The sequence below is a fragment of the Streptomyces sp. NPDC057428 genome, assembly GCF_042803195.1.
Lineage (GTDB): Bacteria > Actinomycetota > Actinomycetes > Streptomycetales > Streptomycetaceae > Streptomyces.
Genome location: NZ_JBHVCT010000016.1, coordinates 1 through 42,632 on the forward strand (window position 1 = coordinate 1; position 42,632 = coordinate 42,632).

The following is a 42,632-nucleotide window of genomic DNA, read 5'->3' on the forward strand; positions in this document are numbered from 1 at the left end:
GCTGGAAGCCTCAAGAACTCCCATCATCGCAGGTCACAAGGCACTTCCTCGTTTCAGGAACGAGTGTCCACAGACACCAAGCCGGTGGATCCGGGCTCAGGGACATAGGATCGGAGCTCACCGAACCAGCTACCGCCGTCTTCATCGTGTGCGACCGCGTCGAGAGTTATCTGAGTTACATCAGGAAGCGCCGACCGGAACTCCTTGGTCAGCGGCCGGGAAACAACTCAGCCGCGTCCGTCTCACTCGAGGAGCTGCACCAGACCGCCGCGGTAGGAGTCGCAGAGGCGCAGAAATGGATAGCCGCGGAAAAGCCCCTGGTCGTGGACATGCGCAGCCCCTACGCCTTCACGGCCCTGCACATCGAAGGGTCGATCAACATCGTCGACGAGTTGTTCGAGGACCTGGTGCGCGGTGGGCTGCCGTTCAGCAAGTCCCAGTCGGTGCTGCTCGCGTGTCCCGTCGGCGAGAAGTCCTTGCGGTACGCGGCCTTGCTGACCCGCATGGGCCATCCGGACGTACGGAGCCTCACCGGAGGCATCATCGCTTGGCGTGACGCCGGCGCACCGTTGGTGCGGGAGTGACGCCCGTACACGGCGATACGGCTGCGAGGGAGGCGGAGGACCTGGCGGCCTGGAACAGTGCCGTCCGCGCGCAGTTCCCGATCGTGGCGGGGAACCCCGGTCTGGCCTATCTGGACAGTGCCGCGACGGCGCAGAAACCGCAGGCGGTCCTGGACGCCGTCCAGGAGTATCTGACGACCTCCAACGCGAACGCGGGCCGGGGCACCTACCCGTGGGCCAACAGGACGACTGACCTGATCGAGGAGACCGGAGGGCGGGTCAAGGAGTTCCTGGACGACCCGGATCCGGACACCTCGGCCGTGCACTTCGTCAGCGGCACCACCGAGGGTCTGCGCCTGGTGGCCCGGGACTGGTTGGTGCACGAACTCCGTGACGGCGACGAGATCATCGTCCCCTTCGCCGATCACCAGGCCAACGTCTCGCCCTGGCTGGAGGCTGTCGAGTCACTGGCCCGCCAGGGCACACGTGTCACAGTCCTGGAGATGCCCTACCAGGTCTCCTCAGGCGACTACGACACTGACCGGTTCGCCGAACTCGTCTCCCCGCGCACGAGGTTCGTGGCGGTCACCCACGTCCATCACGTGTACGGCGGGGACATGAACGTGCACCGGATCCGCCGTGCGGCGGGACCCGACGCGGTCATCTGCATGGACGCCGCCCAGAGCGTCGGCCACCTTCCCGTCTCCATGGCAGCGTTGGACGTCGACTTCGCCGTCTTCTCCGGACACAAGGCACTGGCGCTGCCGGGCTCCGGAGCCGTCTGGTCCCGTGCCGCCCGCGGGGCCCCTTTCGTTCCCCGCGGCTGGAGCGGCACACCGAACACCGCGGGCATCGCCAGCCTGGGAGCCGCACTGGACTGGCTCGACCGGGCTGGAACGGAACGGATCGAACGCTGGACCGTGGAGCTGGCCGCCCGGTTGACGGACGGGTTGCGGACGCTGGCGCCGTACGACGTGGTGGGGTGCCAACGGAGTCTGGCCGCGAACTCCCCGGTGCAGCAGCGGCACGGCATCGTGACGTTCAGGCATCGGGACATCGATGCGGTCGACCTGGGGTTCATCCTCTTCAGCCACGGTTTCATGGTGCGGGCGGACGGCCTCTGCCAGGGCCGGGCCGGTGAGAACCGCAGCTCCGTACGGGTCAGTCTGCATGCCTACAACAGCCGGCACGAGGTAGACCGGCTGCTGGAGGTACTCACCGAGCTGAGCTGAGCCGAGTCCAGCTAGCGCCGATGACAATCGTTTTCACCTGTAGATTCGGGGGTCACATAGCGGAACCGAGTGTGTAGAGGTGGTACAGGAAGATGAGCGTGAGCATGTCGACGGCCCAGCTGTGGGTGGACCGCTGGGAGCAACAGCAGCAGCGGTACGCGATTGACCGGGAAGAACGCTTCACCGTGGTCGCGGACGTCGTGGAACATGTGACGGCCGGTCACGAGACCCCCTGCGTGCTGGATCTGGGATGCGGGCCCGGCTCGCTGCCCGCCCGGCTGATCGAACGCCTGCCGCAGGCCGAGATCGTCGCCGTCGACATGGACCCGCTGCTGCTGGCACTGGCCCGCGCCCGTCATCCGGACGCCGCACGGTACGTCGAAGCGGTGATCGGCGAGGAGGGCTGGACGAGCGCCCTCGGACTTCAGGGGCCGATCGACGCGGTGGTGTCCACCACCGCGCTGCACTACCTCCCCGAAGGCATACTACGGAGCACCTACACCGAGCTGAGGGCCCTCCTACGGCCCGGCGGGGTACTGATCAACGCGGACCACCTGTCGCAGGACGGGGCCGGGTTCGCAGAGATCGCAGAGTTCGTCGGCGTCCGCAGGGCCGAACGCCGACATGCCTTCGACCACGAGGACTGGGAGACATGGTGGTCCGCCGTCGAGAGCGAGCCCGAGCTGACGGAGCTGTGCGCCGAGCGCCGTAAGCCAGGCTTCGTCCACGCCGACTGCGCCGTCACGCTCGGTCGGCACGTGGAGCTGCTGGCCGAAGCGGGCTTCGGCCATGCCAGTCCTGTCTGGCAGGTGGGCAACAGCTACGTCCTCGTCGCCATCCGGCAGTAGCCGCGCGGAGGGCACGGGCAGCACTGCCCCTGCCCTCCGGCAACGTGCGATACGGCCGTCACCCCTCGGCGTACCTGAGATGGGGAGCTACGCTGCGCAGCTTCTCGCACGTCTCCTCGATCTCCCGTGCGGGAACGGACTGGCCGGTGACGCCGGCGCCCGCACGGAGCAGAGCGAGGCGAAGGCCCCCCATGGGCCGGTGCCGGGACGGAGCCGTCCAGTGACACGCGAGGCGAGATGCTGCACCGAACCACGTGGCCTGACCGCCATGAATTCCTCGACCACGACGGACCCGGGGCGGCAGACCGCCTCCATCTCGTCACACGCGAGGCGCACGGAGACGGCGTGCTCGTGGATCTCCTTCGGGTCCGTGAGCAGTTCATCCCGCCGTCGGTCGTTCTCCTCCGGGTCAGGTCCCAGAGCCCGGGTGCCCGCGAGCGGCTGCGTGCTGACCCGGCCGTCCTGCCGGACCTCCAGCACCGTTTCGGGGCTGAATCCGGTGGCCTTGCGCCCGCCGAGGTCGATGAGGAACGAACGGGCGGGAGTGTTGGCCCGTCGGCCGGCGAGATAGGTCGCTGCGAAATCCGCAACCGGCCCGGCGGGCAGCACAACCGCACGCGAGACTACGGCCTTCTCCAGCAGTCCCGCCCGGATGTCCGCGACGGTGCGGGCGACGGCTTCTCCGTAGGCTGCGGTGCCGTCGGTGATGAGCTGTTCGGCCCGGTCCGGTGCCACCCCGACGGAGGCAGGCCGGGTGCCGGAAGCAGGGGCCTCAGCGAGCAGTTCGCCGATTTTGCGGGCCCACGCCTCGTCGACGGCCCGTATCTCGGCCCGGCCGGGCGTGAGGGACACCTCGACACAGGGGACCAGCGCGTGCAGCAGGGGGCGTGTACCGGCCGCCGCCGGGTCGCCGTGCAGGATGTGTGCGAGCTCGAAGGCGGACCAGCCGTAGAAGCGGCGGTCCTGATGGCCGGCGTCGCCCATGGCGTCGAGTGCGGCGGCGAACACCTCCAGCGGTCGCTTGCCCGCCTCCGCGGTCCAGGTCCGTCCGTCCGCCCTGGCGGTGACGCTCACGGCGGACGCCGTGAGCGTCACCGCGGAGCCCGCGGCGAAGTACCAGGAGCCCTTCTGTTCGTACACGGCGGACTCGTCGTCCAGTCCCGCGTCCGTGAGGCGCACGGCTGCGGCCGACGGGTCCTCATAGGGGATTTCCATACTGCTCGTACACCGGAGCTCGGGTACGGATCTCCCCCATTCCTCCCAGTCGTACGGAGAGCCTGTCGTCATGCCGGTGTGCCTTTCCAGTGGTGTTCCGCTCGTCCGCAGGGCGCGGGCCGTGGTCATCCCGTCGTCTCCAGCCGCCAGCCGTGGGCCTGGGTACGCTGTTCCCAGAAGGAGGCGTAGGTGCCGCCCGCTCCAACCAGCTCGCTGTGGGTGCCGCGCTCGGTGATCCCGCCGTCCTCCAGCACCAGGATCTGATCAGCGGTGACGACCGTGCTGAGCCGGTGGGCGATGACGAGCAGGGTCTTCTCGGCGGCGAGCGTGCGGACCGTCTCGGCGAGCAGGGCCTCGTTCTCCTGGTCGAGCGCGGCGGTGGCCTCGTCGAGGACAAGGATCGGGGTGTCTCTGAGGAGGGCACGGGCGATGGACACGCGCTGGCGCTGACCGCCGGAGAGCGCCATGCCGCCCTCCCCCACCCTGGTGGCCCAGCCGTCGGGCAGCTCCTCGATCACACGGTCGAGCCCGGAGAGCCTTGCGGCCCTGGCCAGCCGCTCGTAGTCGGCGTCCGGGGCACCGATCCGGACGTTGTCCTCGATCGTGCCCTCGAACAGATAGACGTCCTGGAAGACCAGGGAGACATGCGCGGCGAGCTCCTCGGGAGCGATGTCCCGTACGTCGACGCCTCCGACCCGGACGGTGCCTCCGGTGGTGTCCCAGAATCGGGCGAGCAGCCTGGCGACTGTCGTCTTGCCTGCTCCTGAGGGCCCGACGAGAGCGGTCATGCTGCGTGTCGGAAGGCGGAAGCTCACACCGCCGAGTACGGGGCGCGTGGCTCGCGCCTGCTCCTGGGCCGCGTCCTTCTCCGCGTAACGGAACTCGACTCCCTCGAACTCGACCTCGGCCCCTCGGGGTACCTGCGGCTCGGCGGGCTGCGGGAACGGCTGCTCGTCAAGGACGGCACCAAGCCGCTTCAGGCTGTTACGGGCGATCCGCATCCCGGCGCCCACGTCTGCCGCCCCGGAGAGGCTGTCGATCAGACGGACCGTCAGGGTGAGGAGCGCCAGCAGGGTGGGGACCGTCAGCGAACCGTCCAGGTGCCAGGACACGCCCAGTGCGAGCAGCAGGGCAAACACCAACCTGGCGGCGAAGGCGAAGGAGACCAGGCCGGGCAGGCCGCGGACGATCAGTCGGCGGTCGGCCCGCGACTCCGCGACCAGGGCGTCGTCCAACGCCCCGTAGCCTTCGGTGGTCCGGCCGAAAGCCCGCAGGACGGGCTGGTTCTGCGCGAACTCCAGTACACGGTCCGAGGCTTCGCCGATGGCACCGTCCCGGCCCTCGTCCAAGCGGCGCATGACGGCGGTGCTCGCCGCGTGTACGGCCAGCAGCACGGGGGCGCAGACGAGCAGCACGAGCGCCGTCCGCCGGTCGAAGAAGAAGGTCGCGATCACCAGGGTGACCGGGGTCAGCAGCGAGCTGATGAAGGGCCTCAGCAGGTGGGCGGGCATGTTCATCACCTGGATGACGTTCTGCCCGGCGAGGCGGCTGAACTCGGCGGCCCGTCCCGCGGTGAAGCAGCCGAGGGGCAGGTCCAGTGCCCGCGCCGCGAGCCGGCGGTGCAAGACCCTGGAGAGCTGCGAACCGACGGTGAAGCCGCCCCTGAGGGCGGCCCCCTGCAGAGCCGCGTAGCCGAGAGAGCTGACGGCCAAGCCGGTCAGCCAGGGCCACACACCGTCCGGATGGTCGCCGAGGAGAGAGCGCAGCGTGGGCATCAGCAGAGCGAAGGCCACGCCTTGGAGGACGGCCGCTGCGCACAGGAGGGCAAGCAGGGGGTTCAGCGGACGGGAGCCCTCGCGCCCCAGGACCTTGTACAACTGGCGGATCATCGTGAGCTTCCCTCTCGGATGTCGTCCCGGGTTCCGTCCGTGGGCGGCGCGGCGGAGACCCGGCCGGGTGTGCCGGACGGTTGCTCCTCCCGCTGGGCTTCCCACAACCGGGCGTACCGGCCGCCCCTGGTCACCAGGTCCTCATGGCGGCCCTGCTCGGTGATGCGTCCGCCTTCCAGGACCACGATCCGGTCGGCGGTGCGGACCGTTTCCAGCCGGTGTGCGATGACCAGCAGCGTGCGGCCTCGCGTCAGTTCGGACAGCGCGTCCTGGATCAGCGCCTCGGAGTGCGGATCGGCGTAGGCGGTGGCCTCGTCCAGGACGAGGACGGGGGCGTCGGCGAGCAGTGCCCGTGCGATGGACAGGCGTTGGGCCTCTCCACCGGAGAAGATGACGTCCGTGCCGGCCTCGGTGGCGTACCCGTCGGGCAGGGCCATGATCCGGTCGTGTACGCGTGCGGAGCGGGCGCACCGCTCGACCTCCTCGTCAGTGGCGTCGGGCCGGCCGAGGCGGATGCTGTCGGCGACGCTCGCCCGGAGCAGTCGCACGTCCTGGAGGACGAAGCCGATACGGCGGTAGAGCTCACCGGCGGGGATGTCCCGGATGTCGGCACCGCCGATGGAGACCGTGCCTGCCGTGACGTCGTGGAAGCGGGGTAGCAGGGAAGCCAGGGTCGACTTGCCGGACCCGGAGGGGCCGACGAGCGCGGTGACGGTGCCGGGGGCGAGATCCAGGTGGATGTCGCTGAGCGCGTCGGTGCGGCCGTCGTAGGAGAAGGACACTCCACGCAGGGAGACACCGTTGTGCTCGGGCACGCTCGGTGTCCCTGAGTCGGGCAGGACGGGCGTGTCCAGCAGTGCGGAGATACGGACGGCTGCCGCCTGGCCGGCCCGGATCTGCTGGATGCGGGGGCCGACCACGCCCATAGGGGCGGCGACGGCCGGGCCGAGCAACAGGAAGGGCACGAGTTCGGCACCGGTCGTCCAGCCGTTGGTCACGGACACCGCGCCCGCCACGGCCAGCAGGAGGAGCACCACGGCCGGGGAGACGACGAGCAGCGCGGCGGTCGAGGTGGCGAGCGTCGCGCGGACCCACCGGGAGAAGAAGTCGGCGAAGCCGTCGGTCGCGCCCAGGAAGCGTTCGTACGCTGTGCGCCCGCGGCCGAACGTCTTAAGGACGGCGATGCCGCCGGCGAACTCGACGGCCGCGGAGGAGATGCGGCTCAGCGCGGCTCCGTACTCGGCCATCTGCGCCCCCGCTCCCGACATGGCCCTGCTGAACAGGAACACGCCGAGGGCCAGCGGCAGGACGCTGATCAGGGCCAGGCTCGGGTCAATGGTGAACAGGTAGACCAGGGCGAGCACCGGGGCGGTGAGGACGCCGACGACATCGAGGAGTGTGTGGGCCACCAGGGTGTGCAGGGCCCGTACGTCGTCCTGGACCGCCTGCTTGACCTGGCCGGTCCCCCTCGTGGTGATCCAGCCGAGGGGCAGTCGCCCGATGTGCTGGGCGAGGCGTCGGCGGAGGGCGAGCTGGAGGTCGTTGTCCGCGAGGTGGCTGACGGCGCCGGCCGCCGAACCGCACAGCAGGGCGAGCAGGCCCGCCGCGCAGGCGAGTGCGACCAACGGCCAGAGGTCGTCGCCGCCGACCTGGGAGCCGTCGGTGAGACGGTCCGCGATGCGGGAGACGGCGATGAACGGGACGACTCCGGCGAGGGAGGCGACCGTCTGGAGGCCGACTGCGAGGGCGAGGCGCCCCCGGGCACCGCTCAGCAGGGTACGCAGCGCGGGCTGCGGGGTGGAGGGGGGTGTGAGGTCCGGAGCGTGGCCGGACGGGTGCGGCTTCACTTGACGAGGACTCCGATCTCGGGGATGGCCTGTCCGCCGGCCTCGGTGATGCGGCGGCTGGTCATGCCCGCTTCGGCGGCGAGCCGGGCGACGTCGAAGGTGTGCCAGACGTAGCTGTCGGTCACCTCGCGCACGGTGCGGCCCTCGGACAGGACCTTCCAGGTGGTGGTGAACCGCATGGCGTCGCCCTCGGTGGGCTCACCGCCGATCCACCACTCGTAGGTCTGGCGTCCGATGGTCTCTCTGAGGGACATCACCGGGGGGATGACGCGTGGGGAGGAGACGCCCATCAGTTCCACGACGATGGGTGCTCCGTCCGGCAGGCAGGCGGCGAGCCGCTTCCAGAGGGCCACCCGCTCGGGGACCGTGAGGTGGCCCGCGACGCCGAAGATGACTACGGCGGACAGTTTTTCGGGCAGGGGCAGGTCCTGGGCCGCTCCGTCCACCACGGTGACACGGCGGCGCAGATCGGGATTGCGGGCGACCCGTGAGGTGAGCATGGCGCGCATCGTTGCGGAAGGCTCCGCCACGATGATCTCCGCCTGCGGCAGTGCTGATGCGATGACCTCGGTCACGCGTCCGGTGCCCCCGCCGATCTCCAGCACGGGGCCGTATGAGGTGTCGACACCTTCGAGGACACGCCTGAGCGGTGGTCCGCGGCTGGCGGTGTGCCGGGTGGCGACCATTTCGTAGAACTCGGCCGAGGTCGAGTAGTAGTCGATCAAAGGAATCTCCAGGAGAGCGGACGGGGACGCGGCGGCCGGCTCACGGCGTGCTCGGCCACTGTGTCCGCCCGTGGTCAGCGAGGGGTCCATCCGCCGCAGGACGGTGGCGACGACCTCCCGGCGCCGGGGAGTGAGGTAGAAGTGGTCGCCGGGGAAGGTGCGCACCTCGGTACGGGCGGTCGTGAGATCCGCCCAGCCTCCGGCCCGCTCGCTGATGCGCTCCTGGCTCAGTTCCGGGTCCTCGCTGCCGGTCAGTACGTGGACCGGGCAGTCCAGTCGCGGGCGGACGGAGGGACGGTAGGTCTCGATGAGCCGGTAGCGTACGGCTCGGCGTCGTAGCGGGTGATGGCGAAGACGCTCTGCCGGAAGGCGCGGAACAGCCGTGTCATGTGCTCGGGTTCGTAGGTGCCCGCGGATTCGGGGACGGCCTCGCACATCCGCGCTATGCGGGTCGCGCGGGGCACCTCGGCCAGGGCCCGGAAGCGGTCCGCGACGTCGGCGAACTCGGCAGGGAGCGTGGCGAGCCCGCCGTCAGGCAGGGCCCCGGGGCTGCCGGCCAGGACGGCGTCGGCTGCCGCGGCCACCCGGTACTGGTCGCCGGGGAAGCCCAGCGCGGCGGGGTCGATGCCCATCATGACGGCGAAGGAGTACTCGGAGAGCAGCTCGTCGTCCAGACGGAAGCGCGGGCTGTGGCTGCTGATGACGGTGAGGCTCTCCACCTCGGCCCCGGACTCCGCCAGGTTGCGGGCCACTTCGGTGGCGATCAGTCCGCCCAGGCAGTTACCCACGACGTGGAAGCGGCGTCGGCCGCCCGCTGTGAGGGCGCGTGCGTAGTCGGCGGCAAGCTGCTCGATGAGTCCCTCGGGCGGGGAGGCGAGGAAGCCGTTCAGGTCGGGGACCTCCACGCCGACCACCTCGGCGAGTCCTGGGGAGCGTCGCCTGATCTCGGTGATCAGGGCCCGGTACGGCATGATCGTGGCGGTTCCGGCGTGCACGAGCACCGTTGTCGGCTCATCGGCCGACCGCGCACCGTGCAGGTGGATGACGGGATCGGTCCGTGTCGCGGTCCCGCTCCCCAGTGCTTCCTCCTCGCTGGTCAGTCCCCGCAGGAAGCCGGCGAGTCCGGCCACCGTGGGGCGGCGGAGCATGTGCCGCAGGACGACTTCCCATTCGAGTGCGGCGGCCTGCGGTACGCGGTCGCGCAGTTGGGCCACCATGCGGGCGACCAGCAGGGAGTCCCCGCCCAGGGCGAAGAAGTCGTCGTTCCTGGTGACGCGCTCGACCGACAGGAGCTCTGCCCAGAGCCCGGCCAGGCTGGTCTCAAGGTCGTCCATCGGCCGCTCGTCCACCTCGGGCCGGGTGGTCTCCCGGGGCAGCCAGGTCCGCAGCAGTGACCGGTCGGTCTTGCCGTTGGCGGTGCGGGGCAGTGTGTCGACCACCTGCCAGACTGTGGGAAGCATGTACTCGGGCAGCCGGGTGGCGGCGCTGCGCGACAGCTCACCCACGGGTACGTGGTGCCGGTCGCCCTTCATCGTGGCGATGAACACCTCTTGCCCGGTGGCGGCCAGCGGGTTCGCCGGCTCCGGCAGGGACACCACGTCCGTCGCCTCGTGCCGGTCGAGGAGCTCCCGCCACTGCGAGTGGGTGAGGAAGGACTGGCCGGTGTGTGCGCGTACGTCGGTCCAGGTGTGTCCGGCGACCTCGAGGAACTCCATGGAGACCAGCAGAGGGCAGTTCTCGTCACGGGTGTTCTCGACGAACACGATTTGTCCGCCGGGAACCAGCAGTTCTCGCAGCCGGCCCACTGCCGCGTCGGCGTCGGCGGCGGCGTGCAGGGTGTTGGCGCACACCACGACGTCGAAGGTGTTGGGTACGAGGCCCTGCTCGCGCGGGTCCTCGTCCACGTCGAAGCGCTGGTAGCGCACCCAGGCGTGGTCCGCGAAGCGTTCGCGTGCCTCGTTGAGGAAGAAGGCCGACGCGTCCGTGAAGAGGTAGTCCACCCCGTACTCGGCGAGTACGGGCACCAGTTCGCCCGTGGTGCCGCCGACGCCTCCGCCCACTTCCAGCACCCGCAGCCGGTCCTCGCCGGTGTGTGCGGCGGCGGTCTCGGCCAGTGCGGCGACGACGGCACGGTTGAGGTGGCGGATGGCGAGGTTGTCGCTGGAGGCGGCGTCCGCCGCCTCCAGCGCCGCGCCGGGGAAGAGGAGCTCCCTGATCCCTGTGTCCCCGGCATCAGCTCCGGCAGCCGGTCAGCGCAGGTGCGCATGACGGTGAGCAGCTCGGTGCTCCACCCGACCTCGCGTTCCAGTTCGGCGGCGCGCTGCCATCTCCGTTCCAGCTCGGCCCCAGGGATGGCAGCGAGGCCCCTGTAGGTGTCATCGGTGTCGCGGTGCGTCAGCTGCCCCCGCCCGGCCAAGGCGCGCAGCAAGCGCCGCACGATGTGACGGTGGCGGGGGGTCGAGCGCAGGGCGGTGCCCACCTCGTCCGCCGAGTGTATGGCGCCGTGCGCCTTGTCGGCGTGAGGGCGGCGGGGTTTCGATTCGCTCGCGTGGCATGCATTCGTGTCCCATGTGGAAATGGGACAGCGTCGACTTCAGGGCCTGGCTGTCGTGGATGTTGGCTGCGGAGAACCCTACGCGTAGGGGCAGTCCGCGCGCGTCGGACAGGACGTGCATCATGGAACCCGGCTTGCCCCGGTCCACGGGGCTCGGACCTGCGAGTTCGCCCCGACGTCGAGGTCCTGGCTCGATGAAGCACTCAGACCATGCAGGCACACGCTGTACAAGGCCATCGCCGCTGGGGCGCACCCTGGACCATATGGGGCGTTCGGGCTGTATCACCGGGATAAGCGTCGGACGGCCATCATTGGCGTAGGGCAGCAGCGCCAACGGTATCCGCGCCACACGCTGACTCGGGGCCAAGCCGGCGCGATACCAGAAGCCGGTCGCGGCCAGCCTTCGGGATGTCACGTCCGATGGAGGGGTGCACCGACAGCCTCTCCACGAGACGCGCCCCGCCACCGTCATCTACCTGGGACGCAGCAGAAAACCACAGGTCAAACCATGTACCGGCGCCACAGCCCCCTTCAAAGTGCACTGGTCCCCAAGCGGTCCCCAAAAATGATCAAGGGGCCGCTTCAGATCTCCCCTGAAACGGCCCCTGACCTGCGACTTCGAAAAGTCGGGACGACAGGATTTGAACCTGCGACCCCTTGACCCCCAGTCAAGTGCGCTACCAAGCTGCGCCACGTCCCGCTGACCGTCTGACCTGGGGTTTCCCCTTGGCCGAACGCGCATGAGAACAATACCGCACTTGCACCGGTGCTCACGAACCCGTTTCCGGCCGCTGACCTCGACCTTACTTGACGTCGACGACCCCGACCGGGGACGGCACTGTGTCCCGGTACCAGGCGAGGGTGACGTCCACCGTGTCGGAGAGCGGGTGCGGCGAGAGGCCGAACGCCTTCTCGATGGCGGAGGAGTCCACCGTCTGCCCCTCGGTGTGCTGGTAGAACATCTCGGCGTACTCCGCCATGAACACCTCATCGAACGGGCCGAAGGGGCGCGGCTCGGCGATCACGGCGAGATCCAGAGGCCGGCCGACGCGTTCCTCGATCATGGCGAAGATCTCCCGCGTGGTGAGCGCGGGAGCCGTGGGAAGGTGCCACACCCGCCCGTCTCCGTCCGGGCTCTCACCGAGAGCGGCCAGCCCGGCCGCGATGTCGCCTATGTAGGTGTAGCTGTGAGGGAGATCGATGTCTCCGAGGGCGGGAACCTCTCCCCCGGTCAACGCCGCCGGGAAGACAGCCCCTCCCAGCGTCGAGCTGAGCACCCCAGGGCCCACGAAGTCGGCGGATCGGCCGAGAGCGACACCGAGCCTGCCTTCCGCGTGCGCCGCGAGGTAACGGGCGTCGAGCTCAGCGCGCATCACTCCCTTGCGACTGGTCGCACGCCACGGGGTGTCCTCGGTCATCACGGTGCCACGGGTCTCCCCGTACGGGTAGAGCGAGTCGAGGACGACCAGACGGGCACCGACCGCTTCGGCGGCCGTCAGGACCGCCGCCTGGATGCGGGGCATCACCTCGACCTGCAGGTGGTAATGCACGTTGACGCAGTGATACACGACAGCAGCGCCTTCGACGGCCTCGCGCGCACCGCGGGAGGTCGCCACGTCCGCGGCGACCCGATCGACACCCTCGATGGCGGGCCCCACCCCCTTGCGGTCGACGAGGCGGACCCGGTGACCCCTCCCGGAGAGCTCACGTGCGAGCGCGGTGCCGGCCGGACCCGCGCCGAGCACCACGTGGAGAGCGCGTGCTGTGGTCATCATGTGCTCCTTCGACTCAGGAATGGTGACGCCGCATTCCTTCTGTTAGAGACAGTAACTCTTGCGATGAGGCATCGCAAGGCCCTGAGTTAGACTCCGTAACGAAAGTGAGCGCGCCTTGCACGCGTCGTCGTCGATCGACTGGAGGAACCGGTGATGGTCCGAGCGCAGGAAGGTCCACGCGCCAGGTATCGGGAGCAGACCCGGGCGGAGATCAAGGACACGGCACTGCGACAGCTGGCCGAATCGGGAGTCGGGGCCCTGGCGCTGACCCGCATCGCCAAGGAGATGGGCCTCTCAGGGCCTGCGCTCTACCGCTACTTCGCCAGTCGGGACGATCTGCTGAGCGCGCTGATCAGGGACGCCTACGACGACGCGGCTTCCGCAGTCGCCCGCGCGGCCGCCCAGGCCCAGGCGCTGAGCCCGCGCGCACGTCTGCACGCACTCGCCGGGGCATACCGTGCCTGGGCGGTGGCCGAGCCGCACCGCTACCTGCTGATCCAGGGCGCTCCCGTCCCGGGCTACATCGCCCCGGACGACACACGTGACCGGGCGCGGGCGGTTCTCGGCCCGTTCCTTCCTCTTTTCGCGGACGGGTCACCGGGCACGAGCCACTCCGCGCTGGTGGCCGAGATGACGGCCTGGCTCGCCGCCGACGCCGCAGGGGTGACTTCGTGGGTCGCCGAGTACGCCCCGGATACCGCTGCTGACCAGCGGCGGGCTGCGTACGGGCTGGCGGGCGCCGTTCTCGTCTGGGCGCAGTTGCACGGCTCGGTCGGGCTTGAGGCAGCGGGGCAGTTCGCCGGCATGGGGCACAGGGGCGACACCCTGCTCACCACCCAGCTCGACCAGCTCGCGGACGCGTTCGCACTGGACTGAACGCGCGCAGCGTTCATGAATCGCGCCGACGGACCGCGGGACGAGGTTCGGGCCCGCCGTGTTCACCCGCGAGGCAGCACTCGCGCGATGATGCGTGCCCGGGTCACGAGCGGGCGGCCCCGAAGCCCGAAAGCGGAGTCGGCGCGGTGGCGTTGAGGAGGTGCTGGACGAGGGTGACCAGCGCTCCGGTCCCCGAGCTCGCGATCCGGGCGTCGCAGAGCACCACCGGGACCTCCGGCCCCAGGTCGAGTGCCGCTCGCACCTCGTCCGGCTCGTAACGGTAGGCACCGTCGAACTCGTTGACCGCGACGACGAAACCGATGCCGCGCCGCTCGAAGAAGTCCACGGCTGCGAAGCATTCCGCGAGCCTCCGGGTGTCGGCCAGCACCACCGCCCCGAGCGCACCCTTGGACAGCTCGTCCCACATGAACCAGAACCGCTCCTGGCCGGGTGTGCCGAACAGGTAGAGAACATGTTGTTCGGAGAGCGTGATCCGCCCGAAGTCCATCGCCACCGTCGTCGCGGTCTTGGATTCGATGCCTTCGAGGCTGTCCGTCGCCGCGCTGACCTGCGTCAGGAGCTCCTCCGTGCTCAGCGGCGCGATCTCGCTGACGGCGCCCACGAATGTGGTCTTGCCGACGCCGAACCCGCCCGCGACCAGGATCTTGAGGGCCACAGGAAAGTATTCGGAGCTGTCAGAGCTGTCGTCGTAGACCATCGAGCACTGCCTCCAGCAGAGATCGGTCGGTGGGGGTGTCATGAAATGCGGGCGCGTGTGCGGTGATCGCTCCGCAGTCGACCAGGTCAGACAGGACGACCTTGGTGACGACGGCGGGCAGCCGGAGGTGAGCGGCGACCTCTGCCACGGACGTGGGACCGCCGCAGAGTTCCAGAGCGACGGTGTGTTCGGGGCCGAGGTGCGCCCGGGGCGCGTTCCCCGTGGCCATCACCAGGGAGAGCAGATCGAGAACGGTCGTCGGCCTCGTGCGGCCGTTGCTCACGGTGTACGGGCGGATGAGCCGGCCGGCCGCGTCGTCGAGCAACGGCCCGTCCTGCGGGGCCGGCACCCTCACAGCCCCGGAGTGAACGGCGCTCCGGCCGGCTGCCGGAGCGGCGTCATCAGGTAGGGCCGCACGCTCTTGACGAGCATGGCCATCTCGTAGCCCAGTACTGCGGCGTCCGCCTCGCGGCCGGAGAGGACGGCGAGACAGGTGCCGGAACCAGCGGTGGAGACGAACAGCAGTGTCGAGTCGAGTTCGACGACGACCTGCCGGACGTCCCCGTTGTCACCGAAGCGGGCACCCGCGCTGCGGCCGAGTGAATACAGCCCGGCAGCCAGGGCGGCCATGTGGTCGGCACTGTCCGCGTCCATTCCGTGGACGGATTTCACCAGCCCGTCGGCGGACAGGAGGACCGCACTGCGTGTGTAGGGCACACGTTGGACAAGGCCGCTCAGCAGCCAGTCGAGGTCCGAGACCTGACCGGACGGCATTTCGCTGATCATGGAACATCTACTCCTTGAACATGTTCTCGGTTCGGGCATCCTGCTCGGACGGCTGCGGTGCCGGGTGACCCGGAGACCGCGGATCCGTTCCGGCTGACACGGTGCCGGTGGAACCGCGGAGGGGCAGCGGGGCGAGACCGTGGGAGCGCTGAGCCCCGACGGTCACGGCCGCTCCCGCCGCGGCACCCGCCGTGCCGTACGCGTCGGCGGGTTCCAGCTCGTCAGCGGTCTGGGCCTCCGCCAGGTCGACCCCGCGGCGGAAGGCGGCCATCAGGCCCGGGTCGTGGAGCGCGTTGTCGTCCTCGGCTCTGTGGACGGGTGCCTCACGGAGCTGCGGAACCAGATGTTCCTGGTTGCTGCGCCTCGGGAGCTGCGGGCGGCCAGTGCCGCCGTGCGCGGCTGACGGACCCGCCGCGGAGGACGTACCGACGCCTTCGGCGGGCGCGGCCGGCGCGCTCGGTCCCTCGGGCCCCGCCGCCCCGGGAGGGCCCAGGGGCTCGGCGGTACGGGCGACCGGCGGGAAGGCGGCCAGGTTCGGCCGGTCGACCCGCTCCGCGCGCAGCGGCAGCGGAGGTCCCTGCTCCGGGCGCCCGCTCGCTGCGGGACGCCGTTCCGGGTCGGGTGATGGCTGCGCCACGGGATCGGCCGGTGGGACGTCGCCGGGCGGGAGGGGCGCGGCCCGCGACGACGCAACCGCCGCTGTGCCGGGTGCGGTCGTGGCATCGATGTCGATGCCCAGGAGGACTTGGGGCAATACGAGTACCGCCTGCGTACCCCCGTAGATGTTGCTCTGCAACCGGACGGCGATGCCGTGCCTGCGGGCCAGGGAGGCGACGACGAAGAGCCCGATGCGCCCGTCCTGCAGCAGGTGGGCGACGTTGACCTGGTCCGGGTCGGCGAGAAGGGTGTTCATCCGCTTCTGTTCGGGTCCGGGCATTCCGAGTCCGCGGTCCTCGACCTCCAGGGCGAGCCCGGCGGTGACACGCTGGGCGCGCAGCATTACCTGGGTGTGCGGGGCGGAGAACACCGTGGCGTTCTCGACGAGCTCGGCGAGCAGGTGGATCACGTCGGCCACGGCGTGTCCGCGCAGGGTGCCGTCGATGGGCGGGACCAGCTCGACCCGGGGGTACTGCTCGACCTCGGCGATCGCCGAGCGCAGCACCTCGGTCATGGTCACCGGGCTGCTCCACTGGCGCCTTGACACGGCGCCGCCAAGTACGGCGAGGTTCTCGGCATGGCGCCGGATGCGGGTGGCGAGATGGTCGACGTGGAAGAGGCCCTTGAGCAGGTCGGGGTCCTCGACCTGGTGTTCCAGTTCGTCGAGAATCTGGATCTCGCGGTGCACCAGGGACTGAAGCCGACGGGCGAGGTTGACGAAGACCTCGACCTTGTGTTCGTTCCCGTTGCCGCGGAACAACTTGGAAGCCTGGACGACCGCTGCCACCGCCTCGTCCTGGGTGCGGCCCATCTCGTGGGCGAGAAGGTCGAAGGCATCGGCATCCGGAGCGGCGGGAGGCGTGGCCGGGCGGGCGGCCATGGGCTCGCCGTCGCGGAGCTGCTCCACCAGACCCTTCAGTTCCGCGTGATTCCGGGCACTCGTACGGCGTAGCGCGAGACAGCGGTCGAGTACGCCGGTGGCGACACGGCCTGCGCCGATGAACGCCGCCGCCATGGCCGCCACGGCAAGCGTCCCCGAACCCCCGAGCGCCGCGACGAGACTGCCCGACGGGCGCACCCCGGAGGCCCTGATGGTGAAGATGACGGCTGCCGCCCCGCTGAGCACCGCGGCCACGGTCGGCAGGAGGGCGGTGCGCAGCAGTTGCGGCCGCAGGCGGCCTTCGGGTGCGGTGGGCTGTGCCGCACGCGGCCGGCCGGCAGCCGAATGCGAACGGCCACCCGGACGGCCGTGCCGTCCGCCTTCGCGGCGTTCCGGTCGCGCGGTGTGTGCGCGAAGTTGAGACATCATCGTCCTCGGTACGTGGGGCACCAGGAATCGGCATTCGTGTGGTGACACCTACGGCGGTCGGTCAGGCCCGGGTCAACGGCTGGGGCGGACTCGACCGATGCGAGCCCACCGTTGATCACCGACCACACACGGTAGTCGCCAATCGCCCGTGCTCGGCGTGCAGTTGTCGAACTTGCCCGCCAGGCGTCCCGCTCTGGTATGACACATCGCACGGACAGCCGAATACGCGCGCAGTAACCCGCGCCCACAGGTCCGAACTCCGGCCTCTCGTGCGAATTCCGACTGCGGCGGTACGGACGTCCGGGGGGCGTGGGTCAGGCAGCCACCGAGGACGGCGACTCCGGGACTGTGTGGATCATGAAGCCGCCGGGGGAAGCAGCTTCGCGGCGGCGCGCAACGCGGTGGCGTGCCGGGACAGCTCGGGTTCGCTCCCCCGGTCCGCGGGCATGGAGGCCGTCAGGGCCAACCGGTCCCGCCAGCTGTTGCCCATCAGCGGCACCGCCACCGCGTTCATCCCCCGGGCGGACTCACCCGCACTGTCAGCCCGGTTCAGGGACCGCGTGCGTTCCAGTTCGGAGAGCAGCTCGGTGCGCGAGGTCAGGGTGCGTTCAGTGACCCGGGGCAGCCGCTCGCGCGGATAGAGGGCGCAGACCTGTTCAGTGGTCAGCTGGGCCAGCAGCACCTTTCCGGCCGAGGTGGCGTGGGCAGGATAGGCACGCCCCGTCTCCAGCACCACCCTTACGGCGTGGGCAGATTCCCGGCCGTCCGTGATGATCACCTGGTCGCCGATCAGAGCCGCCGTACTGATGGTCTCCCCGGTGGTTTCCGCCGCCGAGTCGAGCACGATCTCCAGACGGGCTGCGATCTCCGGGCCGTAGCCCGCCGGGCGTCCCAGGGTGACCAGTTCGGGTCCTGCGGCATAGCCCCGTCCCGACGTGTCCCGGGTGGCGAATCCGCGCGCCTCCAGCGTGCTGAGCACGCGGTGCGCGGTGGAGCGCGCCACTCCGAGTTCCCTGGCCGCTCCGGTCACCGAGAGGCTGTCGTGGATGAGGAAGAGGCGCATGAGGCGCAGTCCGGTGTCCAACGACTCGATGATGTAGCGCTTCGCGTCGGTCATCAGGTCCTCCGGGTGTCTCACGGGGGGGGTGCCGGGCGGCGCCGTCTGCGAACGTTCGGCCTCTGCTCACATCATTCCCGGTTCGGACCGCGCGTTCGACGCCGTCCGCGGAAACCTCGTCGCGGAGATCGGGCATTTCACCGAAGAGCCTCCCGGCAAAGACGAGTTGATCGACATCCGATCCGAACGGGGATCCGCCCTCATCGACTTCCGTGCGCCGTCAACTCCCCTACGCCGACCGTGGGGCGGTACCTCACCCTGCCTCCGCGTGCGCTGACCGCGCCGGTGGGCGGCCACCGAGCGCCCACTGCCAGCGCGGAGGATCCAGACCTGAGCCCACACCGGGCGTCACGCCGACCTCACACCCTGATGCCCCGCGTGTGTACGCGCGGCTTCGCGCAGCCGCACCCGGGCAGCAGGGCCCGCACCACTGGTGGTCCAGTACGGGTGCCATCGGATCCACACCGACAGGCGCAGCAGGGTCCGGCGCAGTTCGGTCGAGCGGCGGACCCGCGGTCGGGCCAGTTCCGCGTACACGGCGTTCCAGTCGCGCTGGGCTTGGACGAGTTCGTGGGGAAAGGTACTGACATCCATGTCGGCATTAGATCGCATGTTCGAATTACGTGTCATCCCGGCAGCGCCGAGTCCCCGCGTCGCCAACCGGGAAGGCCCGCGAGTGCGGCGAGGGCAGGGCGCCGAGGCCCGCACCGGGCAAGTGCGCGCCGGCGGCACCGTCGCCGTCGCCCGGCTCGCCGCTGCTCACGGGCACTCCTCTGCGCTTCCGACCCGTTCCGTGGAGCGACGCCGGGCGCGATCACACCTCTTCGCCGAAACATTGCCCGGCCTCGCCGGCGACCCCGCCTCGGCGGCGGCCGTTCCGACCTGCCGGCGACCACCGCGATCGGCCGGGCCCGATGGATCGCCGACGGGATCGCCGACGAGCGCCAGGCTCGGGCCACCACTCACCGGGCAGCCGGCGTCACCGCCTTACCGGTGACCCCCTACGGGTCCCGGGTCCCGCGCACCACCCGGGATCGGCCCCCGTCACCGCTCCCCGGCAAGGTCGACCTCCGCCTTTCGCACCGATGCCGCCTCACCCACCTCGGGGCGTCGCCACGGGCGCGCGATCGGCGCCGACACCGACCGCCACCAGGCATCCGACGGGAGCTCCCCGGCCGGTTCGAACGGCTCGCCCGGCCGAGGGAACACCGCCGCCTGCCCCACCTCGTCGGCAGCGTCCTTCATCCACTCCCCCGGTTCGGCCCACGCATGCAGTGCGAGGTTGAAGGTGCCCCAGTGGATCGGCAGCAGTACACCGTGCGGTCGGCCGCCCTGCAGGTCGAGGTGCGCCTGAACCCCCTCGGCGGGGGACATGTGGATGTCCGGCCAAGCACCGGGAAGCGGCGTACGGCCGGTGTGGTTCTCCGGCCAGTGCTGGGAATAGGCGCCCACCTGGATCATGGTCGCGTCGAAGGGGCCGTGCTCGGCGCCGATGCCCTTGAATCCGGAGAAGTAGCCGGTGTCCCCGCTGTGGTAGACGCGGTGGTCAGGCCCGGCCACGACCCATGACGCCCACAGCGTGTGCTGCTGGTTGCGCAGCCCGCGTCCGCAGAAGTGGCGGGCCGGGGTGGCGGTCAGGCTGATGCCGGCGATCTGCGTTGTCTCGTTCCAGTCGAGCTCGTGGATGCGCTCCAGTGGCACTCCCCACCGCTCCAGGTGGGCGCCGACACCGAGAGGGACGGCGAAGACGGTGTCCGTCCCCGCCAGCGCCTTGATGGTGGGCAGGTCGAGGTGGTCGTAGTGGTCGTGCGAGATCACCACGACGTCGACCGGTGCGAGGGAAGCGAGCGGAAACGGCATGGGGTGCAGGCGCTTGGGCCCGGCGAAGGCGAACGGCGAGCAGCGTTCACCCCAGACCGGATCGAAGAGCACACGGTGCCCGTCGATCTCGGTGAGCACACTGGAGTGACCCAGCCACGTCAGCCGCAGGCCCGTCTCAGGCGGCGCGGCCAGGTCGGCCAGCGTCGTGGCGTGGATGGGGACCGTGCCCGCGGGTGACCGCCTGACGCGTTCCTCCTTGCGGAAGAAGACCTTGGCGAATTCGAGCATGGAGCCGGACGGTTCGGTCCGGGCCCCTCCGGGATTCTGGAACACCCCGTCGGCGAAGTTGGGCGAGCGGCGGATCCGCTCCATCCTCGCCCCGGCCGGATCCGCCCCGAAGGCGTCCGGGCGCAACGAGCGCAGTCGGGTGCGGAGCGAGGGCTGGTTGTCGGCGGCGGTCACAGCTTCTCCTGAGGGAGTGGGTGTCGTCTCATTATCGTCGGGAGGCGGGACGGAGCGAGAGCTCGCCGGTGAACGGAGCATCACGCGGCCTGCGGAGCACCGCAGGCCGCGGCTGAGGCCTCAGGCACGCGGCTGCCCGTACACGTGCTCGATCCAGAGGGTCAGGACGACCCTGCGGTCCTCGACCATCGCGCGCCTGTACTCGTCCCAGTCCGGGTGCTCTCCCCGGACGTCCTTGTAGAGCCGCACCAACTGCTCCACGGTCTCGTCATGTGGTTCCTCGGCGGGCGGGGTCAGCTCGGCGGAGGCGTCCGCCACGGTCCACGCCCACCGGTCGTGACTGCTCACGTGATAGCTCGCCCGCGGGTCCCGGCGGAGATTACGGGTCTTCGCCCGCCCCTCCGTGACGGACACCCGGATCACACCTTCGGCCGGGTCGTAGGCATGGTTCACGTTGGACAGCTGGGGTCGGCCGTCGCGCTTGAGCGTGACCAGCACGCCGCTGTCGTACTCACCGAAGAGCCGGAGCAGCGCCTCGCTCCCTGGTTCGAAGTCCGTCATGCCGACTCCAACGTCCGTACCGGCTCAAGGATTCCGCAAACGGGGCGCCGACTGCTCCCATCCGGCCGGCTTTCGCGCGTTGACAGGTGGCGCCCACCTCTCGATACTGACTCGCTGTTCAGTAAATTTACGCCATCCAATCAGGAGCCGCCCTGTGACGACGCCCTCCACCGCCCCACTGATCTCCCTGACCTGGACGGACCACGTCACGGGGACCGAGGGCTATCTGGTCGTCGACAGCCTGGTGCGCGGTGTGTCGAGCGGAGGTCTGCGCATGAGGCAGGGCTGCACCCTCGCGGAGGTGGCGGGCCTGGCCCGGGGCATGACCATGAAGGAGGCCCTGCACTTCGACGCCGACGACACCGGGGCGCGCTACATCCCGCTGGGCGGCGCCAAGGGCGGCATCGACTGCGATCCACGCGCTCCCGAGGCGTACGGGATTCTCGTTCGTTTTCTGCGGGCCATGCGTCCCTACGTCGAGAACGTCTGGACGACCGGCGAGGATCTCGGACTCAGCCAGGACCTGGTGGACCGGGCGGCCGTGGAGGCCGGTCTCGTCTCCACGGTCCAAGCGGTCTATCCGCTGCTCGACGACGAGACGGCCGCCCGCCGGCGACTGGCGGACGCCTTCGCGGTCACGGTGGACGGGATCGGGCTGGACGAGCTGGTCGGCGGGTGCGGTGTCGCGGAGTCCGCCCTCGCCGCCCTCGACCGGGCCGATGTGGCGTACGGCGATGCGCGTGTCTCCCTGCAGGGCCTCGGCACGATGGGCGGAGCGACGGCGCGGTTCCTGTCCCGCGCCGGGCTCACCGTGGTCGCGGTCGCCGATGTGAAGGGCACCATCACCAATCCGGCGGGCCTGGACGTCGAATCCCTGCTCGCCTCGCGGGACGCCTTCGGCACGGTGGACCGCGGGGCGCTGCGCCCTCAGGACGAGGAGCTGCCTGCAGACGCATGGCTGGCGGCGGACGCCGAGATCCTCGTACCTGCCGCGGTGTCGTACGCCGTCGACGTCGTGAAGCAGGCTTCGGTCAGGGCTCGTTGGATCGTCGAGGCGGCGAACATGCCGGTCCTGCCCGAAGCGGAGGCGCTGCTCGCCCGGCGCGGGATCACGGTACTGCCCGACGTGGTCGTCAACTCCGGTACGAACGCTTGGTGGTGGTGGACGCTGTTCGGGGACATCGGGGCCGATGCCGACGAGGCGTTCGCCCACACCCGGCGCTCCATGCGGTCCTTGATCGGCCGCGTCCTGGAACGGGCGGAAGCGGACGGCTGCACCCCGCGGGCCGCGGCACACGCCCTCGTGGCGGACCGGCTGCCGGTCATGGCGGAGAGGTTCGGCTGGTTCGGATAGGCCGGCGCAGCCGGGTGGCCCGATGGTCCGCCCGGGCGGTTGGCTAGGGTGGCTCCGTGGCGAGAGTACGGCTGAGCGTGGCGGAGCGTCGGGAGGAGCTCCTGCGTGCTGCCGTCGAACAGATCGAGGTGCGGGGCGTGGCGGCGGTCCGGATCGCCGACGTGGCCTCCGTCCTCGGGGTGAGCAACGCACTGGTGCTGTATCACTTCTCGTCCAAGGAGAAGCTGGTGGCCGCCGCTTTCGCCTACGCCGCGGAGGCCGATCTCGCCCATCTCCGGAGGTTGCTGACCCGCCGTACGAGCGCGGTGCGACGGCTGCGCGCCGCCGTTCGCTGGTACGCGCCGACCGGCCAGGCCAAGGGGTGGCGGCTCTGGATCGAGGGCTGGGCGTCCTCTCTGCGCGATCCGGTGCTCCGAGAGGTGGCGGGCGACCTCGACCAGCAGTGGAAGGCGGAGCTGGCGGAGGTCATTGAGGAGGGCGCCGCCGCCGGGGAGTTCCGGTGTGACGATCCCATGTCGGTGGCCTGGCGACTGACGGCGCTGCTGGACGGCCTGGCCGTCCAGATGACGTCATACGCGGGCCCGCTGTCCAGCGCGACCATGCTGCAGTGGACCGAGGAGGCGCTGGCCCGCGAACTCGGCATCGAGCACGAGGCGCTGACCGCCTGACGGCCGGTGGTCCGGAGGTCGACGGACACCGACCGCCGGAACCCGGCGCGGCTGGGCGGAGGCGCCTCTCGCGAGTGTCATCGGTGCGGCGGGATCCGGTCAGGTCTGCCGCATCGGTGCGTAAGCCTCCCCGTCGAGTCCGAAGGTCCATGCGACGCCTTCCCTCGCTGTCCCGGTCCCGGGCGGTACCCGGAGCCAATAGGTGCGATGGGTTCCGTCCGGCTCCGGAGTGGAGTTGACGACTTCGACCATCACCACGTCCTCGTCGCCCTCCATCGCTATGCGCCACAGGATGCCGGTCTCGTCCTGGTGCACAGGCTCTGCATCCGATTCCGAGAGATAGCGGTCGTAGCCGTAGTACTCGAGCATCACACGCCGCAGCTCCGCGTTCTCCTCGGCACGTATCCGGTCGGGGGTCAGGGACCCTAGCGAGTCGAGGAACTCGGCAGGCACCGGCATTCCGCGCCAGGCGTGAAGAGCGAAGCCGTCGGGGTAGGCGAGGGCCGGCCCGTCACCCCGGTCGAGCCGTCCAGCCTCGTCCCGGTGGAGCACCTCGGGCCGCTCACTGATCACCACGGCGTGCTCGTAGGGCCACCACCAGCCCGCGTTCCTCGCGACCTCGGCCAGTCCGGTCAGTCGGTCGCCCCGGCCGTCGAAGGCCGCGAGCCAGGCCGCGTCGTGCTGACCGAGGACCGCGTCGAGCAGGAGGAGACGGACGTCCGGCTCGTCCTCGGGACGGGTGGCCAACTCGGCGACGACCCCCGTCCGGATCCGGTCGGCCAGTGCAGCGGTGGTCTCCCACAACTGGGCACCCGTGGCGGACCACAGCGCGGACCAGCCCGCCGGGCCCAACTCGTCGTAGATCCTGCGGCGTTCCTCGGCCCATGGGCGGGTGCGCACCTCCTCACGGACGGAGCGCCCGGCACCGACCAGCTTCTCAACCGCCTCGACCGCTGCCTTGGGCGAGTCCGCCCAGATGACTCGCTCCGGCTCTGCGAGCCCCGCACGGCGGTAGGCCATCCGCACACCGTCCTCGGCCGCGCCCCGGTCCGCTCGGCCGGTCGCCGCCGCGACAGCCCGCCACGCGTTCACGTACTGCATCGGTATTCCCCGTCTCCTGTTCCTGCGATGTCTGCTGTGCTTGCTGCCGCTGTCCGGCGGCCGCACCTCACCGGGCGCCTCCGGCCACCACGTCAGTCGGCGACGATCCGGACCGCCCCCGGCGCGTACTCGCGCTGGCGTACGACACGGAACCAGCCCTTGGGCAGTGCTATCGCCGCGTGTTCCTCGTGCACCACGCGTCCGCCCCCGGGGAGGTGGAGCAGCATCGGACCGAAGGCTCCCGCCTCCCGCATCAGCCTGCCCGGCCCCTGCACGGCGTGCGCGTGGCCGGTGACTTCGCCGAGTGCCAGGACCAGCCTGCCCCGGCCGTCCCGCAGTTCCCCCGGCGCGTCGAGGAAATGCGCGGGCACCTCCGACTCGTCCAACGCCACCATCAATACGTCACCCTGCCGGTACACGGACTTCTCCCCTCCTCCCCGGCATCCCCTGTGCCGGTCACAGATGAAACGCTACGAGAGAGGTCTGACAATCCGTCGGACGGCGAGGGCCTCAGTTCGGTCGGGACCGCCACGGGCGGTCCGCTCACAGGGGCATCGGTCGCACGAACTGCGCCGTGCGCGGCGGGAGCCCTGGTCCCCGCCCACGCGCCCCGGCGCCCAAGGGGCCCGGTCACGGCGTTGTCAGTGACCCTTGATAAACCTTTGCGGACATCAGCCGTCCCCAGCAACAGGAGCTCAGTGCCATGTCCGACGCGGACCGTCTGCACGAGTTGCTCGGCCTTCAAGCCGTCGATTTCCAGCGCGAGACCGAGGAGACGGCGCGTCCTGCGGCCGATGCCGCGGCGTGGCGCATCAGTGTCGACCCCTTCCACCCCGAGGGGGACGTGAGCTGGGAGGAGGAGTTCAACGCCTTCCTCGACACCGTCGACCCGTCCCGCGTCCAGGCTCTGATCATCGGGCAGTGGGGGGAGTCGTACGAGGAGGATTCGTCCTACCCGATCAGGCTCGTCGTAGCCGCGGCCGGCCGGCTGACCTCGCTCACGGCGGTCTTCGTCGGGGACCTGGTCATGGAGGAGGCCGAGATCTCCTGGATCGAGCAGTCCGATGTCACCGCCCTCCTCACGGCCTTCCCGGCCCTGTCCCACCTCGGCATCCGCGGCGGCACGGGACTGCTCTTCCCGCCCGTCAGGCACGATTCGCTGCGCGCGCTCACCATCGAGAGTGGAGGGCTTCCGGCCGAAGCTCTGCGCGGCGTGCTGGACAGCGAACTGCCCGCGCTGGAGAGCCTGGAGCTCTGGCTGGGCGTGTCCTCGTACGGCGGCGACGCCGTCGTCCCGGACCTGGCACCGCTGCTCACGGGCACCCGCTTCCCCCGGCTCCGGCACCTGGGCCTGCGCAACAGCGAACTGCAGAACGAGATAGCGGCCGCGATCGGCTCGGCGCCGCTCGTCGCCCGGCTCCGCACGCTCGACCTGTCGAACGGCACGCTGGGCGACGAGGGAGCGGCCGCGCTGCTCGAGGGCCAGCCGCTCATCCACCTCGAGTCGCTCGACCTGCACCACCACTTCCTGACCGAACCGATGGAACACCGGCTGACCGAGGCGCTCGCACCTCACGGCGTGACCGTCGATCTGTCCGAACGCTGCGAGCCATGGGACGGCCGCGGGGCCGCCGGGCGATACACCGCGGTCGCGGAGTAGGGGCACACGATGACCGACATCATCCACCCGGAGGTCTTCCACGGCCTGCCGGTCCTCACACTGCCCGCAGCCGACGCCCCGGAGGCCCGGACGCCGTCCGCACCCGATTCCGTGGCGTGGCGGCTGGATTGCGCCTGGGGCGAGGAGACGTTCGCCGAGCACTGGCGGCGCTTCCTCACGGAGGTCGACCCTGCCCGTGTGCGGGCGCTGCTGATCGGACCGTGGTGGGAGGACGAGTACTCCTCCTTCCAGCCGGTGGTCGACACGATCGTGGCGGACGCGCACCGCTTCCCGGCCCTGCGCGCGCTGTTCCTCGCCGACGTGGAGAGCGAGGAGTGCGAGTTGTCCTGGCTGCGGATGTGCGACGTCACCCCGGTTCTCGAAGCCCTCCCGCTCCTGGAGGAACTGACCGTGCGCGGCTGCGGAGAGGCCGTTTCCGACGCCGAGAACCTCCGGCTGCGCCCCGTCCGGCACACGGCGCTGAGATCACTGCGCTTCGAGTCCGGTGGCCTGCCCGGACACGTCGTCCGGGCGGTGGGAGCATCCGAACTCCCCGCCCTGGAACATCTGGAACTCTGGCTCGGCTCCCAGTGGTACGGCGGTGACGCGTCCGTCGCCGACCTGGCACCCCTGCTGTCCGGCGCCGGGTACCCGGCGCTGCGCCATCTCGGTCTGCAGAACAGCGAGATCCAGGACGAGATAGCCGTCGCTGTGGCCTCGGCGCCCGTGGTCGCGCGACTCGACTCCCTGTCCCTCGCCATGGGCACCCTGGGCGACACGGGCGCCGAGGCGCTGCTGGGCGGGCAGCCGCTCACCCATCTCTCCGCCCTGGACCTGCACCACCACTACCTCACGGGCCCGTACGTCGCGCGTATCGAGGATTTGTGCGCCCGGGAGGGTGTGCGGGTCGATCTCGAAGAGGCCGAGGACTGGGGCGACGAGGACGACGACTCCCGCTATGTGGCCGTCAGTGAGTAGTGCGCCGCCGCGCCTCGTGGTCGTCGGCATCCCGGGCAACCGCAGGGTCGGTCTCTTCCAGGACGCCGTGCGCGCCGCCGGGCTCCCGGCCTCGCGTACGGTCTCCTGGCTCGACGTGCTCGGGGGTGATGTCTCTTTCCTGTCCGGGGAGACCGTGCGCATCGACTCGCCAGGTGAGGACGCCGAGGTGGACAGGCTCCTGCGCGGGGTCGACGACCCGACGAGGGTGGAGGGTTCGGCCCGCTGGTACGCCCGTTTCACCGCGGCGGTGCGGGACGTCGCCCGTGCCGCCGCCGCCTCGGGTGCGCGGATGCTGAGCGATCCGCGGGACGTCGCGGTGCTGTTCGACAAGCGGATCTGCCACGGCGTCCTGGACTCCGCCGGAGTACCCGTACCGGACTCCCCCACCTCGGGGCCTTCGGCCGGTCCCGTGCGGGGCTGGTCGGACGTGCGTGCGCTGATGGCCGATCACCGTATGCCGAGGGTGTTCGTGAAGCCGGCCCACGGTTCGTCGGCCTCCGGCGTGGTCGCGCTGGAGACAGCGGGCCCCGGGAGGATCCGCGCGACCACGTCCGTGGAACGGGACGGCGAAGGCCGGCTGTTCAACTCGCTGCGGGTGCGCCGGTGCACGACGGAGCGCGAGGTGGCTGCGCTGATCGACGCACTGGCACCCGACGGACTGCACATCGAGCGCTGGCTGCCCAAGGCGTCACAGCGGGGGCGGGCGGCCGACCTCAGGGTCGTGGTGGTGGCGGGCCGGGCGACGCACGCCGTAGTGCGCACCAGCCGCCACCCCATGACCAATCTGCACCTGGGCGGGGCGCGGGGCGACCTCGGCCGGGCCCGGGTGGCGATGGAAGCGGCGGGCGGCAGCTGGGACGCCGCCCTGGCCGTCTGCGAGCGGGCAGCCGCCTGCTTCCCCCGCACGCTCTGCGTGGGGGTCGACCTGCTGCCGGCCACCGGCTGGCGGCGTTTCGCCGTCGGCGAGGTCAACGCCTTCGGGGATCTTTTGCCCCGTCTGACCGGTCTGCCCGGCAGTGGCTCCGAGGGCCTGGACACCTACGGCGCGCAGATCGCCGCCGTACTGGACCGAGCGAGGAACGACCGTGTCATCGACGCACCCTGACCCCGCGCCCCCCGGCGCGGGGAACCCGAACCCGGACATGAACGCGGTCGTGGGGAGCCACGACCTGCTGATGGTCACCCTGGACACGCTGCGATTCGATGTCGCCCGCGACCTGGCCGCGGCCGGCCGCATCCCGAACCTCGCCCGGCATCTCCCCGGTGGTGTCTGGGAGAGGAGGCACGCTCCGGGCAGCTTCACCTACGCCTCCCACCAGGCGATCTTCGCGGGGTTCCTGCCGACGCCCGCCGCCCCGGGCCCACACCCGCGCCTGTTCGCCGCCCACTTCGCCGGCAGCGAGTCGACCGCGGACGGCACCTTCGTGCACGAGACCCCCGATCTGCTCTCGGGCCTCGCCGCGGTCGGCTACCGCACGGCGTGTGTGGGCGGCGTGGGCTTCTTCAACCGCCGCCCCCCGCTGGGCTCGGTGCTGCCCGGCATGTTCCAGGAGAGCCACTGGGAGCCGGAGTTCGGGGTAGCCTCGCCGACGTCCTTCGAGGCGCAGGTCGCACGTGCGGAACAGATCGTCGCCGAACTCCCTCGCGAACAACGGCTCTTCCTCTTCGTCAACGTGGCGGCGCTGCACCAGCCCAACTGGTTCCACCTGCCAGGCGCCACCGCCGAGGCGGGCGACTCGAAAGCCACCCATGCCGCCGCGCTGGAGTATGTGGACCGGCACATCGGACGGTTGTTCGACGCGGCGAGCAGCCGCCGCAGGTGTTTCGCCATAGTCTGTTCCGATCACGGCACGGCCTACGGGGACGACGGCTACACAGGCCACCGGATCGGACACGAAGCCGTCTGGACCGTGCCCTACGCCCATTTCTTCCTCGACCAGGGGGCAGCACGATGACCGTCACCACCGCGAGCCCGTACGTGAGCTACGTGTACGCCTATCCGCACAAGACGGCCTACCGCCCGCTCGGCAGCCATCCCGCCGGGCGCCCTCTTCTGAGCGGACTGTGGGCCGGGGAGAGCAAGGAAGCGCTCTCCCTGTACGCCCACATACCCTTCTGCGAGGTCCGCTGCGGCTTCTGCAACCTGTTCACCCGGATCGGCGCCCCCGACGAGCTGACGACCCGTTACCTCGACGCCCTCGACCGGCAGGCCGCGGCCGTCCGTGACGCGCTGGGCGACGACGCGCCGGTGCGTTTCGCAGCGGCGGCGTTCGGCGGTGGCACGCCCACCTATCTCGACGCCGGGGAGCTGGAGCGCCTGTGCGACATCGCGGAGAAGCGGATGGGCGCCGATCTCCGCTCCGTTCCCCTGTCGGTCGAGACCTCGCCGTCGACCGCGACCGCGGACCGGCTGTCCGTCCTGGCCGACCGCGGAGCCACCAGGATCAGCATCGGCGTACAGAGCTTCGTGGACGCCGAGGCACGTGCGGCTGTACGACCTCAGCGCCGGCCGGAGGTCGAGGCCGCCCTCGGCCGCATCCGGGAGGCCGGCGCCCCGGTACTCAACATCGACCTGATCTACGGCATGGACGGCCAGACGGCGGCGAGCTGGCGTACCTCCCTGGACGCTGCTCTGGCCTGGCATCCGGAGGAGCTGTACCTCTACCCGCTGTACGTACGCCCGCTGACCGGCCTCGGGCGCAGGGGCACCGGAACCGCGGCGGGCGCCGGGACCGGCCAGGACACCGCCTGGGACGAACAGCGGCTCCGGCTGTACCGATCCGGCCGCGACCACCTGCTGGCCCACGGGTACGAGCAGGTGTCCATGCGTATGTTCCGCCGGGGGGACGCCCTGCCGGCGGGCCCCGAGGACTACGCCTGCCAGACCGACGGCATGATCGGACTCGGCTGCGGGGCCCGGTCGTACACCTCTTCCCTGCACTACTCCTTCGACTACGCGGTGGAGATGCGCGAGATCCGGGGCATCATCGACGGCTTCACCGGCACGGCGGACTTCTCCCGGGCGGAGGTCGGCCGGTACGTCGATGAGGACGAGGCGCGCAGACGCCATCTGCTGCAGTCGCTCCTCCAGGCACGGGGCATGCCGACCGCCGGGTACCGCGACCGCTTCGGCGTGGATCCGTACGTCGACTTCCGCTTCGAACTGGAGCTCTTCGCCGCGCGCGGCTGGCTGGACGACACCGCGGGCCCAGCCCTGCTCCGTCTCTCCCCGGAGGGACTGGCGCACTCCGACGCGCTCGGACCCGAGCTGTTCTCCCCGGGAGTACGGGCCGCGATGGCCGCGTACGAGGCGAAGTGAGCCGGCCGGTGGGCAAGGACCTGACCATCCTGTACCGGGGCCCGCTGGCCTCGTGCGACTACGACTGCCCCTACTGCCCGTTCGCCAAGCGACGGGACAGCCGCGACCGTCTGCGTGCGGACCGTGCGGCCCTGGAGCGTTTCACCGCGTGGGCCACCGCACAGTCGGGCGACCGCCTGTCGGTGCTGTTCACGCCATGGGGGGAGGCGCTGGTCCGCTCCTGGTACCGGCGGGCGCTCGTCGAGCTGTCCCGCCTGCCGCACGTCACGAGGGTCGCCGTCCAGACCAACCTCGGCGGCCGCACCGCCTGGCTGGCGGAGGCCGAAAGGGACAAGGTCGCCCTGTGGTGCACCTACCACCCCGGCCAGACGCCCTACGAGCGGTTCCTCGGCCGGTGCCAGGAACTCACGGCCCTCGGGGTGCGCCACAGCGTCGGGATCGTGGGTCTGGACGAGCACCTGCCCGAGGCCCGACGCCTGCGTGCCGCGCTGCCGCCCGAGGTCTACCTCTGGGTCAACGCCGCCGAAGGGCGCACCTATACGGACGAGGAGGCGGCGAGATGGACGGCCCTGGACCCGCTCTTCCCGTACAGCAGGCACCCCCACCGCTCGGCCGGCCTGCCCTGCCGGACCGGTGAGTCCGTCATCTCGGTGGACGGTGACGGGACGGTACGGCGCTGCCACTTCGTCCGTGCCGAACTCGGCAATCTCTACGACGGCAGTTACCGCGACGCCCTCGGCCCGCGCGGCTGCCCGCTCGACGTGTGCGACTGCCACATCGGCTACGTGCACCTGGAGACCCTGCCGCTGTACGACGTCTTCGCGGGTGGCGTGCTGGAGCGGATCCCCACCCGGCCGGTGCGGGTTCCCGCTCCGGACGGGCTCGGGTCCCCGGATCCGGCCCGGCGGCTCCTGCCCTTCGTCGGCCGCTGATGCCCGGACGAGCGGTCAGAGTGGCAGCAGGTCCGGGCGTTTGGCCTCGACGTGGTCGCCTGAGGACTCGCCGCGCAGCCGTCGGCCGATCCACGGGACGAGGTATTCCCGCGCCCAGTTGATGTTGTCGCGGCGCACTTCGAGCGAGCCGCGCTGTGCCTGCGGGGGCCACGCCTGGTCGGGGTCGGCCGGCACGTCGAGTCCGAGGACCTGGGCGGCGCGGAGCGCGACCCGGGTGTGGCCCTCGGGCGAGAGGTGCAGCCGGTCGTTGTCCCATGCACGCCGGTCCTGCACGGACCGCAGGGACCACAGGTCGAGCACCGGGCAGTCGTACCGGTCGGCGATGGACCGGACGTGTGCGGTGTAGGTGGCGATCTTGCCACGCAGGTGCCGGAGCACCGGGATGCCGCGGGTGTCGAAGCCGGTGGTCACCATGACGGTCCCGACGGCCTGGGTGAGGTCGGCCACGGCGCGCTCGAAGCGCTCGGCCACGTCGTCGGGGTCCGAGCCGGGGCGGAGGATGTCGTTGCCGCCCGCGCAGAAGCTGACCAGATCAGGGGCCAACTGCTTCGCGCGGGGTACCTGTTCCTCGACTATCTGGTCGAGGAGCCGTCCGCGTACGGCGAGATTGGCGTACCGGAAGATTCCGTGCGGGTCGTCCACCGGGCCGGCCATCGCGTCGGGGACCGGGAGCTGGTCGGCGAGGAGCACCGCGAACCGGTCCGCCCAGCCGACGAGCCTTCCGTCCGGGCCGGGGTCACCGACGCCCTCGGTGAAGCTGTCGCCAATCGCCGCGTACGACCCGATGATGCCTCGTTGTTTGTTTCTCGAATCGTCTGCCACAAGGGTTTATCCTGCACCCTCGAATGTGACTTACGCGACCGTAATAAGGGGTTGACGGGTGGTGACAAAGACCACCCGGTCAGGTTTTGGCAAAGCCGGAATAAGTGGAGGGGCGGTGCGCCGTGGCACACCGCCCCTCTGCTCGACCCCCGGGGTCACGTCCCTCAGATGGAGACGCCGTGCGAACGCAGGTAGGCGATCGGGTCGACGTCCGAGCCGTAGCTCGGGCCGGTACGGACCTCGAAGTGGAGGTGCGGGCCGGTAGAGTTGCCGGTGGATCCGGAGAGGCCGATCTCCTGGCCGCCGGTGACGGTCTGTCCGGCCGAGACCTCGAGTGAGGACAGGTGCGCGTACTGGGAGTACATGCCGTCACTGTGCTGGATGACGATCTCGTTGCCGTACGCGCCGCCCCACCCGGCGGAGACGACGGTGCCCGGTCCGATCGAGCGGACGCTGGTGCCCGAGGCGGCCTGGAAGTCGGAACCCGTGTGGTAGCCGCTGGACCAGCTGGCGCCGGCCACGTGGTACTGGGTGGTGACTGTGGGGTTCTCGACCGGGGCCGACCAGCCGGAGGCGTTGCTCTGCGACGCGCCGGAGTCGGCGGTGGCGGCCTTCCCCCCGGCCGGAGCGGCCTTCTCGGCGGCGGGCTCGGCCTTCGTGGCCGGCTTCGCCTCGGACGCGGCGTGCTTGGCGGTCGCCGGCTTCTCGGCGGTGCCGGAGGCCTTGGCTCCGAGAGTCAGCTTCATGCCCGGGACGATCAGGCTCGGGTTGTCGCCGATGACGTCGCGGTTGTCCTTGTACAGCTTCTGCCAGCCACCCTTGATCTTCTTGGCGGTGGCGATCTTCGCGAGATAGTCGCCGGAGACCACGGTGTAGGTCTTCGGGGAGTGCTTCGCGGCGGGCGCGCCGGGGGTGACGGCGGCGGACTTCGCCGCGGGAGCGGCCGGCTCCGCCGCGTGGGCGCCGGTGGCGCCGATCAGCGGGAGCGCGAGTACCGCGCCGCCGGCCCCCGCGGCAAGGATGCCTCGGGAGAGCGGACGGGACTTCTTACGACGGTGCTTGCCGTTTGCGGGCATGGGGAATTCCTCTCCGGCGCCTGCGAGGTGAGCTGTCGGGTTCGGGCTGGAGATGCCCGGCCGCGTGGTGACGCGTCTTGACCCCGAGCCGTTCCGGATCGCTCCGGACGGCGACTTACCTGGTTCCCCCGCTCCTGCCACACGTGAGTCGGTGCGGATTCCGGGCGGCGGCAGGATTCGGCATTCCGTCCGGATTGACCGTGACCGTAGGCGAGCGAGGACGCGCGGAACAAGCTCGGATTGCGAAGCGGAATCCCGTCTTCAATTCCGCTGCGGAATTACCGTCACACTCCGTGGATTACGGATCTTGGCATTCCTTGAGGCGTCCGGAATACCCTCGGGGGACTTCACCACGCACCGTCACGGATATGATCCCGCTCACCCACCTCCCCTCATGTCCCCCACAAGCAGGGCATGTTCGATCAAATGCACCAATACGGACACCTCGCGACCACCCCTCCCCGTCGGCCGATCCCGCGATGCCCGAGACGCATGCCCGTTGCAGCCATGTCGTATCGTCGCGAGCGTGCCCCGTCGGCGAGCGGCGCCGGCGCCAGACACTCCAGGAGCCCTTGTGACGCAGCTGCCAGAGGTCCCCCCGGCCGGCCCCGAGCCGACGGACGTGGACCTGACCGGTGTCCGCAACTTCCGCGACGTCGGCGGGCTTCCGACGAGCGACGGCCGCACCGTGCGCTTCGGGCGGCTCTTCCGCAGCGGCCACCTGGCTCACGCCACCGAGGCCGACGCCGCGTTCCTCGCCGGACTCGGCCTGCATACGATCTTCGACTTCCGCAACGCCGCCGACCACAAGCTCGACGGATACGACGTGGACCTGCCCGGCGTCCGGAATGTCAGCATTCCCCTCTCCGACCCGGCCGACGGCGCGGAGTTCTGGCGGCTGGTGCGCGACGGGAACATCCAGCAGCTGCGCTCGATCCTGGCCGACGGCAAGGGCATGGAGCGCATGGTCCTGTCCTACCGCTCGATCATCACGGACCGGACCGCCGAGCACAGCCGGGTCCTGCACGCGCTGGCCGAGGACAGCGTCCCCGCGCTGATGCACTGCGCGGCGGGCAAGGACCGGGCCGGCTTGTCGGTCGCGGTCTCGCTGCTCGCGGTCGGCGTCGAGAGGGACGCCATCGAGGCCGACTACCTCAAGTCCAACGACGCGCACCGCCGATACAAGGTGCGGCGCAGCGACACCTCGCCGGTGGGAATGTCGGACGAGGTGATGGAGCTGCTCAACCCGCTCTTCGGCGCGCACCGCGAGTATCTCGACGCGGCCTTCGCCACCATCGAGGAGATCTGGGGCAGCACCGACCGCTACCTCCTCGAAGGACTGAAGATCAGCCACGAGACGCGCGAGAAGCTCCGTCAGCGCCTCGTGGAGGACGCCTGATGCCTGCGGTCAGGGCCCGCCGGTCACGGTGAGGACCTGATCCCTGCGCTCACCCCTTGCCCGCAACGGTGAAGAGGAGGAACAGGAATCCCGCGATCACGTGTCCGGCGACCAGGTAGGCGATGAGCCGGATCACCACCCCGCGTGGCATCCGCCGCTCCTGGGTGTCGCCGCTGTCGCTCCCCCGCTGGGTGCGCGGGGTGAGGGGGTCGTAGTACTCGGAATCGGACATGACGGTCCTTCCTCGCCGCTCGTGGCGGCAACGGGTACAGGAGTACGCGGGTTCAGAGCCGTCGGGCCGCGGGGCCGAGGCACAGCTCGGCGGCCGGACTCTGGAGCAGCGTGTGGACGAACAGCAGCCGCGCCCCACCGCGGCCGAGGGCCGCGATCCGGTGCGGTGTGAGGGAGTCGAAGTGTGCGCTGTCGCCCGGATCGAGGTCGTGCACGGTCTCCCCGAGCACGACCCTGAGCCGGCCGTCGAGGACGTACAGCCACTCCTCACCGGGGTGCACGCGTACGAGCTCCCCCTCGGTGCCGTGGGGGACGTGGACACGCAGTGCCTGCATGGCGCGCCCCGACCCTCCCGCCTGCCGGTAGAGCCAGCCACCGGACCCGTCTCCTGGGGCTTCGTCGGGCGGCCCGCCTCGGACGATCGCGTCTCGTTCGGGCGGCACCTCTCCCAGGAGCTCGGAGACGGTCGTACCGTAGACGCGGGCGAGACCGAGCAGCATCGGCAGCGAGGGCTGGCGACGGCCGGTCTCGAGCCGCGAGAGGTGGGCCGTGGAGAGTCCCGCACGCCCGGCGGCGCTCTCCAGGGTCAGACCGCGTTCGCGGCGCAGTTCGCGCAGGCGTGGCGCGACTCCCGGAAGCTCGTCGGCCGCCCCTCCTTCGGGAGGATTCATGCTCCCATTGGGCCAGGAACTTTCCTCTGAGGCAAATTTCTTGCCCCAGAGGCAAAAAGTGTCGGAACGCTCACCGGTTGGCGGCTGCCTGTTTCACCAGTGTCCTGCCGAAGTCCCACATCAGCCCCTTGCCGCTGTGCGCGTCGTCCATGACCGCCGTGAAGGCGGTGACGAAGCGTTCCACCTCGGGCTCTCCGATGACCAGGGGCGGAATCAGCTTGATCACCTCCATGTGGTCGCCGGAGACCTGGGTGAGGATGCGGTGCTTCCGGAGCAGGGGGGCCACCACCATCTGCGCGAACAGTCCCTTGCGGGCCGCCTGCAGCATCGTCCAACGGCTGCGCAGCCCGAGGGACGACGGCCTGCCGAACTCGATCCCGATCATCAGTCCCCGCCCCCGCACCTCGTGCAGGAGCTCGTAGCGGCCGACCAGTGCCGCGAGCCGTTCGCGCAGCAGATCTCCGGTGCGGCGGGCTTTCGCGACGATCTCCTCCTGTTCCATCACGGACAGGACGGCGAGCCCGGCCGCCATGGCCTGGGCGTTGGAGCCGAAGCTCGCGGAGTGGACGAGGACGCGGTCCATGGATGAGTAGACGCGCTTGAAGATCCAGTCCTTGCCGAGCGTCGCGCCGACGGGGACGTACCCGCCGGAGAGCGCCTTGGCCACGCAGAGCAGATCCGGCTCGACTCCCTCCTCGTGCTGGTACGCGTAGAAGTCCCCCGTCCTGCCGAGTCCGGTCTGCACCTCGTCGGCGATGAGCAGGGCCTTGTGCCGGCGCAGCAGTTCCTGCGCCTCCCGGAGGAATCCCGGAGGCGAGGCGTGCACGCCCTTGCCCTGGATCGGCTCCACGATCAGTCCCGCCACGTCCCCGCGCCTGAGCTCACGCCGCAACGCGTCGAGGTCGCCGAGCGCGATGGCCGTGTCGGGCAGCAGGGGTGCGAAGCCCTCCCTGAACCCCTTCTCCCCGTTCACCGAGAGCGATCCGGTCGTCAGCCCGTGGAAGGCATGGCCGCAGTAGAGGACGCGTGGCTTGCCGGTGGCGTACCGGGCGAACTTCAGCGCGGTCTCGACCGCCTCCGTACCGCTGTTGCCGAAGAACACCCGGTCCAGGTGCGGGCTGTGGACCAGGAGCCTCTCGGCGAGCAGTCCGGGCAGCGGCTGGCAGTCGAACCGCGTGAGGTCCGCGAGCGAGGCGTCCAGGACGTCGTGGAGGGCCTTGCGCACGACGGGATGGTGGCGGCCCAGGCCCATGACCCCGAACCCGGCGAGCATGTCCAGGTAGTCGTTGCCCTCGTCGTCCCAGAAGTAGGCGCCCTCCGCCCGCTCGTAGACCTTGTCGAAACCGATGGTGCGCAGCATGCGCGGCAGCTGGTGGTTGAGGTGGCGGGTGTGCAGCTCGTAGCGTTCGGCTCCTCGTTCGGCGAGGAGCCGCGCCAGGTCGAAGCCCGGCTGTTCGTCCGTCATGCCCCGGGCCCCTTCGGTGTATTCCGCTCCCCCGCCGCGCTGCGGCGCTCCAGCACCGCCCCGATGCGTCCCGCGATCTCCACCGGGGTCAGCCCGATGTCCACCAGCACCTCGTCACGTCCGGCGTGCCCGAGGAACTGCTCGGGAATGCCGAACGTCCGCAGGGGTACGTCGACGGAAGCGTCCCGGAGTGCCTGCCCGACCGCCCAGCCGACGCCCCCCGAACGGCTGTTGTCCTCGACCACCGCCACGAGCGCGTGCCGCGCGGCGACGGCGGGCAGCTGCGCGTCGACCGGCTTGACCCAGCGGGGGTCGATCACGGTGCAGCGGACCCCGGACCCGGCGAGCAGGTCGGCGGCCTCCAGGCAGACCGGGGCGAGGGCTCCCACAGCCACCAGCAGGACCTCGGGTTCCTTCTCCTGGCGCAGGACGTCCATTCCGCCGATCCTCCCGACGGACGGGACCGGCTCCCCCACCGCGGCTTTGGGGAACCGGATCACGGTCGGCGCGTCGTCGACCTTCACAGCCTCGCGGAGCTGCTCGCGCAGCCGGTCGGCGTCGCGAGGCGCGGCGATGCGCAGACCGGGGACGACCTGGAGCACGGACATGTCCCACATGCCGTTGTGGGAAGGGCCGTCGACGCCGGTGACACCGGCCCGGTCCAGGACGAACGTCACTCCGCACCGGTGGAGGGCGACGTCCATCAGCAACTGGTCGAAGGCCCGGTTGAGGAAGGTGGCGTACACGGCGACGACGGGGTGGAGGCCACCGGTGGCAAGACCCGCGGCCGAGACCACGGCATGCTGCTCGGCGATCCCGACGTCCCAGGTCCGGTCGGGGAACTCCTCGGCGAACCTGGTCAGCCCGACGGGGTGCAGCATCGCCGCGGTGATCGCGACGACGTCGGGGCGGACCGCGCCGATCTCCGCGATCTCGTCGCCGAAGACCGAGGTCCATGAAGGCGCCGCCGGGACGACGAGCGGCGCGCAGGTCAGGGGGTTCATCCTGCCGACCGTATGGAAGCGGTCGGCGTTGTCCGCCAGCGCGGCCGGATAGCCCCGGCCCTTCTCGGTGATGCAGTGCACGAGCACCGGGCCGTGGAAACGCTTCGCCCGGTGCAGGGCCGTCTCGACCGCTGCGGTGTCGTGTCCGTCGACGGGGCCGACGTACTTGAGGCCCAGGTCCTCGAACATGCCCTGGGGCGCGAAGGTGTCCTTGAAACCCTTCTTGGCGCCGTGCAGCGACCCGTACAGGGGCGGACCGATGACCGGCGTCTGCTGGAGCACGCCCTTGCCCCAGGACAGGAATCGCTCGTAGCCGTCGGTCGTGCGGAGCGTCGCGAGATGGCTCGCGAGACCCCCGATGGTCGGGGCGTACGACCGCTCGTTGTCGTTCACCACGATGATGAGCCGGCGGTCCCCGGCCGCGGTGATGTTGTTGAGCGCCTCCCAGGCCATGCCGCCGGTGAGGGCCCCGTCCCCGATGACCGCCACGACGTGGTGCGAGCGCCCGAGCACCTCGTCGGCCTTGGCGAGACCGTCGGCCCAGCCGAGCACGGTGGACGCGTGGGAGTTCTCGATGACGTCGTGCTCGGACTCCTCGCGGGAGGGATAGCCGGACAGGCCGCCCTTGCCGCGCAGCTTGGAGAAGTCCTGACGCCCAGTGAGCAGTTTGTGCACGTAGCTCTGGTGCCCCGTGTCCCACAGGATGCGGTCCACGGGCGAGTCGAAGACCCGGTGCAGAGCGACGGAGAGCTCGACCACTCCGAGATTGGAGCCGAGGTGGCCACCTGTCCTCGCCACCGCGCGGATGAGGAACGTCCTGATCTCCTCGGCGAGTTCACCGATTTCCGGCCGGCTCAGCGCCTTCAGGTCCTGCGGCCCCTTGATGGATTCCAGCATCGTCATACCCCGAGCCCCCTCTCTCTGGTCCTGTTATCGGCTCACGGTCACGGCGGGCACCCCGGTTTGTCCGACGTCCGAGTCGTCGTCATCGACTGCACCGACACGGGTGCGTCCCCGCCGACCGCCACCGACCCGACCTGGATGCGCCGCGAGGGGCGGCGCACCGCGAGTGGCCGGGCCGGCATCGCGGGGAGGCCAAGTGCGACTGGCTCTCCCGTGGTCATGACGTCACCGGTTCACGCCGATGGTCTCCCGCGCCGCTCGCAGGGATTCCTTGAGCGATCCCATGGTGGCGAGCACCGCCGTGGGCTCGTAACCGCAGTGCGCCATGCAGTTGGCGCAGCGCGGGTCCTTCCCACGGCCGTACTTGTCCCAGTCGGTCTCCTCGATCAGCTCACGGTAGGTGGGCACGTACCCGTCATTCATCAGGTAGCAGGGCCGCTGCCACCCGAAGAGGGAGTAGTTCGGGATCGCCCAGGCCGTGCAGGCGAAGTCGGCCTTGCCCTCCAGGAAGTCCAGGAAGAGCGGCGAGTGGTTGAGCCTCCAGCGACGGCGGTTGCCGCCCGCGAAGGCCTTCTTGAAGAGCTCCCTGGTCTGCTCGACGCCCAGGAAGTGCTCCTGGTCGGGGGCCTTCTCGTAGGCGTAGGCGGGCGAGATCATCATCTCGTCCACCTTCAGGTCGTCATTGAGGAAGTTCAGCACCTCAATAATGGTCTGCGGTGTGTCCGTGTTGAAGAAGGTGGAGTTGGTCGTCACCCGGAAGCCTTGCCGCTTGGCCTCCTTCATCGCCGCCACCGCCTCGTCGAAGACGCCTTCCTTGGCGACGGACTCGTCGTGCCGCTCGCGCAGCCCGTCGATGTGCACCGCGAAGGCGAAGTAGGGCGACGGGGTGAACTTCTCGAGCTTCTTGCGCATCAGCATGGCGTTGGTGCAGAGGAAGACGTACTTCTTCTTGGCGACCAGCTGACGCACGATCTCGTCGATCTGCGGGTGCATGAGGGGTTCACCGCCGGCGATGGACACCATCGGAGCACCCGATTCGAGCACCGCGCCCACCGCCTGCGCGACGGGCATGCGCTGCTTGAGCACTCCGGCCGGGTGCTGGATCTTGCCGCAGCCCTCGCACGCCAGATTGCAGGCGAACAAGGGCTCCAGCTCGACGATCAGCGGAAACTTCTCCCGCTTGCGGAGCTTCTGCTCGATGAGATACGTCGCAACCTTGATGGACTGACGGAGCGGCATGGCCATCTGGGCTCACCTCCTGGGGAGCAACAAAGATCGGTGCCATTCATGGAAAGCCGGAAGTACAGCACGAAGAACGCGGAATGCCGATATTCCACCGCGGACCGTGCCGATACGGACGAGCTCATGCTCTGGAGCGTCCACCACCACCCGTACGGCCGCAACTGGACGTGGCCCGGTGTGTACGGCGGTACGGAGTGTGGCCGCGGACTCCATGTCGACGGCGATGGCGCCGGTGGCCAGCAGGCCGGCCCGCTCGGGGCCACGGACGACGTGCGCGGAGCCGGCCAGCGCGCCGGTGTGGACGGTCCGGCCAGGCACTGCCCAGGTCAGCGCGTCGACGAGTACTCCGGTCCCTGTGCAGGCCGTCGTGCCCGTGGCGTCACGGGTCTCCTCCGCCACCACCAGGTCGCCGGGGTGCATGCCGAGTGCGAGCCCGGCGCAGAAACCGGAGGCGATGACCGCCGTCCCTCCGGCACCGTGGCGTCCCAGCGCGGCCCGGACGGCGCTCTCAGCCGCCCGGGGGCCCATACCCGTGCTGATGACGCTGACGGGGCCCGGCGCGTCGCCCCGCCTGCCGGTGCGCAGGGCGAGGCGTTCGATGCCGAGCGCGCAGGCGATCAGCAGCGGTGTGGCGGAGCCGTGCGGTACTTCCTGTGTACCGTCCATCGGCTCAGGCACCTTCACCGGCGGCGGCGCCGCTGACGGAGGCGCCGGCGAAGGGATCGCCGTACACGTACCGGCCGAGCGCGGTGAGGGGGAACACCTGCCGGTAGAGGTGGTAGTTGATGGAGAAGTCCCAGGGGAAGCCGGTGCCGGTGAAGTGTGGCTCGTCCCAGGAACCGTCGGCCTGCTGGGTCTCTGCCAGCCAGGCGACACCACGTTCCACCGAGCGGGTCTCCCGCTCCCCGGCGGCCAGGAGTGCGAGGAGCGCCCAGGCGGTCTGGGAGGCTGTCGAACTTCCGTGGCCGATCCACTTCTCCTCGCGGTAGGAGCGCAGGTCCTCGCCCCAGCCTCCGTCGTCGTTCTGGACGGACTTCACCCAGTCGACGGCACGTCGCACCGAGGGGTGCGCGGCCGGCACTCCCGCAGCGACGAGGGCGGGCACCACCGAGCCTGTCCCGTAGATGTAGTTGACGCCCCATCGCCCGAACCACGCACCGCTGGGCTCCTGTTCGGCGATCAGCCAGTCGATGCCGCGACGTGTGCGCGGGTCGCCCGCACGGCCCTCGACGGCCAGCATCTCCACCACGTGCCCGGTGACGTCGGCGGACGGCGGGTCGATGACCTCACCGAAGTCGCAGAACGGCAGCCGGTTGGGGAAGGGGCTGGTGTTGTCCGCGTCGAAGGCACCCCAGGCGCCGTTGCGGGACTGCATGCCGAGGGTCCAGCCGACACCGCGCTCGATGGCCGCCTCGACCCTGCCGGGGTCGGGATGGCGGACGCGGCGCAGCGCCAGGACGACCTCGGCGGTGTCGTCGATGTCCGGGTAGCTGTCGTTGTGGAACTCGAACGCCCATCCGCCGGGTGCGAGTTGAGGCCTGCGCACCGACCAGTCGCCCGGCCGGGCGATTTCCTCGCCGAGCATCCAGTCGGCGGCCCGCACGAGCGCGGGGTGGTCGGGGCTCACGCCGGCGTCGGCGAGCGCGATGGTCGCGAGACAGGTGTCCCAGACCGGCGACTGGCAGGCCTCGACCATGCGGGCGCCGTCCTCGCGCCATACGGTGAACCGGTCGAGGGAGGCGAGACCGGCCCGCATGACGGGGTGGTCCAGGTCGTATCCCAGCAGGTGCAGGGCGATGACGGAGTACACGGCGGGGGGCTGGATGCCGCCCCAGCAGCCGTCGTTCTCCTGGCGCTCGATGATCCAGCGGGCTGCGGCGTTCATGGCGATGTGCCTCAGCCTGCGGGGCGCGACCTTGTGGTACAGGTGCAGCGCCTTGTCGAGTCTCTGGAAGATCCCGTCCCAACTGACCACCGGGGCCACGGGCTTGGGAGGGTGGGGGCACGCCGGATCGGTGTGCAGCTCGTCCAGGGTGAAGGGCGCGGGCCGCACGGGCCGCTTCGCGGACACGATGGTGAGCGGCACGATGGTCTGGCGCGCCCAGCAGCCGAAGTCGTAGATGTTGAGCGGGACCCACTTCGGGAAGAACATCAGCTCGGGCGGGAGTTCCGGCAGGTCGTCCCACTTCCACCAGCCGAAGAGGGCGAGCCAGATCCGGGTGAAGACCCGGGACTCCGCGATGCCGCCCTGCTCCCTGACCCAGCCCGCGGCCCGCCTCATGTGCGGATCCTCGGGAAGGTCGCCGGCCAGCCGGAGCGCGACGTACGCCTCGATGGTGGCGGAGAGGTCGGGTGGTCCCTCGTGGAAGGTGTTCCAGGTGCCGTCGCCCAGTTGCTCGCCGCGGATGAAGCGGGCGGCCGCCCTCAGGGTGTCCGCGTCCTGGATACCCAGGAACTGACGCAGCAGCAGGTCTTCGGCATCCATGGTGACGTTGGTGGCGAGGTCCCCCTTCCACCAGCCCTGCTCGTCCTGCCTGCCGAGGAGGTGCTCGACAGAGCGCTCCGCGGCCCGCCGCGCGACGTCGAAGATGTCGTCCGCGGCGATGGTTGATTCGGTCGGATCGCCTGCCGGCACTGCGCGGAGGTGCGCGGCCCCGGTGCTTCCGTCGGTCGTCGCTGTCATGGCTTCCCCTTCGTGCAGTTGGTCCTCTGCTGTGCTGGGGTCTCCGTCGGCGGGCGCCCGTATCGGGCGCCCCCCCGCGAATGCGCGGCAAATCAGGATTGTGATAAAATAATTATTAAGAAAACGA

Annotated in this window: 37 protein-coding genes, 1 tRNA gene, 2 pseudogenes and 1 riboswitch; of the genes and pseudogenes, 13 read left to right on the forward strand and 27 right to left on the reverse strand. The window is 70.3% G+C overall.

Annotation, left to right across the window (positions count from 1 at the left end; translation table 11 throughout):
* The 3 genes from ACFU5K_RS09035 to ACFU5K_RS09045 all read left to right on the forward strand — a co-directional run.
* The coding region (locus ACFU5K_RS09035; RefSeq protein ID WP_384058428.1) for a rhodanese-like domain-containing protein at positions 1–584 on the forward strand (584 nt) is incomplete at its 5' end.
* A complete protein-coding gene (locus ACFU5K_RS09040) occupies positions 581–1,795 on the forward strand; it encodes an aminotransferase class V-fold PLP-dependent enzyme (RefSeq protein WP_384058430.1) in 1,215 nt (404 codons plus the stop codon). The genes ACFU5K_RS09035 and ACFU5K_RS09040, both read left to right, overlap by 4 nt.
* A gap of 92 nt (positions 1,796–1,887) precedes the next feature.
* Positions 1,888–2,643, forward strand: coding sequence for a class I SAM-dependent methyltransferase (locus tag ACFU5K_RS09045; RefSeq protein ID WP_384058431.1), 756 nt, complete (start codon positions 1,888–1,890; stop codon positions 2,641–2,643).
* Between the two features lie 87 nt (positions 2,644–2,730).
* On the opposite strand, the gene ACFU5K_RS09050 is transcribed toward ACFU5K_RS09045, so the two are convergent.
* The 7 genes and pseudogenes from ACFU5K_RS09050 to ACFU5K_RS09080 form a co-directional block, all read right to left on the reverse strand.
* The gene (locus tag ACFU5K_RS09050; protein WP_384058433.1) at positions 2,731–3,858 is read right to left on the reverse strand and encodes a chorismate-binding protein; all 1,128 of its coding nucleotides are present in this window, start codon (positions 3,856–3,858) and stop codon (positions 2,731–2,733) included.
* Positions 3,859–3,983: 125 nt separating this feature from the next.
* Positions 3,984–5,747, reverse strand: coding sequence for an ABC transporter ATP-binding protein (locus ACFU5K_RS09055; protein ID WP_384058435.1), 1,764 nt, complete (start codon positions 5,745–5,747; stop codon positions 3,984–3,986).
* On the reverse strand, positions 5,744–7,594 hold the full coding sequence (locus ACFU5K_RS09060) for an ABC transporter ATP-binding protein (RefSeq protein WP_384058436.1): 1,851 nt from the start codon (positions 7,592–7,594) through the stop codon (positions 5,744–5,746). The genes ACFU5K_RS09055 and ACFU5K_RS09060 overlap by 4 nt, the downstream gene beginning before the upstream one ends.
* Positions 7,591–8,754 (reverse strand): methyltransferase domain-containing protein, encoded by a 1,164-nt coding sequence (locus ACFU5K_RS09065; protein ID WP_384058438.1) that lies wholly within the window; start codon positions 8,752–8,754, stop codon positions 7,591–7,593. Before ACFU5K_RS09065 ends, ACFU5K_RS09060 begins: the two co-directional genes overlap by 4 nt.
* Positions 8,637–10,819 (reverse strand): annotated as a pseudogene (locus ACFU5K_RS09070) (alpha/beta fold hydrolase); the annotation flags it as partial. The gene ACFU5K_RS09065 and the pseudogene ACFU5K_RS09070, both read right to left, overlap by 118 nt.
* 680 nt (positions 10,820–11,499) lie before the next feature.
* Positions 11,500–11,573: transfer RNA gene (locus ACFU5K_RS09075), tRNA-Pro, on the reverse strand.
* A 103-nt stretch (positions 11,574–11,676) separates the two neighbouring features.
* Entirely contained in the window at positions 11,677–12,645 is a 969-nt protein-coding gene (locus ACFU5K_RS09080; protein ID WP_384058440.1) for an NAD-dependent epimerase/dehydratase family protein, read from the reverse strand.
* A 156-nt stretch (positions 12,646–12,801) separates the two neighbouring features.
* On the opposite strand from ACFU5K_RS09080, the gene ACFU5K_RS09085 reads away from it, so the two are divergent.
* The gene (locus tag ACFU5K_RS09085; protein WP_384058442.1) at positions 12,802–13,524 is read left to right on the forward strand and encodes a TetR/AcrR family transcriptional regulator; all 723 of its coding nucleotides are present in this window, start codon (positions 12,802–12,804) and stop codon (positions 13,522–13,524) included.
* A gap of 103 nt (positions 13,525–13,627) precedes the next feature.
* Here the strand turns inward: ACFU5K_RS09085 and ACFU5K_RS09090 are convergent, their stop codons facing one another.
* From ACFU5K_RS09090 to ACFU5K_RS09125, 8 genes are all read right to left on the reverse strand, one after another.
* Entirely contained in the window at positions 13,628–14,242 is a 615-nt protein-coding gene (locus ACFU5K_RS09090; protein ID WP_384058444.1) for an ATP/GTP-binding protein, read from the reverse strand.
* Positions 14,220–14,591 carry a DUF742 domain-containing protein gene (locus ACFU5K_RS09095; protein WP_384058564.1) on the reverse strand — a complete coding sequence of 124 codons (372 nt, stop codon included), beginning with the start codon at positions 14,589–14,591 and terminating at the stop codon, positions 14,220–14,222. Before ACFU5K_RS09095 ends, ACFU5K_RS09090 begins: the two co-directional genes overlap by 23 nt.
* Before the next feature lie 2 nt (positions 14,592–14,593).
* Complete coding sequence (locus ACFU5K_RS09100) at positions 14,594–15,028, reverse strand: roadblock/LC7 domain-containing protein (RefSeq protein ID WP_384058446.1); 435 nt, start codon at positions 15,026–15,028, stop codon at positions 14,594–14,596.
* 7 nt (positions 15,029–15,035) lie between these two features.
* The gene (locus ACFU5K_RS09105; RefSeq protein ID WP_384058448.1) at positions 15,036–16,991 is read right to left on the reverse strand and encodes an ATP-binding protein; all 1,956 of its coding nucleotides are present in this window, start codon (positions 16,989–16,991) and stop codon (positions 15,036–15,038) included.
* Positions 16,992–17,349: 358 nt separating this feature from the next.
* Entirely contained in the window at positions 17,350–18,111 is a 762-nt protein-coding gene (locus tag ACFU5K_RS09110) for an IclR family transcriptional regulator (protein ID WP_384058450.1), read from the reverse strand.
* A 348-nt stretch (positions 18,112–18,459) separates the two neighbouring features.
* On the reverse strand, positions 18,460–18,705 hold the full coding sequence (locus tag ACFU5K_RS09115) for a hypothetical protein (protein WP_384058452.1): 246 nt from the start codon (positions 18,703–18,705) through the stop codon (positions 18,460–18,462).
* A gap of 450 nt (positions 18,706–19,155) precedes the next feature.
* Positions 19,156–20,394, reverse strand: a complete 1,239-nt coding sequence (locus ACFU5K_RS09120; RefSeq protein WP_384058454.1) for an MBL fold metallo-hydrolase — start codon at positions 20,392–20,394, stop codon at positions 19,156–19,158.
* Positions 20,395–20,514: 120 nt separating this feature from the next.
* On the reverse strand, positions 20,515–20,955 hold the full coding sequence (locus tag ACFU5K_RS09125) for a PPOX class F420-dependent oxidoreductase (protein ID WP_384058456.1): 441 nt from the start codon (positions 20,953–20,955) through the stop codon (positions 20,515–20,517).
* Between the two features lie 154 nt (positions 20,956–21,109).
* Between ACFU5K_RS09125 and ACFU5K_RS09130 the strand changes: the two genes are divergently transcribed.
* Together ACFU5K_RS09130 and ACFU5K_RS09135 are read left to right on the forward strand one after the other, a co-directional pair.
* Entirely contained in the window at positions 21,110–22,309 is a 1,200-nt protein-coding gene (locus ACFU5K_RS09130; protein WP_384058458.1) for a Glu/Leu/Phe/Val dehydrogenase dimerization domain-containing protein, read from the forward strand.
* Between the two features lie 56 nt (positions 22,310–22,365).
* Positions 22,366–22,977, forward strand: coding sequence for a TetR/AcrR family transcriptional regulator (locus ACFU5K_RS09135; RefSeq protein ID WP_384058460.1), 612 nt, complete (start codon positions 22,366–22,368; stop codon positions 22,975–22,977).
* Between the two features lie 99 nt (positions 22,978–23,076).
* Here ACFU5K_RS09135 and ACFU5K_RS09140 read toward each other — a convergent pair whose 3' ends face one another.
* Both ACFU5K_RS09140 and ACFU5K_RS09145 read right to left on the reverse strand, forming a co-directional pair.
* Positions 23,077–24,078, reverse strand: coding sequence for a DUF6745 domain-containing protein (locus tag ACFU5K_RS09140; RefSeq protein WP_384058461.1), 1,002 nt, complete (start codon positions 24,076–24,078; stop codon positions 23,077–23,079).
* Positions 24,079–24,170: 92 nt separating this feature from the next.
* Positions 24,171–24,497 (reverse strand): hypothetical protein, encoded by a 327-nt coding sequence (locus ACFU5K_RS09145; protein ID WP_384058463.1) that lies wholly within the window; start codon positions 24,495–24,497, stop codon positions 24,171–24,173.
* A 284-nt stretch (positions 24,498–24,781) separates the two neighbouring features.
* Here ACFU5K_RS09145 and ACFU5K_RS09150 point away from each other — a divergent pair, with 284 nt between their 5' ends.
* The 6 genes from ACFU5K_RS09150 to ACFU5K_RS09175 are packed head-to-tail and all read left to right on the forward strand — an operon-like array spanning position 24,782 to position 30,988.
* Entirely contained in the window at positions 24,782–25,738 is a 957-nt protein-coding gene (locus ACFU5K_RS09150; RefSeq protein WP_384058465.1) for an STM4015 family protein, read from the forward strand.
* 9 nt (positions 25,739–25,747) lie between these two features.
* The gene (locus tag ACFU5K_RS09155; RefSeq protein WP_384058466.1) at positions 25,748–26,716 is read left to right on the forward strand and encodes an STM4015 family protein; all 969 of its coding nucleotides are present in this window, start codon (positions 25,748–25,750) and stop codon (positions 26,714–26,716) included.
* A complete protein-coding gene (locus ACFU5K_RS09160; protein WP_384058468.1) occupies positions 26,697–27,842 on the forward strand; it encodes an STM4014 family protein in 1,146 nt (381 codons plus the stop codon). Before ACFU5K_RS09155 ends, ACFU5K_RS09160 begins: the two co-directional genes overlap by 20 nt.
* A 37-nt stretch (positions 27,843–27,879) precedes the next feature.
* Positions 27,880–28,692: an STM4013/SEN3800 family hydrolase gene (locus tag ACFU5K_RS09165; RefSeq protein ID WP_384058566.1), complete on the forward strand. Its 813-nt coding sequence runs from the start codon at positions 27,880–27,882 to the stop codon at positions 28,690–28,692.
* Complete coding sequence (locus tag ACFU5K_RS09170) at positions 28,689–30,056, forward strand: STM4012 family radical SAM protein (RefSeq protein WP_384058470.1); 1,368 nt, start codon at positions 28,689–28,691, stop codon at positions 30,054–30,056. The genes ACFU5K_RS09165 and ACFU5K_RS09170 overlap by 4 nt, the downstream gene beginning before the upstream one ends.
* Before the next feature lie 8 nt (positions 30,057–30,064).
* Positions 30,065–30,988 carry an STM4011 family radical SAM protein gene (locus ACFU5K_RS09175; RefSeq protein WP_384058472.1) on the forward strand — a complete coding sequence of 308 codons (924 nt, stop codon included), beginning with the start codon at positions 30,065–30,067 and terminating at the stop codon, positions 30,986–30,988.
* 15 nt (positions 30,989–31,003) lie between these two features.
* Here the strand turns inward: ACFU5K_RS09175 and ACFU5K_RS09180 are convergent, their stop codons facing one another.
* Both ACFU5K_RS09180 and ACFU5K_RS09185 read right to left on the reverse strand, forming a co-directional pair.
* Positions 31,004–31,831 carry an SGNH/GDSL hydrolase family protein gene (locus ACFU5K_RS09180; RefSeq protein ID WP_384058474.1) on the reverse strand — a complete coding sequence of 276 codons (828 nt, stop codon included), beginning with the start codon at positions 31,829–31,831 and terminating at the stop codon, positions 31,004–31,006.
* A gap of 164 nt (positions 31,832–31,995) precedes the next feature.
* A complete protein-coding gene (locus tag ACFU5K_RS09185) occupies positions 31,996–32,907 on the reverse strand; it encodes a peptidoglycan DD-metalloendopeptidase family protein (RefSeq protein WP_384058476.1) in 912 nt (303 codons plus the stop codon).
* Positions 32,908–32,911: 4 nt separating this feature from the next.
* A riboswitch (cyclic di-AMP (ydaO/yuaA leader) is annotated at positions 32,912–33,071 on the reverse strand.
* A 410-nt stretch (positions 33,072–33,481) separates the two neighbouring features.
* Between ACFU5K_RS09185 and ACFU5K_RS09190 the strand changes: the two genes are divergently transcribed.
* Complete coding sequence (locus tag ACFU5K_RS09190) at positions 33,482–34,306, forward strand: tyrosine-protein phosphatase (RefSeq protein ID WP_384058478.1); 825 nt, start codon at positions 33,482–33,484, stop codon at positions 34,304–34,306.
* A gap of 49 nt (positions 34,307–34,355) precedes the next feature.
* Here the strand turns inward: ACFU5K_RS09190 and ACFU5K_RS09195 are convergent, their stop codons facing one another.
* From ACFU5K_RS09195 to shc, 8 genes and pseudogenes are all read right to left on the reverse strand, one after another.
* On the reverse strand, positions 34,356–34,538 hold the full coding sequence (locus tag ACFU5K_RS09195) for a DUF6126 family protein (RefSeq protein ID WP_384058480.1): 183 nt from the start codon (positions 34,536–34,538) through the stop codon (positions 34,356–34,358).
* 52 nt (positions 34,539–34,590) lie between these two features.
* Positions 34,591–35,208: a helix-turn-helix domain-containing protein gene (locus ACFU5K_RS09200; RefSeq protein WP_384058482.1), complete on the reverse strand. Its 618-nt coding sequence runs from the start codon at positions 35,206–35,208 to the stop codon at positions 34,591–34,593.
* A gap of 70 nt (positions 35,209–35,278) precedes the next feature.
* Complete coding sequence (locus ACFU5K_RS09205) at positions 35,279–36,673, reverse strand: aspartate aminotransferase family protein (protein ID WP_384058484.1); 1,395 nt, start codon at positions 36,671–36,673, stop codon at positions 35,279–35,281.
* Positions 36,670–38,580 carry a 1-deoxy-D-xylulose-5-phosphate synthase gene (dxs, locus tag ACFU5K_RS09210; RefSeq protein ID WP_384058486.1) on the reverse strand — a complete coding sequence of 637 codons (1,911 nt, stop codon included), beginning with the start codon at positions 38,578–38,580 and terminating at the stop codon, positions 36,670–36,672. Before dxs ends, ACFU5K_RS09205 begins: the two co-directional genes overlap by 4 nt.
* 62 nt (positions 38,581–38,642) lie before the next feature.
* A pseudogene (locus tag ACFU5K_RS09215) lies at positions 38,643–38,801 on the reverse strand (4-hydroxy-3-methylbut-2-en-1-yl diphosphate synthase); the annotation flags it as partial.
* A 4-nt stretch (positions 38,802–38,805) separates the two neighbouring features.
* Positions 38,806–39,825, reverse strand: a complete 1,020-nt coding sequence (gene hpnH / locus ACFU5K_RS09220) for an adenosyl-hopene transferase HpnH (RefSeq protein ID WP_384058488.1) — start codon at positions 39,823–39,825, stop codon at positions 38,806–38,808.
* A gap of 6 nt (positions 39,826–39,831) precedes the next feature.
* On the reverse strand, positions 39,832–40,488 hold the full coding sequence (locus ACFU5K_RS09225) for a 1-hydroxy-2-methyl-2-butenyl 4-diphosphate reductase (RefSeq protein WP_384058490.1): 657 nt from the start codon (positions 40,486–40,488) through the stop codon (positions 39,832–39,834).
* Between the two features lie 4 nt (positions 40,489–40,492).
* Positions 40,493–42,505, reverse strand: a complete 2,013-nt coding sequence (shc, locus tag ACFU5K_RS09230) for a squalene--hopene cyclase (RefSeq protein WP_384058491.1) — start codon at positions 42,503–42,505, stop codon at positions 40,493–40,495.
* Positions 42,506–42,632 lie beyond the last annotated feature (127 nt).

Bases quoted from the DNA above. Each gene is read 5' to 3' on its own strand.
- ACFU5K_RS09045 (WP_384058431.1), top strand. From the start codon at position 1,888: ATGAGCGTGAGCATGTCGACGGCCCAGCTGTGGGTGGACCGCTGGGAG.
- ACFU5K_RS09050 (WP_384058433.1), bottom strand. From the start codon at position 3,858: ATGGAAATCCCCTATGAGGACCCGTCGGCCGCAGCCGTGCGCCTCACG.
- ACFU5K_RS09055 (WP_384058435.1), bottom strand. From the start codon at position 5,747: ATGATCCGCCAGTTGTACAAGGTCCTGGGGCGCGAGGGCTCCCGTCCG.
- ACFU5K_RS09080 (WP_384058440.1), bottom strand. From the start codon at position 12,645: ATGACCACAGCACGCGCTCTCCACGTGGTGCTCGGCGCGGGTCCGGCC.
- ACFU5K_RS09085 (WP_384058442.1), top strand. From the start codon at position 12,802: ATGGTCCGAGCGCAGGAAGGTCCACGCGCCAGGTATCGGGAGCAGACC.
- ACFU5K_RS09090 (WP_384058444.1), bottom strand. From the start codon at position 14,242: ATGGTCTACGACGACAGCTCTGACAGCTCCGAATACTTTCCTGTGGCC.
- ACFU5K_RS09100 (WP_384058446.1), bottom strand. From the start codon at position 15,028: ATGATCAGCGAAATGCCGTCCGGTCAGGTCTCGGACCTCGACTGGCTG.
- ACFU5K_RS09105 (WP_384058448.1), bottom strand. From the start codon at position 16,991: ATGTCTCAACTTCGCGCACACACCGCGCGACCGGAACGCCGCGAAGGC.
- ACFU5K_RS09110 (WP_384058450.1), bottom strand. From the start codon at position 18,111: ATGACCGACGCGAAGCGCTACATCATCGAGTCGTTGGACACCGGACTG.
- ACFU5K_RS09115 (WP_384058452.1), bottom strand. From the start codon at position 18,705: ATGGATGTCAGTACCTTTCCCCACGAACTCGTCCAAGCCCAGCGCGAC.
- ACFU5K_RS09125 (WP_384058456.1), bottom strand. From the start codon at position 20,955: ATGACGGACTTCGAACCAGGGAGCGAGGCGCTGCTCCGGCTCTTCGGT.
- ACFU5K_RS09140 (WP_384058461.1), bottom strand. From the start codon at position 24,078: ATGCAGTACGTGAACGCGTGGCGGGCTGTCGCGGCGGCGACCGGCCGA.
- ACFU5K_RS09150 (WP_384058465.1), top strand. From the start codon at position 24,782: ATGTCCGACGCGGACCGTCTGCACGAGTTGCTCGGCCTTCAAGCCGTC.
- ACFU5K_RS09155 (WP_384058466.1), top strand. From the start codon at position 25,748: ATGACCGACATCATCCACCCGGAGGTCTTCCACGGCCTGCCGGTCCTC.
- ACFU5K_RS09160 (WP_384058468.1), top strand. From the start codon at position 26,697: ATGTGGCCGTCAGTGAGTAGTGCGCCGCCGCGCCTCGTGGTCGTCGGC.
- ACFU5K_RS09165 (WP_384058566.1), top strand. From the start codon at position 27,880: ATGAACGCGGTCGTGGGGAGCCACGACCTGCTGATGGTCACCCTGGAC.
- ACFU5K_RS09170 (WP_384058470.1), top strand. From the start codon at position 28,689: ATGACCGTCACCACCGCGAGCCCGTACGTGAGCTACGTGTACGCCTAT.
- ACFU5K_RS09185 (WP_384058476.1), bottom strand. From the start codon at position 32,907: ATGCCCGCAAACGGCAAGCACCGTCGTAAGAAGTCCCGTCCGCTCTCC.
- ACFU5K_RS09195 (WP_384058480.1), bottom strand. From the start codon at position 34,538: ATGTCCGATTCCGAGTACTACGACCCCCTCACCCCGCGCACCCAGCGG.
- ACFU5K_RS09200 (WP_384058482.1), bottom strand. From the start codon at position 35,208: ATGAATCCTCCCGAAGGAGGGGCGGCCGACGAGCTTCCGGGAGTCGCG.
- ACFU5K_RS09205 (WP_384058484.1), bottom strand. From the start codon at position 36,673: ATGACGGACGAACAGCCGGGCTTCGACCTGGCGCGGCTCCTCGCCGAA.
- dxs (WP_384058486.1), bottom strand. From the start codon at position 38,580: ATGACGATGCTGGAATCCATCAAGGGGCCGCAGGACCTGAAGGCGCTG.
- hpnH (WP_384058488.1), bottom strand. From the start codon at position 39,825: ATGGCCATGCCGCTCCGTCAGTCCATCAAGGTTGCGACGTATCTCATC.
- ACFU5K_RS09225 (WP_384058490.1), bottom strand. From the start codon at position 40,488: ATGGACGGTACACAGGAAGTACCGCACGGCTCCGCCACACCGCTGCTG.
- shc (WP_384058491.1), bottom strand. From the start codon at position 42,505: ATGACAGCGACGACCGACGGAAGCACCGGGGCCGCGCACCTCCGCGCA.